Genomic DNA, 56,773 nt, shown 5'->3' with positions numbered 1-56,773 from the left:
CCCCGCTGTTCCACCTGCACCTGGCGGCCAGCCCGGAGTCGGTGCTGGTGGCGGGGGAGCGGCTGAGCGAGGAGCGCGGCGTGTACCTGCCGCGTTATGCCGGGACGATGCCCTCGCCGAGGATGAGTGCGATCGAGATCACCGTGGGCGACCAGTTCGACGACGTGCCGGTCGCGGAGGCGGTGGAGCTGCTCGGCGAGCTGGTCGCGCGGGCCCGGAAGCTGGACCAAGGCTGAGGAGCGTGGTAAGGAGCACCCCCGCCGACGTGGGACACTGGTAGTCGCCATGACTTCGTTGCCCCTCGTGTTCGACGCCCCCAAGCGCGGCCTGCCGCCGCGGCACCTCGCCGACCTCTCGGCCGAGCAGCGCCGCGAAGCGGTGGCCGAGCTTGGCGAGAAGCCGTTCCGCGCGAACCAGCTCTCCAACCACTACTTCGGCAGGCTCACCGCCGATCCGGCCGCGATGACCGACATCCCGGCGGCCAGCCGGGACCGGCTCACCAGCGAGCTGATGCCGCCGCTGTTCACCGAGCTGCGCCGGGTGAGCTGCGATGAGGGCACCACTCGCAAGACGCTGTTGCGCGCGCACGACGGCACGCTGATCGAGAGCGTGCTGATGCGTTACCCGGACCGGGCCACGCTGTGCATCTCCAGCCAGGCTGGCTGCGGCATGGCCTGCCCGTTCTGCGCCACCGGCCAGGGCGGCCTGCAGCGCAACCTGTCCACCGCGGAGATCGTGGAACAGGTCCGGCTGGGCGCGGTGGCCATGCGTGACGGCGAGCTGCCGGGCGGGCCGGGACGGCTGTCCAACATCGTGTTCATGGGCATGGGCGAACCGCTGGCCAACTACAAGCGGGTGATCGACGCGGTGCACCGGATCTGCGACCCGGCTCCGAGTGGGCTGGGCATCTCGCAGCGGTCGGTGACGGTGTCCACGGTCGGGCTGGTGCCGGCGATCCGGAAGATGACCGAGGAGAAGTTGTCGGTCCGGCTCGCGGTGTCGCTGCACACCCCGGATGACGAGCTGCGGGACACGCTGGTGCCGGTGAACACCCGGTGGAAGGTCGCCGAGGTGCTGGAGGCGGCCCGTGGGTACGCCGACCGCACCGGGCGGCGGGTGTCCATCGAGTACGCGCTGATCAAGGAGATCAACGATCACGGCTGGCGGGCGGATCTGCTGGGCAGCCTGCTGCGCCGGCACCTGGGGCCGTTGGCGCACGTCAACCTGATCCCGTTGAACCCGACGCCGGGCAGTAAGTGGGACGCGAGTCCGAAGCCGGTGGAGCGGGAGTTCGTGCGCCGGGTCGAGGCGCAGGGCGTGACCTGCACGGTGCGGGACACGCGTGGGCAGGAGATCGCCGCGGCCTGTGGGCAGCTTGCCGCTGAGGGCTGAGGGGGATTGTCTGTGATGCTAGCATTGACTGCAATGACAGCATCGGAGGTGGATCATGGCGGTCCTGACGATCCGCGACTTCGACGAGAGTCTGAAGGCGAAGCTCCGGGTGCGCGCGGCTGAGCACGGCCGGTCGATGGAGGCCGAGGTGCGCGCGATCCTCGCGTCGGTGCTGACCAGGTCGGAGTCCGGGCCGGGGATGGGGTCGAGGATTCGGCAGCGCTTCGCCGATGTCGACGAGGTGGCGTTCGAGCCGCCGCGGCGGGTGGAGCTGGCCCGAGCGGCGGAGTTCCCTGAGTGATCGTTCTCGACACCAACGTCATTTCCGAGCTGATGCGGCGAACCCCGGACGACACGGTGGTGCGCTGGATTGACCGGTACCCGGCCGAGGAGGTTTTCCTCACCGCGGTGACCGCGGCCGAACTGGCGTATGGGGTCGAGCGGATGCCGGACGGTCAGCGCAAGACCGTGCTGGCGGTCAGGGTTTCCGAACTCCTGACCGAGGACTTCCAGGGCCAGATCCTGCCGTTCGACGGTGGGGCGGCGGTGTACTACGGCGAGATCGCGGCCGGGCGGGATCAGCGTGGTCAGCCGATCAGCACGGCGGACGCGCAGATCGCCGCGATCTGCCGACGGTTCGCGGCCTGCCTGGCGACCCGCAACACCAAGGACTTCGCCGACACCGGCATCACCCTGCTCGACCCGTGGGGCGCCGGGGCGTAGGCCGGGATCCGACCGGCGGGCTGAAATCGTTGGAGCACCGGGGATCGCCGGGTCATGATCCTCGGGTGAGCGAAGCACGGCAGCTGCAGCGTTTCGACTTCGAGCCCGCCTATGCGGTCGAGGTCGAACCCGAGTACCCGGCCACTGGCGAGTGGTCGTGTCCGGTGTTCGCCTTTGACCGGGACGGTCGCGTGATCGACGAGGCCGAGTGGGGATTCGGCATGCCGCGGGTGATCCGGGTGACGCCGACCGAGGCTGCGGAGTGGGTCGGGCTGTTTCCAGCGGGCCTGCCCGGCCGTGCGGACGGGGTGTTCGCGGGGCCGGGGGCCGGGCAGTTGTGCGTGGTGGTGAATGGGCACGCGCTGGTGGTTCGGGTGGACGAGCCCGCTGCCGGGGCGGTCATCGTGTGCGAGCCGGTGAATCAGGTTGTCCCGGTGGTTGGGGCTGCGTTGCTGTTGCTGGTCACGTACACCGACTTGGTGGCGATCGGGTCGGACGGGGTCGCGTGGGAGTCGGCGCGGCTGGCGTTGGACGGGTTGCGGGTGGTGGCGGCGAGTGGCGCGGGCATTCGGTGCACGGCTGACTCGTGGCAGATGGATGGGTCCGCGGAGAGTTTTGTGGTGGCGGCGACGGGCGAATTGGGTTGCCGGGGTGGGGCATGTACGAGCTGAACGCGGTCATCGGCGAAGCCGGGCTGTTGCGGGCGCGGGCGGCGGGGTTCGAGCAGGTCGTGGTGGTCGGGTTGCGGCAGGGGCTGGGGTTGGTGCCGGTGACGGCGGAGTTGTCGCGGGAGTTGGGGTCCGGGGTCGACGGAGTGCTGGCGGAGTGGTCGCGGTCGGGGCCGATTGCCTTGGTGGAGGCGGACTTCTTCGGTGGGGAGGGTTCGCAGTCCGCGGTGGTGTGGCGGGATGGCGAGGTGGTCTGGGGGCCGGTGTTCGCCGAGGAGTTCCGGGGGTCTTGGCGGGAGTGGCCGATCAATGCGGCGCTGGACCGGCTGGGTGCGGTGAGTGGCGGCGGGGATCTGTTCGACGCGGTGGGGCTTGGCGCGGAACGGGATGTGGCCGACTGGGTGGCGCGGGGGCGTCAGTCGCCGACGAACCAGAGGTAGCTGCCGGGGGTGTTGGCGCAGTCGCGGAGCAGGTCGTCCAGGTCGTGGACGGCGGCGGACTGCCCGGGGGTGGTGCAGTTGGCCAGCAGGGCGGGGATTTCGCGGCGGGCGGCTTCGGCTTCCTGTTCGTTGAACTGGGTGTTGCCGGACGGGTCGACCCAGGGGAGTTTGCCGGGGTCGGTCTCGCGCAGGGTGGCCAGTGCGTCGGCCAGGTCGTAGCCGTGGTCGTAGGAGCCGCGGAGCAGGGTGGCGCGGGAGGCCTTCCAGCTGCGGGTGCTGGGGCGCTGGGAGTGCAGTTCCAGTTCGATACCCATGGTCAGACCTCGGTGGAGTCAGCGGAGGAAGTAGCCGGTGCCCTTCACGGTGTGCAGCATCGGGGGCGGGCCGAGTTTGCGGCGGAGCTGGGCGATCACCACGTCCAGCACGTTGGAGGCGGGGGCGACCAGTTCGTCCCAGGCGGCGGCGATCAGGTCGGGGCGGCTGACCGTGCCGCCGCCGGCCAGCAGCAGGCGGTGCAGCACGGCGAATTCCTTGCCGGTCAGGTCCAGGCGGGCGCCGTCGCGGTGGGTCTCGTGCCGGGCCGGGTCCAGTTCCAGGCCGCCGTGACGCAACACCGGGACCGGGGTGCGGCCGGTGCGGCGGCACAGGCTGCGGACCCGGACCACCAGTTCGATCATCGCGAAGGGTTTGACCAGGTAGTCGTCGCCGGCGGCCAGGCCGTCGATCCGGTCGGCGACGCTGTCCCGGCCGGTCAGGAACAGCACCGGCACCGGCCAGCCGATGTTCCGGCGGGCCGCGACATAGGACAGGGCGTCACCCGCGGGCAGCATCCGGTCGAACACCACGCAGTCGTAGGCGTTGACGCTGAGCGCCTCATCGGCTTCCGGCAGGTCGGTGGCGACGTCGACGGCGAATCCCGCGCCCCGCAGGGATCCCTCGACCGCGACCCGCAGGTTCTCGTCATCCTCGGTGACCAGTACCCGCACAGCGACAGACTGTAGCTGACCCGCCGCGCGTCGCGGGCCGGGATCAGCCGACGCGGTCCATCAACCAGCCCCGGTCCGCCGCCTTGGCGCCGGCCTGGAACCGGCTGCGCGCGCCGAGCCGGTTCATGATGTCGGAGACCATCCGGCGGACCGTGCGCACCGAGATCCGCAACCGGGCCGCGACCGACTCGTCCGTGCAACCGTCGAAGAGCAGGGTGAGCAGCTCGCGTTCACGCACCGTCAACTCGGCCGCCGCCGGCAGGTCCGAGGCGATCAGCGGCACCGCCGCGGGCCACACCCGCTCGAACAGTTCGGTGGTCGTGCGCACCACCCCGGCCAGCCGGAACATCGCGATCCGGCCCGGGTAGCCGTCGGCGCCCTCGGCGGGCAGCACGGCGACCGAACCGTCGATGACGAAGGCGTCCATCGGCACCTCGGGCAGCGTGCGCACCTCCGCCCCGGCCAGTGCCAGCGCGCTGAGCTGGAGCGATGCCCCCGGCGCGGTGCGGACCTGGTCGGTGACCAGCACCCGGTAGCGCACGCCGCGGCGCAGGTTGTCGTGGTCGATCTTGCGGAAGGTGGCCAGCGGACGCGGGAACGCGGTGTTGCCGCGGCGGGCCACCAGCACCTCCCTGCTCGCACCGGCGAGCTGGGTGTCCACCGCGGTGGAGGTCGGGGCTGGGGCGCGGTCGGCCGGGCGCAGCAGGGAGAGCACGGGAGTCTGGCTGTTCACAGCGGGTTGCCTCCGATCGGCATGGTCGCGGCGAGGGCGCGGGCGTGGTGCCCGTCGAGTCGTTCCAGGCGCACGCCAAGGCGTTCGCCCAGGTAGGTCAGGTCGGCGGCGGCCGCGTCGACCACGGCGCCGTTGGTCGCGGCGATCCGGAGCACCGCGGTGGGCTCCCGGTCCTCGCCGGTGCTGACGGCCACCGTGATCGCCACCCCTGGCGCGGTGGCCAGCAGGCGTTCCAGCAGCGGACCACGGTCCGAAGTGGACAGTTCGGCGAACCCGGCGAGCCGGAACCCGGCCTGGGCCACCGCGCCCGCCCGCCAGAACCGCCAGTCCTCCCGGGTCTCACCGCGGCCGGATCCGGTGTGGGTGAGCGCGGGCAGCACTGCCCGGAGGTCCTCTTCGGACAGTGCGTCGGCCGGCAGTCCGGCGCGGGTGAGCCTGCGCAGCACCCGGCGGACGGTGTTGGCCAGCGCGGTGGTCAGGTCCTCGTCCCGGCAGATGTCCGGATCCCGCAGCGCCCGCACCGCCAGCCAGGTGCGTGGCGGCCGGTCCCGCACCGGGCCGGTGTGCACGACCAGGCGGGCGCCGAACTCGGGCATGTCCGGATCCGGATCGGGCAGCAGCGCCCCGGCGGCCGCGGCGCGCAGGAACTCGCTGTCGGCGGCCCGCGGTTGCAGCACCACGACCAGTTCGTCGGGATGGCTGAGCAGGCCGGCCGGGACGCCGCCGATGGTGGCGGTGCGGGCGCGGGTGGCCGGGGCGAGCAGGGCCAGCAGGGCGGCCGGATCGTGTTCGGGGGCGCCGAGATCGTGGTCGCGGCGGCGGAGCGTGTGCCGGATCCGGGTGGCCAGCAGGGTGGTCAGCCAGCGGCCGCGGACCCGGATCGCGGTGAGCGCGAGCAGGGCGGCGTTCACGCCGAGCGCGGTGGCCAGCGGCCACGGGCGGCCGATGGCGAGCACGGTGCTGATCGCGGCGAGCTGCCAGCAGAGGATGCGCAGGGCGGGGAGCTGGAGGCGGCGGGCGGTGGCAGGCGCCGCAGGTGGCGGCGGGGTTGGCGTGACCGGGCGGGGCTGGGGGTGGCGGACGGAGGTGGCGGCCGCGAGTACGAGTCCGGGGGCCGGGCGCGGGTTGGCGGACCGCACGGGGCCGGTGACGGCGTGCGGCGACGGGTGCACGGGGCGCGTGACGGCGTGCGGCGGGGCGGTGTCCGGCTGGATCGGGCCGGTGGTGCGGGTGGTCAGGCCGGTGGGCCAGCCGGGCTCGGGTGACCGGGGATGCTGCGGCATGGGTGCGCTCCTCACGCGACGCGGGCGTTGGACAGCGGGCGGGCGGTGCGGCGGGCCTGGTCGCGGATCAGCGGGTGGGTGCGGAAGCGGCCCGCGCCGGGGGCGTCCAGGAGGTGGTGGTCGGTGAGTTCCTCCAGCAGGTGCCTGGCCTCCGGCTGGGGCAGGCCCAGGTGCTGGGCGGCCTGGCGCAGCTCGAACTCCGGCGGCAGCGTGGCCAGGGTGTGGAAGGCCACCCGCGCGCCGGCGGAGAGTCGCCGGTACGAGCCGGTCACCTCGGGTGCCAGCTCGTCCCGGCCGCGGTCGGTGCCGAGCCAGTCGGCCAGGTCCGCGGTGCTCCACAGTGGACGGACGGCCAGCCGGGTGGCGGCGGCGTGCAGCGCGGCGGGCAGGCCGGCGCAGGCGGTCAGCACCGCGGTCAGCGGGGACAGCGCGGTCAGCGGCTGCTCGCGCGGGCCGGCCGCGGTGTGGAACAGACTGGCGGACTCGTTGTGCGACAACGGGGTCAGCGGGTGCCGGGTTTCGCCGGGCAGCCGCCAGCCCCGGGTGCGGGTGGTGATCAGGGTCAGGCTGGCCGACGGGCCGGGCAGCAGCGGGCGGACCTGGTCGGCGTCGGCGGCGTCGTCCAGCACCAGCAACACCCGGCGGCGGGACAGCTCCGAACGCCACAGCGCCGCGCACTCGTCGGCGTCGGCCGGGATGGCGGTGTGGCCGAGGCCGCGGAGCAGCCGGGCCAGCGCGTCGGCCGGGGTCAGCGGGTCGGTGTGGCCGCGCAGGTCGAGGAAGAACTGGCCGTCGGGGTAGCGGGTGGACAGCCGGTGCGCGGCGTGGATGGCCAGTGCGGTCTTGCCAACGCCTGCCATGCCGTCGAGCACGACGGTCCCGCCGGGTGCGGCCCGGTCCAGCGCGTTCAGTTCGGCGCCGCGGCCGGTGAAGCCGGGGATGTCCCTGGGCAGCTCGCGTCGCGGCTGGGTGGCGGTGTCCGCGGTGAGGGCCTGCTGGTGCGCCTGGGCCAGTGCGGGGCTGGGATCCACGCCCAGCTCCTCGGCCAGCATCCGGCGGGCCTGGCGGAACGCGGCCAGCGCCTCGGCCCGGCGGCCCGCCGCGTGCAGGGCGCGCACCAGGTGCGTCCACGCGCCCTCGCGCAGCGGGTCGTCGGTGGTCAGCGCGCGCAGGACGCCGATAGCGGCCTGCGCCTCGCCCGCGGCGAGCTGGGCCTCGGCCAGGGTTTCGCGCAGTTCGCGGCGGGTCTCCTCCAGCCGGTCCGCGGCGGCCTGGAAGTCCGTGCCGGGCAGGTCCTCGAACGCCCGGCCACGCCAGTGCGCCAGCGCCGAGGTGAGCAGCGCGATCGCGGTGTGCGGATCGCCCCCGGCCAGCGCCGCGCGGGCCGCGCTCGCCTGCCCGGCCACCTGGTCCGCGTCCAGCTCGCCCGGTTCCACCCGCAGCCGGTACGCGCCGGGCCTGCTGTCGATCCGGGACCCGCCCGGCGCGGGCGGCAGCACCCGGCGCAGGCGGCAGATGTAGGTCTTGAGATTGGCCTCGGCCGAGGCGGGCACGGCCTGTTCATGCCAGGTCGACTCGATCAGACGGCCCACCCGCACCCACGCGTTAGGGTGCAGCAGCAAGGTAGTCAGCACCGTGACGGGTTTCCGCGCACCAAGCTCGAGCACCGTCCCAGCCGGGTCGCGGGCCTCGGTCGGGCCCAGTACGTGGAAGAGCAACATCCCCGCCCCCAATCGCGATCGCACTCACCATCCCTGCGGCCACATGAGGTTTCCATGACACGACCGGGATTGATCCCCGTGCGCGTTCTGGTGGTCGAGGACGACGATGACCTGCGCTTCGCCGTCGCCGCGGAGCTGCGGGCGGCCGGGCTGACGGTGGCCGAGGCCGCCGATATCGCCGCCGCCGACCAGGCCGTGCGCGCCGGTGAGCACGCCTGCGTGGTCTTCGACCGGATGCTGCCCGACGGCGACGCCATCACCTATGTGCATCAGCGGCGGCAGGACGGCTGGGCCACCCCGGTGCTGTTCCTGACCTCGCTGGACAAGCTCGCCGACCGGGTCGCCGGGTTCGAGCACGGCGGTGACGACTACCTGGCCAAGCCGTTCGCGGTGGCCGAGCTGACCGCCAGGGTGCTCGCGCTGTGCCGGCGCGCGGGCAGCGGCAGGCCCTCGGTGCTGCGGCACGAGGACCTGGAGATGGACTGCGCACGCCGCGAGGTCCGCCGGGCCGGGGTGCTGCTGACCGTCTCCGACAAGGAGTTCGCCGTGCTGGAGCACCTGCTGACCAGGGCAGGCCAGGCGGTCTCGCGCACCGAGCTGATCGAGCACTGCTGGGACTCCAGCACCGACCCGATGTCCAACGTGGTCGACGCGGTGGTCAAACGCCTGCGCGCCAAGCTCGCCGAACCCCGGCTGATCCACACCTTGCACGGTCGCGGCTTCCGGCTGGGCTCGGCGTGACCACCACCTCCGCCGAGGGGCTGCGCCGCCTCCGCCGCCTGCTCACCCTGCTGTTCACCGTGCTCAACGCGGCCGGGCTGATCCTGTTCGCCTACCTGGTGATCCGCGAGGACCGGCAGCAGGGCGAGCAGGCCATGGACGCCGAGCTGCGCCAGACCGGCGCGGTGGTGGCCCGGCTGGTCACCTATGAGGGCAGGCTCGACACCGGGATGCTGGGCACGGACCAGCTCAACAACGCCTGCCCCCAGATCACCGTGCTGGAACGGCATCCCGACAGCACCTGGACGACGAATTACACCAGCGAACGGCTGTGCGCCAAGCTGGCGGAGACCATGCTGACCAGTCTGGCCCGGCAGTCCGTCGACACCCGGAGCGTGATCAACAGCTACCAGCGCGGCACTGGCGGCGAGTTGCTCAGGGTGTCCGTGGACGCGCTGAAGATCCCCGGCGAGCGGCACGTGGGCGCGGTGGTCACCGCGATAGACGCGCGCGAGGTCGAGGACCGGCACGACCGGCGGGTGCTGATCGTGTTCGCGGTGGGCACGCTGCTGCTCGGCGCCTGCGCGCTGGCCGGGCACATCTTCTCCGGCCGGGCCATGCGCCCCGCGGTGGACGCGCTCGCCCAGCAGGAGGCGCTGCTCGGCGATATCGCGCACGACCTGCGCAAACCAGTGGCCGCGCTGCGTGCGCTGGCCGAGACCGCGCTGCGCAACCCGGACCAGCACGCCGAACTGCTGCCGCGCGCGGTCCGGTTGTCCGCGCGGATGGGCGGCATCATCGAGGGCCTGCTCATGCGGGCCCGCTTCGCCGCCGGGGTGCAGGAACTGGCCCGGCAGCCGATCTGGCTGGATCAGCTGGTCGCCGGGGTGGTCGAGGACACCCCGCCGGAGGGCGCGCGGATCACGCTGACCACCACACCCAGCAAGGTCAGCGCGGATCCGGTGCTGGTGCAGCGCGCGGTGGCCAACCTGATCGGCAACGCCCTGCAGCACGGCCGGCAGCCGGGCGCGACCGCGGTGGTGCACGTGCACGTCACGGACAACCGGATCACCGTCGCCGACCAGGGCCCCGGCATCGACGCCGAACGCGCCGAACTCGCCCTGGACCGCTTCACCAGCGGCGGCGGCTCCAGCGGACTGGGACTGGCCATCGTGCGCTGGGTGGCCCAGGCGCACGGCGGCACGCTGCGGGTGTACAACGCCGAGCAGGGCGGGGCGATCTTCGAGCTGGAACTCCCCTCGGGTGACTGAGCTGTGTACCGGCCGTGGATGAGCGGTATACCGGGTGTTCCTAGGCTGGGGCGGATGGACGTCGACGGGGGTTGGGAATGAGTGGCACTCAGGCCGGGCAGGTCTACTCGCTGATCGCGCGCAATGTGCAGTCGGTGCTGCGCGGCAAACCCGAGGTGGTCCGGCTGGCCGTGGCCGCCCTGCTGGCCGAGGGGCACCTGCTGATCGAGGACGTGCCGGGGCTGGGCAAGACCACGCTGGCCCGGTGCATCGCGCGCAGCATCGGCGGCAGCTGGAACCGGATCCAGTTCACCCCCGACCTGCTGCCCGGCGACATCACCGGCGTGACCGTGTACCACCAGAAGGAAGAGCAGTTCACCTTCCATCCCGGCGGCATCTTCGCCAACGTGGTGGTCGCCGACGAGATCAACCGCGGCACGCCCAAGACCCAGTCCGCGCTGCTGGAGGTCATGTCCGAGCGGCGGGTCACCGTGGACGCGGTCACCCATCCGGTGCCCAGCCCGTTCCTGGTGGTGGCCACCCAGAACCCGATCGAGATGGAGGGCACCTACCGGCTGCCCGAGGCCCAGCTCGACCGGTTCCTGATGCGGCTGGCGGTGGGTTACCCGGACGTCGACGCCGAGGTGCTGGTGATCATGAGCGACTGCGCGGGCGTGTCCCCGGACGACCTGCCGGCCGTGGTCGACATCCCGACCCTGGTCGCGGCGATCACCGAGGTCCGCAAGGCGCACCTGGACCGCGCGGTGGTCGAGTACGCCGCCCGGCTGGCCGGGGCCACCCGCGAGCACACCGCGGTCCGCTTCGGCGCGAGCCCGCGCGGCAGCATCGCGCTGGTACGCGCGGCCCAGGCGATGGCCGCCACCGAGGGGCGCAACTTCGTCACCCCGGATGACATCAAGGACGTCGCGGTGCCGGTGCTCGCGCACCGCCTGGTGCTCACCGCCGACGCCGAGCTGAACCAGCGCGGCCCGGCCGAGATCGTGGCCGACGTGCTGGCCGCGACCCCGGCCCCGGCGCTGAACCAGAGCGCGCGCTAGTCGCGGCAGATCGCGCCGTTGATGGCCTTGGGCCGGCTCTTGTGGACCGGGCCACTGCTGGAACCGCTGACCTGGAAGCAGTACTTGAGATTCGGGTCGATGTCGATTGTGAAGCTGGTGCCTCGCTGCGGCGTGGAACCCTTGGCCTCGACGTCGTTCTCGCTCGCCACGGCGACCGAGAACCACAGCGCTTCACTGCTGCGCCAGTTCAGCTCGACCGTGTTGCCGCGCCGGATGGGCTCCTCCATCACGATCTCCACCTGCTTCGCGGTGGTCGACGGGGTGGGCGTCGCGCTGGCCGGGACCGGGCCGGGCGGCAGGGCCATCTCGGCCGGGTCCTCGCTGATCAGCAGCACCGCGCCGACGGCGAGCACGGCGATCACGCCGACGCCGACGAGCACCAGCCCGGTGCGGCTGGCTGGGCGTTCGGGCCGGGCCGGGCCGGAGATCACCAGGGGGGCGCCGCGGGGTTGCGGGGGCGCTGGGGTGGCTTCGTCGGCCGGGGTGGTGTTCCGGCGGCGGGGTGCGGTGGCGTCCGGGAAGTTGTCCGTGGGCAGGCCGGGGCGGTCCGCGGCGGGCGGGCCGGGCTGGGCAGTCGCGGGCCGATGCGGACCCGGCGTGCCGGGTGGCGGCGCCGGGCGATAGGCCGGGACCTGCTCGGCGAAATCGTCGAACCCGCGCCCTTGCGTCGTCGGTCGCGCGGTCCGCGGTTCCGGGCCGCCGATCCGGGCCAGCCACTCCGAGACCACCGAAGCCTCGGCCGGGCGCAGCGCCGGATCCTTGCTCAGCAACGCCGACACCACCGCCACCAGCGCCTCTGGCACGTCCGCCCGGTTCAGCGGCGGCACCGGCGTGCCGAGCACGCGCAGCATCCGCTCGCCCTCCGGTTCGCCGATCGCGCCAGGGTGCGGGGACTCCCCGGACAGCGCCAGGTGCAGCAGCGCGCCCAGGCCGTAGAGGTCCGAGCGTTCGTCCACGGTGCCGTCGCGCAGGGTTTCCGGGGCGGCGAAGTCGATGCCGGTGCGCTGGTCGCGGGGGTAGGCGCGGCGCAGGGTGAGGCCGAGGTCGGCGAGCACGGGTTCGCCGGTGGGGCGGAACAATAGGTTGCCGGGGGTGACGCCGCCGTGCACCAGGCCGGCGCCGTGCGCGGCGGAGAGCGCGGTGGCCACGGCCCGGCCCAGCGCGATCGCGTCCGGCACGGACAGCCTGCCGCAGCTGGTGACCAGCTCGCGCAGGGACTGCGAGCACAGCTCCATCCGCAGCGCGGTGCGACCGTCGGGGGTGTCCTCGACCGCGTCGGCGACCAGCACCGGCGCGCGGTCGCGCAGGCCGGCCAGCCGGGCCAGTTCGCGGTCCAGCTCGGCGCGGGTGCGCTTGGGCAGTTTGGCCGGGAAGACCTTCAGCGCGTACGCCTCCCCGGTGTCCGCGCGCACCCCGGCGTACACCGTGGCCACCGGGCCGTCCCCGAGCAGAACCAGTTCCTCGGGCCCGTTGCTGGTCATCGCGGGCTCCCCTCCAGCTTTTCGCTCCGGCGCCAATCATCCGTCCGTACAGGTGATGGCCGCTAGCTGCCGACCCGGTTCCCCGTCGCGGCGCGCCACCAGATCGTAGGAAAGACGAACCACAGGTGCGTGCCGGGCGGCAGCTTGTTGCCGCACCGGCCGGTGCGAGGAGGTAGGCCGATGACCACGACCGGGCTGGTGCGAGTGACGGTCGCCGCGCCGCACCGGCGCATCGACATGGCGCTGCCCGAGCAGTCCAGCGTCGCCGAGATCGTGCCGGGACTGTTGCGGCACGCGGGTGAGCACCTCGCCGATGACGGCGCGGGCGACGGCGGCTGGCTGCTGCGGCGCGGTGACGGTTCGCCGCTGGAACTGGGGCGCACCCTCGGCTCGTACCGGATCCGGGACGGCGAGGTGCTGCACCTGACCTCGCGGCGCACCGAATGGCCTGAGCTGGAGTACGACGATCTGGTCGACGCGATCGCCGACGGGGCGGGCCGGGCCGGGCGGGCCTGGAGCGCGCGGCACACCCGGCGGGCCGCGCTGACCGTCGGCGGTGTGGTGCTGCTGCTGGGATTGGCGGTGGTGCTGCGGGCCGGACCGCCCTGGCCGATGCCCGGTTTGTGGTCACTCCTGGTGAGTTTGCTGCTACTCGCCGTGGGTGCTACGTTGGCCAGGACCGCGGGAGACGCGGTGGCCGGCGCGGTCTTCGGGGCGCTGGCGCTGCCGTACTCCTTCCTCGGTGGAGCTTTGCTCCTGGCCGGAAGCCACCCGCTGCTGGATCTGGGCGCACCCCAGGTGCAGGCGGGCAGCGCGGCACTGTTGCTCGGGGCAGTGCTCGGTCATCTCGGCACCGCACACGGACTGCCGGTCTTCGCCGCGGCGGCGACCAGTGGACTGCTCGGCGTGCTGGGCGGGGCGCTCGCGAGCCTGGACATCTTCGATGGCGTCCAGGCGGCCGCGATCGTGGTCGGCGCGGTGCTGGCGTTCTCCCCGATGCTGGCTCCGCTGGCGATCCGGCTGGCCCGGGTGCCGATGCCGGTGCTGCCGCGTACCACCGCGGATCTCATTCGGGATGATCCGCAACCGCCACGACCGGCGGTGTACCAGGCGGTGTCGCGGGCGCACGGGTTGCTGACCGGCATGCTGGTCGGCGCCGGGCTGGTGGCCGTGCTCTGCCAGGTGGTGCTGGTGCGCGGTGGCCGCACGTCCGCGTTGTGGTTGCTGGTGGTGCTCACGCTCGGGTTCCTGCTCCGGGCGCGGCTGTATCCCGTTCTGTGGCAACGGATTCCGTTGCTGGGCGCGGGGGTGTGCGGGGCGGTGTGCCTTGCGCTCGGTCCGTTGCTGGCCGGGCGGGTGGCCATCGCCGGTGCGGTGCTGCTCGTGGTCGGCGGGCTGATCGTCTTCGGCGGTCTGCGGCACAGCACCGGTCCGGCGAGTCCCTACCTCGGGCGCTATGCCGAGCTGTTCGAGGTGGCGGTGGTGCTCGCCGTGGTCCCGGTGGTGTGCGCGGTGCTGGACCTGTACGCCTACCTGCGCGGGCTGGGCGGCTGAGATGGCATCGAGTCGCGATCAGCTTCAGGCACACCAGTTCCTGGCCCAGCGGGCGATCTCCGCGCTGGTCACCAGGGAGACCGATCCGGAACAGCCACCGTTCCGGCGACCGAGCGTGTCCGCACTCGGCAGCATCGCGCTGGCGGTGATCATCCTGGCCGGCTTCGGCGTGTACGGGCTGATCGTGCCGGGTGGCAAGGACGCCTGGCGCTCCGGCGACGCGGTGATCGTGGAGAAGGAGACCGGGGCGCGGCTGGTGTACGTGGACGACAGGCTGCGGCCGGTCACCAACCACACCTCCGCGTTGCTGGCGCTGGGCAAGTACGCGCCGACCATGGACGTCTCGCGGAACTCCCTGGTCGGGGTGCCGCGTGCGCCGCGGATCGGGCTGGTGGACGTGCCGGATGGGCTGCCGGGCAAGGAGCGGGTGCTCGGCGGCGGCTGGAGCATGTGCTCCCAGCCCGCGGTGGACGGCACCGGCGCGGCGGTGCACGAGTCGGTGCTGCTGGTCGGCCAGCCGCCTCCTGGCGGCCGGGCGATCGGCGATGCCGCGCTGCTGCTGGAACTCCCGGACAAGGGGGACTGGCAGCTGGTGTGGCGCGGGCACCGGCACCGGATCGCCCAGGCCGACACCGGCGCGGTCCGGCTGGCACTGCAACGCGGTCCGCTGCTGCGGGCGGGCGCCGCGCTGGTGGACAACCTGCCGGCCGGCGAGCCGATCGGGCCGATCTCGTTGCCGGACACCGGAAAACCGAGCACCGCGGTGCCCGGCAAACCAGACCTGCGGATCGGCGAGCTGGCGCTGGTGCGCACCTCGGGCGAGGTGACCCAGCACTACCTGGCCGAGGCCGACCGGCTGCGCCCGATCTCGGCCCTGCAGTACGAGATCCAGCGCGCGCACAAACCCACCGCCGAGGCCCTGGGCGGCGAACTGAACGGCATCACGTTGAGCCCCTTGGCCGTCAGCGGCGCCCGGCTCGCCGCCGCGACCCCGGCCAAGGCAGGCCAGGCCCCGGACAAGCGCCCGGAGTTCGCCGGTTCGGCCGCGGGCGCACCCACCGTGTGCGCGAGCTTCGCACCCGGCCAGCAGGTGCCCGGTGTGACGGTGGATCCCGTGCTGCCACAACGAGATCCGGCCCTGCTGACCACCCGCCGCACCGACACCGGCCTGCCACTGGCCGACCGGGTCCTGGTCTCGCCGGGCTCGGTGGCCCTGGTCGAGGTGCTACCCAGCCCAACCGCCCCGGTCGGCACCCTGTCCCTGGTCAGCGACCAGGGCCGCAACCACCCGCTGGCCACCCCGGACGTGCTGGCGATGCTCGGGTACGAGGGGGTGGTGCCGGTGCGGATGCCGGCCGGGCTGGTCTCGCGCATCCCGTTGGGCAGTGGACTGGATCCACAGGCCGCCAAGCGTTCGTAGGCGAGGACAACCGAGGACGAGTGGCCGCTTGATCGGCGCCCGACCAGCCCCACCTCGCGTGGCCCCACTCCGGACAGCAGCGAACCCTCGGCAACAGCGAACCCCCGGCAACAGCGTTGCCCCGTCCGGAAATCCGGACGGGGCAACGCTGTCGCCGATCCGTCAGCGAGACCGGCGACGCCCACGCGGCTGCTCGGGCTGCACCACGGCCGAGGCCGCGGGCGCGCCCTCGACGCGCCACATCTCCTCGTCCAGCAGTTCGATCGTCGTGGTCTCGTCCGCACGGCGTCGCCGGGATCCGGTCGGCACCGCGCCGACTCCCGCGGACTGGCCGCCCAGCCGGGCCGGAACGCCGGGAATCCCCCGCTTGACGCCCTTGCCCGGTGCCGTGCCCGCGTTCTTCGCCGCGCCGCTGCCGGGTTTGGGCTGGTTGCCGCCCACACCGGCGCCACCCAGCGGCGGGGCCATCGGGGGGATGCCCGCGCCCCGGGACAGGGAGCTGGCGGCGTTGGTGGTGCCGGTGGTGCCCGCTGAGGCGACCGGGGCTTCCGGGGGTGGGGCCAGGTTGGCCGCGGCGCCCATGGCGGCGGCGCGCGGGACGGGTGGCGGGCCGAGGATGCCCGCGCCCTTGAGACCGGGCGGTGTGCGGCCGCCGCCCCTGGCTCCGGCCAGGCCGCCAGCGCCGCCCAGGCCACCGGTCGGGACCGGGGGGAGCAGGGGGAGTGGCGGGGTGTTGACGGGCGGCGGGAGGGATGGGAGTGGTGGTGGCACGGGGGGTTTGGGCACGGCTGGGGTGGGAGTGTCGCCCGCGAGGCTGGGGCCGCCGGGGGGTGCGGGCGGAGCGCCGGGGGCACCACCGGGCGGGCTGCCTGGGGCTCCGCCGGGGGGTGCGGACGGGGCGCCGCCGGGCGGTGCGCCCGCGGGTCCGCCGGGAGGGGCGCCTGCGGGGCCGCCGGGGGGTGCGCCGGGCGGGGCCCCCGCAGGGCCGCCGGGGGCGGCGTCGGTGGCGTTGGCGGGGGAGTTGGGCGCGGCGGCGTTCTGGGGGCCGCGCCAGTCGGCGCCCAGGGCGTTGCGGGTGGCTTCGGCGGTCTGGGTGAACAGGGCGGCGAGCTGGTTCATCGGGACGCCCGCGTTCTGGCTGGCCTGCCTGCGCAGTTCGGCCTCCATGGCGGGGGCCTGCCGCATCGCCTTCTGGAACCACTCCCAGGTCGCCATCACCCCGGCGTGGGCCTGGGGCAGGGCGACGGCGAGGTTGGCCAGCGAGGAGGCGGGTTCGGTGGCGATGCGTTCGGTCCAGTCGGTCAGCGAGGTCACGCCGGCCTGGACCTGGTCGCCGAAGAGGTGCCCGGCGCTGTCCAGCCAGTGCTGGCCCAGTTCCTGACCCCGGCCGTGCAGGTCGGTGCCGGCCTGGCTCAGCTGGTTGTGCAGCGCCGTCCACATCTCGCGGGCCTTGGTGACCTGCTGGACGCGGCCGCCGCCGATCTCCGCCTCGATCAGCTGGACCTGCTGCTCGATCTCCATCGTGGTGTAGTCCATGACCTCCCCCTCACCCGGTCCGCTCGCCGGTCGGCATCTGCCGGGCGCTGTCGCGGTCCTGGCCCGAGTACTCCTCGGCCGCGCCGACGGCCAGGCCCTTGTACGCGGTGTAGCCCTGGTCCACCGCCGTGGTGAACGCCTCGACCTTGGTCACCGCCTCGGTGTGCGCGGTGCCGAACGCGGTGCCTTCCGCCATGCCACCGCTCGCGCCCTGGGCGCTGGCGGCGCCGGCGGCGCGGACCGCGGTGAAGTCCGGTTGACGCAACTGCTCGGCGAAATCGCGCATCGCGCTGATCCGGCCGTTGATGTGCCCCGGTGGTGCGGACATCTGGATCTCCCCTCTCGGATGGGCTTGTGGGTCACGCCTCGCCGGGTGGCAGCCAGGCGAGTTGCACCAGGCGGGCCGAGTCGCGGCGGTCGACCAGCCAGCCGCGGCCGGGCGGCAGTTTCTCCGCCTTCAGCCCGCCCAGCAGCGGTCCCTCCTCCTTGTCCCCGGACAACATCAGTCCGGGCGAACCGACATCGCGGAGCCTGGTGAAGAACTGCTCGAACATGGCCCGCCCGGCCCCGCCGGTGCGCCGGGCCAGCACCACGTGCAGGCCGACGTCGCGGCCCTGCGGCAGGTAGTCCAGCAACGGCAGCATCGGGTTGTCGTACTGGCTGGCGACCAGGTCGTAGTCGTCGACCAGCACGAAGATCTCCGGGCCCTGCCACCAGCTCCGGGTGCGCAGCTGTTCGGGCGTGATGTTCTTGCCCGGCAACCGTTCGGTCAGCGCGGTGGCGGCCTCGGTCATCAGCCTGCCGGTGGTGGCCTTGTCGGTGCCGTAGCCCAGCAGGTAGGGCGCGCCGACCTCGCCGAGCAGGCCGCGGCGATGGTCGATGAGCACGATCCTGGCCTGCTCCGGCGTCATCGTCTCCTGGATGCGGCGGGCCAGCACCCGCAGGAACGTGGTCTTGCCGGACTCCGGGCCGCCCAGCAGCAGGTGGTGCGGATCGGCCTGGTAGTCCCAGTGCACCGGCGCCAGATCGCGTTCGGCGATGCCGGTGACCAGGCGGTTCTGCTCGTCCATGGCGGTCAGGCCGGGGTAGGACAGGCTGGCGGGCAGCATCCGGACCTTGGGTGCGCGCGGACCGTGCCAGCCGCGGGCGAGGCCGCTGACCAGCTCGGCCACCCCGGCGGGCAGATCACGCGGATCGTGGCCGCCGTCGATGCGCGGCAGGGCGAGCAGTAGCTGGTGTTTGCCCATGCTGACGCCGCGGCCGGGCGCGTTCTCCGGCACCATGCTCGCGCTGGCCCGGTCGACCATGGTGTCCAGCGGATCGCCAAGGCGCAGCTCGATCCGGCTGCCGAACAGGTCGCGGATGTTGGGCCGCAGGTCGAAGGAGCGGCCGCAGGCGGCGAGCACGTGGATGCCGTAGGACAGCCCGCGCGCGGCGATGTCGGCGACCGGGTCCTCCAGGTCCTCGAACTCCTTGCGCAGCGTGGCCCAGCCGTCCACCACCAGGAACACGTCGCCGTGCGTCTCCTCGGCGAACCGGCCCTCCGCGCGCAGTCTGCGGAACTCGGCCATGCCGTCGATGTCGTGTTCGGCGAAGAGGCGTTCCCGGTGGGTCAGCGCGGTGACCACCTCGGCCACCGTGCGCCGGACCGCGCCGGCGTTCTGCCGGCCGGCGACCCCGCCCACGTGTGGCAGGCCGGTGAGCGTGCCGAGGCTGCCGCCGCCGAAGTCGAGGCAGTAGAACTGGACCTCGCGCGGGGTGTGGGTGAGCGCGAGGCTGGTGATCAGGGTGCGCAGCGCGGTGCTGCGGCCGCTGTGCGGGGCGCCGACGACCAGGGCGTGCCCGGTCGCGGCGGACAGGTCCAGCACCAGGTGCTCGCGCCGCTGTTCCAGGGGCCGGTCCACGATCCCGGCCACCGCGAGCAGTCGCCCGGCCAGTCGCGGTTCGGTGATCCCGAGGCCGCGGATCGGGTCCTCGACCGGGGTGCCGAGCAGCTGGTCCAGGGACGGCGACTCGGCCAGCGGGGGCAGCCAGACCTGGTGCGCGGGCACGCCTTTGCCCTCGAATCGTTCGACCAGCACGTCCAGCAGGCTCTCGCCGACGCCCTCGTCCGGATCCTCGGGCGCGGTCACTACCGGCGTGGTGTCGGCGGGCGGGGCGAGGTAGGCGGTGGAGTAGGCCATCAGCCGGGGCGCACGCGGTCCGGCGCCACTGGAACCGGCCTCGGCGCGGCGGTGCACGCCGGAGACGTAGGCCGAGCGGAACCGCACCATCGGCTCGGTGCCCGACTTCAGGAAGCCGTGCCCTGGCGCGCGGGGCAGCGCGAAGGCGTCGCCGACGCCCAGCACCACCCGGCTTTCCGCCTCGGAGAAGGTCCGCAGCCCGATCCGGTAGGACAGGTAGGTGTCCAGGCCGCGCAACCGGCCTTCCTCCAGCCGCTGGCTGGCCAGCAGCAGGTGCACGCCCAGCGCCCGGCCGATCCGGCCGATCTGCACGAACATGTCGATGAAGTCCGGTTTGGCCGAGAGCAGCTCGCTGAACTCGTCGCACACCACGAACAGCGTGGGCACCTCCGGCAGCGGCGCGCCGGCCGCGCGGGCCTTCTCGTAGTCGCGCAGCGAGGAGAAGTTTCCGGCCGCGCGCAGCAGTTCCTGGCGGCGGATCAGCTCGCCGTTGATGGCGTCGGTCATCCGGTCCACCAGGGGCAGTTCCTCGGCCAGGTTGGTGATCACCGCGCTGGTGTGCGGCAGCCGGTCCAGCTTGGTGAAGGTGGCCCCGCCCTTGAAGTCGATCAGCGCGAAGTTCAGCGAGCTGGGCGGGTGGGTCACCGCCAGCGCGAGCACCAGGGTGCGCAGCAGTTCGCTCTTGCCCGCGCCGGTGGCGCCCACCAGCAGCCCGTGCGGGCCCATGCCGTCCTGCGCGGACTCCTTGAGGTCGATCTCGATCGGGGTGCCGTCGGCGCGCACGCCGAAGCGGATCCGCAGCTTGTCCCGGTTGGGCCGCTGCACCCAGGTCCGGGTCGGGTCGAACAGGTACGGGTCGCCGATGTCGAGCAGTTCGCCCAGTCCGAGCGAGGCGCTCAGCGGCTGTTCACCGCGGCCGCCGTCGGCGCCACGCAGCGGGGCGAGCTGGCGAGCCAGGCCCTCGGCGGCGATCGCGTCCAGCTCGTCGGCCACGCCCAGTTCGGTCTCGCCGTCGATGGTCTCGCTGGTCAGCGTGCCGTCCGCGGCCACCTCCAGGACCACCGCGGCCCGGTCCAGCGCGCGTGGCGGCAGCGTGGTCAGGTCGAGCACGGTGACGCCTTCCACACCGCCGCCGGTCATCAGGTGGTCCGAGCCGATGGTCGAGCCGCCGTCGATGACCACCACCAGGTGCGGCTCACCGCCGGGGTGCCCGGCCTCCGGGTCGAACCGGCGGCGCTGGGCCAGGAGGTCCTCCAGCATCGCTTCGATCCCGGGCACGGTCGGCGCGACCAGCCGCAGCGGGCCCAGCGCGTCGGTCTTCTCTGGGTGCAGCGCGTGCGGCAGCCACTTCACCCACTCCCAGTCCGGGCGCTCGTCCCGGCCCGCGCACACCGCGATCCGCAGGTCCTCCGGGGTTTGCAGGGTGGCCAGCGAGGCCACCATGGCCCTGGCCAGGCCGACCACCCGGTCGCTGTCGCCGCGCAGGTGGATCCGGCCGAACCCGGTGACCGCGATGGCCAGCGGCAGGCCGGGAATGGCGGTGAAGGTGCTGATGAACCGGCGCAAAGCCAAGGCGGACAACGGTTCCAGCTGTTCGAGAGGTTTGGTGTCCGGTGCGATGATCGCGGTGGACAGGCTTTGCGCGCCCGCTCCGATCCGGGCCACCGCGAAGTCAGGGTCGTCCCGGCGGCGCTCCCACAGCCGGTAGCTCGCGGCCACCGACCACAGCGCCCTCGGTTCGGGGTGCAGGTAGGCCAGCGCGTCCCGCTGCCGGTGCGCGGTGCGCCGCACCCGCAGCCGGTGCTGGGCCAGTCCACGCAGGTAGGACCGCCGGGCAAGGCCCATCTCACGTTTGCTGGGGCCGCCGCCGGTGACGAAGGTCAGCACGATCATGCCGACCGCGGCCACCCCGAACAGGCCGAGCACGACGTACCGCAGCGTGCCGGCGGCCGAGCCGGAGAACAGCAGCACGGAGGCGCCGAGCACGGCGATCATCGGCAGCATCATCAGCGCCTGCTGCCACTGCCTGCCCGCCGGCGCCGGGATCTCCGGCGGCGCGTCGATGACCAGCTCGCCCGAGGGCAGCTCGGGCGCGGGTCTGCGCTGCGGCCGCCGCACCACGATCGTCGCCACGGATTCCTCCTTCATCGGCTGGGGAATCCGATCGTCCTGGAATGCGCGGGCCGGGAAATGGCGGTGGCAGGAAGGTGCCGCGACCGCCGTGCGATGGCGGGCTCCGCTTTAGCGTCACGGTGACCGGAATACACGGCATTGGCCGTCCGAATGAGGGGAGCCCGCATGTCCGGGCAAATTCACGGTGCGGTAAGCGGAATCGCGCAGACCGGTACCGCCGCCACGAACATCGCGCAGAGCATCGACGGTCACCGGCAGCGGGCCACCGCCCAGGCCGACGCGCTCAGCGGCGCCTGGGAGGGCCAGGCCAAGGTCAGCTTCGACCAGGCCTTCGACAACTGGGTGACCGGGGTGCAGCGGGTGGTGGCCTCGCTGACCGAGCTGGGCGAGAACGTCACCTTCGCCTCGCGCACCTACGAGCAGCAGGACCAGGACTCGGCCGGTGGTTTCGCCGGACTGACCACGACCTGAGCCGCTCGCGTACTGATCTGATTGCGTTCTGAACAGGGGAGCAGGAAATGGTAGACGTCGTTCGCGGAAACTTCGGACAGCTCGATGGATTCGCGCAGCAGTTGCTGGGCACCATCAACCAGATTCAGTCCGAGATGGACCAGATGGCTCAGGCCGCCGGAATCACCGGTTCGGACTGGACGGACACCGGTGGTGGCGAGTTCGGCGGTGTGCACGATGCCTGGAAGGCGGTCAGCCAGCAGCGTCAGGAGCTGGTGGAGCAGATCCGCGGCGGTGTGCAGAACACCAACACGAACCTGCAGACCGCGTTGCAGCAGTCCATCTCGCGGATCGGCAGCACCTCGATCGGCTGAGGTCGACACTCAGGCCCCGGTTCGCGCCAGCAGCGGACCGGGGCCTGTGCTGTGTCAGCGTTCCACCGGCGGGGGCGGCAGCAGGAAGACCTGCTCGGGCAGTTCCTCCCGGACCGGGGTGGCTGGCAGCGGATCGGCGGTGCCGGCGGCCCAGCGCCTGCGGCGGCCACGCGGCAGCACCACCGCGATCAGCACCGCCAGCAGCGCCGCGCCCACGGCCGCCGCCGCGCCTGCCTTGGCCTGCTCGCCCGCGTTCCGCCACCAGGCTTCCGCGCTGAGCCGGGCCACATCCGGCGCGGGATGGGTCAGCGGCGGCACCGGCGCCGGGGCCACCGCGGACAGGCCGTCGGTGACCGCGCGATACGGGTCGACCACGCCCGCGCCGTAGCCCGGACTGCCCTTGCCGCCACGGGCCGGGGTGGCGGTGGCCAGCAGCCGCCGGGTCACCTCGGCCGCGGACAGCTCCGGCCAGCGGGCCCGCACCAGCGCGGCGGTCCCGGCCACGAACGGCGCGGCGAAACTGGTGCCGGTGAAGTAGGTGTGCCCGCCCGCGCGAGTGGGGCCGAGCACGCCGACCCCTGGCGCGACCAGGTCCACGAAGTCGCCGAGCTGGGAGGCAGGCAGCTTCGCGCCGTCGATGTCGATCGCGCCCACCCCGAGCACCCCGGGGTAGGCGGCCGGGTAAGAGGGCCGGGAGGCGAACGGGCTGTCCGGCTGCTGGTTCCCGGCCGCGGCCACCACCAGCACGTCCTTGCTGACCGCGTAGGCCACCGCGTCCCGGATGTGCCCGTTGTCCACCGGTCCGGACACCGACAGGTTGAGCACCTTGACGCCCTGGTCCACCGCCCACCAGATGCCGCGGGCCAGCACCACCGGGTCGATCGCGGCCGCGCCGCCGTTGTCGGTCAGGTCCCGGTCGCTGACCCGCACCGGCAGGATCCGCGCGCCCGGCGCGATGCCGCGGAACCCGATCCGGTCCGCCTCGCCCGCCGCGATGATCCCGGCCACCGCGGTGCCGTGCGAGACGCAGTCGAAGTTGCCGGGCAGACCGCCGAGGTAGTAGAAGTCCCGGCCCCGCAACACCTTTGACGCCAGCTGCGGGTGATCGGCGTCCACTCCCGAGTCCACCACGGCCACCGTCACCCCGGCCCCGTCGCTGAACGGCCAGGCCCGGTCCGGGGCCAGCACCTGCTGGGCCCACGGCAATTGCCCGATCTCCGGCCGGGCCGGGGTGGGGTTGTGGCAGGTGCCGGGCGGCGGCGCGGCCAGGGCGAGCCCGCCGCCCGCGCCGAGGCCGAGCAGCGTGGCCGCCAGGAAAACGGTGGCGTGCAGGCGAATGCGTCCCATCCTGCGATGGTCCGGCCTCGCGTGTCCGAGCGGCCGGGCCTGGCCGCAAGCTGTCAGCACGCGCCGGATCTTGTTGCGCCGCAGCACACTTGGCCTCTCGAACCCGGTGCAGGAGGTTGTCTTGACCGATCAGGGGATCCAGCAGCTGGCGGATTCGGTGCGCAGGCTGCGCGAGGGCATGCGGGACATCACCGGCACCGCCGACTCACCGGACGGGCTGATCAGCGCGACCGTCGGCGCCCGCGGTGAGCTGCTGGAACTGGAGCTGAACCCGCGCGTGTACCGGCAGCCCGATTCGGAGCTGCTGGCCGCGGACATCGTGGAGACCATCCAGCGCGCGGTGGCCGCGGCCCAGCGGGAGGTTTTCGAGCTGGTCAAGGAGTTCCTGCCGACCGATGCCGATCCGGCGGGCACCGACCTGGACTTCGACCCGTTCCTGCACGCCGTGGCTGACAAGCGCAAGACCTGGGTCTAGGCCGGGCCCAGCCGGATGACCGCGACCCCGTCGCGCACGGCCACGACCTGCGTGCGCAGCCCGTTGGTGGTGAGCCAGCCGCCGGTCTTGGCCACCACGAAGGTCATCGCCGGGGCACCGGCGGTGGCGCCGACCAGCGAGCACTGCACGCCCTGGTCGCAGTTGAACTCGATCCGGCCGCTGGGGAAGGTCAGGTTCAGCGTGACCGAGTCCGCCTCGATCTTGGCCACCCGCACCGTGCCGACCTGCTGTTTGACCAGGTTGATCGTGGCCGGTTTGTCCAGCAGCACCTCGCAGGTCCCGTCCGTGCAGGCCCGCAGGTTGCCGCCGTCCGCGGCCTCGGTGGGCAGCGGCGGAGGCGGTGGCGGTGGCGGGGTGCTGCTGGAACTCGGCAGGGCGGTCGTGCTGCCGGCGGCGGGCGTCGCCGTCGAGGAGGGGGCCGGGGCGGGCGCGGTCGTGGCGCACCCGCCCAGCAGCAGCGCGGCGACGCCCGCCAGTACGGGGAGACAGGTTCGGTTCACCGCCTCATGCTGGCCAGACCGCCGCTGCGATGGGGCGGTCTGGCCGGAAGCTGTCAGGCGGTGCGCGGATCCAGTGCGGCGCGCAGCCGGTCGCGGAGGGATCCGTTGCGGGACAAGCTCTTGCGCACCTGCCGCTCGGCGTCCCATGCCCGGTCGGTCAGCTCGGCGGTGGCCGGTCCGCCGGACCACAGCGCGGTATCCACGGTGCCTGCCAGCAGCCGCAGGGTGTCCACGGTGAACCGGTCGGCCAGCGGCGCGGCCGCGATGGCCAGGTCGCGCACGGTCATACCAGGGGTCACCGGGATCCGGAAGGCGCGCAACCGGTCCCGCACCTCGGCCACCGCGCCGGTGACCGCGGCCGCGCCGGTGGCCCGGCGCCGTCGCCAGCGCCGCAGCAGCCGCCACAACGGCACCCCGGCCAGCCACAGCACCGGCAGCGCGAGCACCAGTCCGAGCAGCGACCACCACAGCCACTGCCAGCCGCCGCCAGCCGATTCCTCTTCGCTGTCACCGGTTCCGGACGCGGGCAGGTCGGGGTCGCGCAGGGCCGCGGGCGCGGGCAACTTCTGCCGGGCCTGATTGGTCAGGTCGGCCAGGCCGCCGCTGTCGCTGTCACTGTCCCTGGCCGCGGTCTTGGTCGGGTCCAGTGCCACCCAGCCGAAGCCCTGCACCGCGACCTCGGGCCAGGCCAGCACATCCCGGTTGCGCACCACCCGCCGTCCGTCCGCGGTGGCGGTGGCCGGTGCGGCGAAACCGACCGCCACCCGGGCCGGGATGCCCAGCAACCGGGCCAGCGCGACGTAGGCGGTGGCGAACTGCTCGCTGGTGCCTTCCTTGTCCTCCAACAGGAACTTCCGGATCTGTGGCCAGCCGTGCCCGGTCGGCAGGTCGGCGCTGACGGAGACCTTGTAGTGCTCGGTGAGGTAGCGCTGCAACTGCAGGGCGGACTGGAAGGTCGCGCGCAGCCCCTTGGTGGCCTCGGTGGCCAGTTCGGCCACGCCGGGCGGGATCTCGCCGATGTCCTCCCGCCAGCCGGGCACCTCCGGGTCGATCGCCGCGTCGAGGAGCCCCTCGGCCTTGGGTTCCCACCAGGCGAGCCGGTAGTTGGTGATGCCGCCGGGTCCGAACAGCATGCCGTTGTCCGGGCCCACCAAGGGATCCAGGCCGGTCACCGCGGCGGGCCATGGCTGGCTGGGCAGCCAGCGACCGCTGCCGGGCAGCGTGGTGATGTCGGCTTCCCGGCGTTGCGGGTCGAGCAGGCCGGGTGGCGGCGCGAGTTCGGCGCCCAGGCGCTGGAAGTACTCGTCGGGCCGCCAGTTCACCCCGTCGAAGTGGGTCAGCACCACCGTGGTCCAGCGGTCCACCTTGGCCGAACCGGTGTAGGAGAACACCGTCCGGTCCGGGGCGCGCAGCCGGGCCGCGATCTCGTCGAGCGGACTGGCCGTGGGCGTGGGCGGCAACGGCGTGGGCCGCTCCTGTTTGAGCGAGTAAGCCGGGCGCCCCAACGGATCCGCCAGCACCGCGAGTCCCGAACCGGCCACCGCGGCGGCGATCACCGCGGCCAGCGCCACCGGCCGCACCCGCCCGCGCACCAGCGTCAGCACGCCCGCGGCGGCGTAGCCCAGCGCGGCGGCCACCGCGAGTCCGTCGGGCGCGGGCGCGTAGAGCTGGCTCAGGCCCAGCACCGCCGCACTCGGCAGCAACGCGGGCAGCGGACCGCGGGCCCGGTGCGCCAGTTCGATCCCGAGCAGCCCGGCGGCCAGCACCAGCAGCGGCACGAACAGCAGCAGCGCGGGTTCGGGCCTGGCAGGCCAGGTCGAGTCCAGGGCCAGCTGCCAGGAGTCGACCAGCCCGGCGCCCAGCGCGACCAGGGTGTCCCCGGTCGGCAACCCGGCCAGCGTGGTCGGGAACAGCTCGGTCTGCACGATGCCCAGCAGCCCGGCCACGCCGAGCAGCAACGGCCGCCACGGCGTCAGCGCCGGGAACCGCGCCACCAGCTCACTGCCCGCGGCCAGCACCAGCGTCACCACCAGCACCGAGGGCAGCAGCACCGCGAGCCCGAACACCGGCGCGAACAGCAGTCCGGCCACCGCACCGGCCAGCAGCACCCCGGCCAGGGTTTGTCGCTTGCTCATCCGGTCACCGCGTTCCACCGCCGCACCGCAGCGGCCGCGTCCGCCGCCCGGATCACCCGCCCGGCCGGGACCGGCGTCACCGACTCGCCCAGCGCGACCACAGTGGTCGCCGGGTAGCGCGTACGCAACCGGGCCAGCTCGCTCGACTCGTCCAGCGTCACCCCGGTCACCACGACCAGCGCGCCGTCCCGGCTCCGGGACTGGGCCAGCGATGGCGGGGCCAGCGCGGCCGAGGTGTCCTGGGGCAGTTCGCACAGCTCGTCCAGCAGCCGCCGCGCCGCCGCCGGACCGTCCGAAGTGGACAGATCAACCCCGCCGGGGGTGACCAGCCTGCAGCGCTGACCGCCGAGCGCGGCCGCGTGCAGCACCGAGGCGGCCACCTCCACCGCCTCCTCGAACCCTTGCGCGGACAGCGATTCCGCCCTGGTGTCCAGCAGCAGGGTGAGCCGGGGCTGGTCCGGATCGGCGTACTGGCGCACCATCAGCCGCCCGGTGCGTGCCGCCGCCTTCCAGTGCAGGTGCCGGACCTCGTCGCCGGGCTGGTACTCGCGGACCTCACGCAGGTCCAGCGAGCCGTGCAGGTCCTCGGCCACCCTGCCCTCATGGTGGTGCCGGGGCGTGCCGCGCACGGCCAGCCGCAGCGGGTGCCTGCGCGGATGCACCCACACGGTGGCCGCGGTGCCGGTGGACAGCGTGCCGCGGGCCAGGCCCAGCGGATCGGTGCGCTCCAGCACCAGCGGTCCCACCGGCAGCCGCCCGCGTTTCTGGGTGGACAGTTCGTAGTGGTAGCTGGCCTCGGTGCCCGGTGGCAGCGCGTTGACCCGCACCTCGTGCACGCCCTCGCCGAGCCGGTCGCCCGCGGTGAACGCGACCTGCCGCCGGGGGCCGGGGTTGCGCACCAGTAACCGGGCCAGCGCGGGCCTGCCGCGCTCGACCCGGTCCGGGTAGACCTCCCTGGTCACCGCCACTTTCGGTCGCCGCACCACCAGCGCCAGCGCCGCGGCGACCGCGCCCGCGCACAGCCCGCCGAGCGCCCGCAGCAGCGGATGCCCGGCGAGCACCCCGGCGATCAGCAACAGCACCGCGAACACGAGCACGGCGAGGCCGCGCCGGGTCAGCCTGGTCACTGACTCACCCATCTGATCGTGTTGGACTGCACGCCGTCGCCCCGGACCCACACATTCCTGCCGACCTGGCAGAAGTGGAACGCCTGGAAGGTCACCGAGCCGTCACCGCCGACGGTCTGCGTGGTGCCCTCGTTCCGGTAGTCCTTGTTGTCGGAGTAGGGGATCACGAGCACCCGGCTGCCCGGGGTGAAGCCGCGCAGGGTCACCCGCATCAGCGCGCTGTGCGGCAGGTAGGTGCAGTCGTTCTTGTACAGCTCGGGCCTGCCACGGCTCAGTTCGATCGAGCGCACCGGCTTCGGCACCACCGGGGTCGCCCTGGACTGCGCGCCGGGGCCGCGCCCGGCCGGGTTCTCCGCCACCACGGTCACCGTGTACGCGGTCCCGTTCGCCAGCCCGCGGATCACGTTCGAGCGCGCCCCGCCACCGACCCGGACCGAGTCGCCGCCCGCGCTGGAGGTCCAGGACACGTGGTAGGCCGACACCGCGGCCCCGTTGGCCGCGGCCGCGCCCCAGTTCACCGTGAGCTGCCCATTGCCCGCGGTCGCGCGCACCCCCGGCGGCGCTCCCGGCGGACTGGCCGGGGTGACCGGACGAACGGTGTTCGGCCGCGCGGCCACGGTGGTGCCGCGCCGCGGCGGATCCAGGCGCGGCGGCTGGTAGCGCGAACTCGGCGGGCCCTGCACGGTGCTCAGGCTGGGCTCGGCGGGCGGCGGCTGCGGCGGCTTGCCGCTGGTGCTGATCCGGTCCTTGGTGATCGGCACCGGGATGATCTTGCCGTCGTGGTCCACCGCGACCACGTGCGTGCCGTCCACGTTGTCCACGTACACCCGCGAGTCCTCGCCCCGGCTGACCCTGGTCGCGCCCGGCGGCACCGGCGCGGACCCCACCTGGCCGCCGTCGCGGTTGTAGGTGAGCACCGAGTTGCGGGTCTTGTCCACCACGACCACCCGCTGCCCCGAGGACTCCACATCGGCGTACTCACCCGAGGGCAGGCTCACCACCCTGGGCTGCTCAGCGGGCCTGCTCCGGTCCAGGCCACCGGCGTCCACCAGCAGCAATCGCTTGCCGCCCGGGTCGAGCACGGCGATCCGCCCGTCCACGTCGGTGCTGGCAGGCCGCGCGGTCGGCGGCAGGTCCGCGCCCACCTTGGTGCCCTCGTCCAGCGGGCCCTCGCCCACCGCGTGCACGGTGTCGGCGGTGGTGTTCAGGAACACCGGCTGGTCGGCGACCACGGTCAGCGACCCGGCGTGGCCCTTGGGCGCCTCGGCCGGACAGGCCAGCCGGGTGGCCTCCTTGGCCAGCTTGCAGATCGCGCCGGTGTCGGTCCGGTGCACCCACACGGTGCCGTCCGCGGTGGCCACCGGATCGCCCACGGCGCCGTCGGTGGACACCTCGCCCGCGGTGCGCCCACCCAGCCGGGAGATCTTGCCAGCCTGCTTGAACACCAGGTACGGCCCGCCGGTGACCTGCAGTGGCACCGGCGCCTCGGCGGTCGTGGGCAGCTGGGTGGTCTTCTCCACCCGCAACGTGGACTTGCTGAACTCGACGACCTGCCCGCGCGGCAGGATGACGTAGCCACTGCTGCCGCCCTGCACCACCTGACTGCCCGCAGGCACGTCCGGCGCGGCCACCTGGGCGTCGATCGCCCCGGTCGCCCCGTTGAGGTGGTAGATCCCGCCGAGCACCGCGTTGTGCACCCAGTGCCCGTTCTGCAGGAAGTCCGCCCCGCCCCGCGGGGTGGCCGCGCCGGTCAGCGCCACCACCACCGCACCTGTCACGGTCAGCGCGGTCAGTGCGATGGGCACGCGCCCGCGACCGATGCCCCTCGGCTTCATGGGCAGCACCCTAGGCCGAGGGGCTACACGGACGGTTCACGGTCGATATATCAGACGACCTCGTTCAGTTTTCCGGTCGCGACGTCGAAGACGAACCCGCGCACCGAGTCGGTGTGCGGGATGTACGGGCTGTTCCTGATCCGGGCGATGGACTGGCGCACATCGGTCTCCAGATCGCTGAACGCCTCCGCCGCCCAGGGCGGCTTGACCCCGGTCTCGGCCTGGATCGAGGCTTTGAACCCGTCGTCGGTGAAGGTCAGCATCCCGCAGTCGGTGTGGTGGATGAGGATGATCTCGGTGGTGCCGAGCAGCCGCTGGCTGATCGCCAGCGAGCGGATCTCGTCCTCGGTGACCACGCCGCCTGCGTTGCGGATGACGTGCGATTCGCCCTCCTGCAGGCCGAGCACCCGGTAGACGTCGAGCCGGGCGTCCATGCAGGCGAGCACGGCCAGGCCGCGGGCGGGCGGCAGTGGCAGCGGTCCGGTGAAGGCGGCGGCGTAGGCGGCGTTGTTCTCGAGCAGTTCGTCGGTGACCGACATGGGTGGTGATCCCGTTCTGTGCGTGGCGAGGGGACGACACGAACGGACCGGCCACGCGCGGAGGAGGACAGCGGACCCCGTCGGGCGCGCGGCCTACCTACAGAACTGGTCGAACAAGCGGCAGCGCCTGCTGGGCCAGAACGGCTCAAGCACGACGTCCATGACAGCAGCGAACCGTCTCATGCGAACATGCGCAAGAGACGGCTCCGGCGTACCGAGGAGTGGGACGCGGTGGGTCAGTTCCGCCAGGAGGTGCGGTCCTTGATCTGCCAGCGGATCAGCGCGCCCGCCATGAACAGCGCGGTCAGGATGAGGTAGACGTCCTCGTTCCAGCCGGTGTGGTTGCCGATCAGCATGCCCAGCATGGCGATGACCGAGACCCAGCCCATGATCTTGGTGGCGCGCGGGAAGTGCCCGTGCCAGCCCCACTCGACCGAGGGTTCGTCGTGCGTGTCGAGGGCAGCGCCGGTCCGCTTGTCCAGCTCCGTGCCAGGGGCGGTAGCCACGATCGTTCCCTCCACGCCAACAAGTAGGTCGTCTACATGCCCATCGTCGCACACGGGGCGGCCGGACTCACGCCGGGCACGTTTTCCGGGGATCGGCCCTGCTCTATTACGCTGACCTCCCGCGTGCCCAGCCCGCCGCCGGGCACGTCCTCGCCCCGATCCCGCCGCCCCGACCCGGGGCACCGCTGTGCCTGGAGGTCCTCGGATTGACCGCTGAGTTCCACCCCGTGGAAGCGCGCACCCCGGACACCTACGCCCCGGTCGCGGTCGGGATCCACGGTGTCACCCGCCGATTCGCCGACCAGGTCGCCGTCGACGGCGTGGACCTGCGGGTGCACGAGGGCGAGTTCTTCTCCGTGCTCGGCCCTTCCGGCTGCGGCAAGACCACGCTGCTGCGGATGATCGCCGGCTTCGCCGATCCGGACGCCGGGCGGATCGAGCTGGACGGGGTGTCCATGGTCGGCGTGCCGCCCTACCGGCGCGATGTGAACACCGTCTTCCAGTCCTACGCGCTGTTCCCGCACCTGAGCGTGTGGGACAACGTGGCCTACGGGCTGCGCCGCAAGAAGTTGCGCGGCGCGGAGCTGAAGCAGCGGGTCGGCGAGCACCTGGAACTGGTGCAGCTGTCCGGGTTCGCCCGGCGGCGGCCCGCCCAGCTCTCCGGCGGGCAGCAGCAGCGGGTGGCCATCGCCCGCGCGCTGGCCGCCCAGCCCCGGCTGTTGCTGCTGGACGAGCCGCTGGGCGCGCTGGACGCCCAGTTGCGCAAGCAGATGCAGATCGAGCTGATGCGGATCCAGCGCGAGGTCGGCACCACCTTCCTCTACGTCACCCACGACCAGGAGGAGGCGCTGGTCCTCTCGCACCGGATCGCGGTGCTCAACGCGGGCCGGGTGGAGCAGGTCGGCTACCCCGAGGACGTCTACGAGCGGCCCGCGACCCGGTTCGTGGCCGGGTTCATCGGCACCTCCAACATCCTGGACGCCACCGTGTCCGGGTCGGCGGAGGGCTGGCTGGAGCTGGCCACCCCCGGCGTCACCCGGCTGCGCGCCCAGGCCCCCGGCCGCGGAATCGGGCACGGCGAGCCGGTCGCGGTCACCGTGCGGCCGGAGAAACTGCACCTCTACGACCTCGACGGCGCCGAGCAGCCGCCCGAGGGCTGGTGCGCGCTGGCGGGCACCGTGCTGGACGTGGTCTACACCGGCCTGTCCACCCAGTACGTGATCGACGTGCCCGGCGGCGGCCAGCTGGTCGCCTTCGTGCAGAACACCCGCCGGATCTCCGACGCGGGCACGCCAGGGCAACCGGTGCGGCTGGCCTGGGATCCGGAGTACACCGTTGTCCTCGGCGAGCAGGGGAAGAGGCCATGACCAAGCAGGTGCGGATCGCCCGGTTGTGGGACACCGACAGCCCGCGGGTCACCCGCCGCAGCATGCTGCGCTCGATGGCCTTCTTCGCGGTGGCCGCCCAGGGGCTGACCGCCTGCGGCATCGGCGAGGCTCCCGGCACCGGGCCGAGCGGCGCGCCGGAGCCGAGCAAGGTCAAGGCGAGCAACGCCAAGGACGAGAAGCAGCTCAACTTCTACAACTGGACCGACTACATCGCGCCGGACACCCTCAGCGGGTTCGAGGCCGACTCGGGCATCAAGGTCACCTACGACAACTTCAGCTCCAACGACGAGATGGAAGCCAAGATCGCGTCCGGCGGCGCGGGCTATGACCTGGTGGTGCCCAGCGACAACTTCCTGCGACGCTTCCGCCGGGCCGGCCTGCTCCAGCCGCTGGACCACGACCTGATCCCGAACCTGCGCAACCTGGACAAGCGCTTCACCGACGCCGACTACGACCCGGGCAACCGCTTCTCCGCCCCGTGGGCCTGGGGCACCACGGGGCTGGCGTACTCCAAGAAGACCCTGGGCACCTTCACCGGCTTCGGCGCCTTCGACCACCCGGCGATCAAGGGCCGCAGCTCGATCCTGGACGAGGCCCGCGACGGCATGTCGCTGGGCCTGCTGGCACTGGGCCACGACCCGAACACCACCGACGCCGGCAAGATCGAGGACGCGGTGAAGTACCTGCTGGCGCTGAAGAAGAAGATCGGCCAGATCACCTCGGACGTGATCCAGCCGCTCGCCTCCGGCCAGGTGGTGCTCGCCCAGGTCTACTCCGGTGACGCCTTCCAGGCCCGCGACGACAACGCCGACGTCGCCTACGCCATCCCCACCGAGGGCGGACTGTCCTATGTGGACCTGTTGTGCGTGCCCAAGAACGCCCCGCACGCGGCCAACGCGCACCGGTTCATCGACTACATCCTGCGCGCCGACGTGGGCGCGAAACTGGCCAACGCGGTCCGTTACGGCAGCCCCAACGCCGCGGCCAAACCGATGATCGAGAAGGAGTTGCTGGAGGACCCGCTGGTCTACCCCTCGGCCGAGGCACTGGCGAAACTGCCCTTCACCAAGGACCTGGACCGGGAGGTCGAGGCCCGCTACGCCGACGCGTGGACCAAGGTGAAGACGGGTTGACCGGACGCCTCGCCGCGCAGCTCAAACGGCACGCGCTGCTCTCCCCGGCCGGACTGTGGCTGGCGCTGTTCCTGCTGGCCCCGCTCGCGCTGGTGGTGCAGTACAGCTTCGCCACCCGCGACACCGGCGTCACGCACGTGGTGCTGCCGTGGACCAGCCAGGCCTACCGCAGCGCGCTGGACCCAGCCTTCCTGCCCATCTTCGGCCGCACTCTGCTGTATGCCCTGGCCACCACCGCGGTCTGCCTGCTGCTGGGCTTCCCGCTGGCCTGGTTCATCGCCCGGCACGGCGGCCGCTGGCGCACCGCGCTACTGGCCGCGGTGCTGGTCCCGTTCTGGTCCTCCTACCTGGCCCGCATCTACGCCTGGAAGGCCCTGCTCGACGACGACGGCCTGGTCAACCAAACCCTCGGCCTGATCGGCCTGGACGCCGACGGTGGCTTCCTGCGCACCGACGGCGCGGTCATCCTGGGCCTCAGCTACGGCTTCCTGCCGTTCATGGTGCTGCCGCTCTACGTGGCCTGCGAACGCTTCGACCACCGCCTGGCCGAGGCCAGTTACGACCTGGGCCACGGCCGGGCGTCCACCTTCCTCCGGATCGTGCTGCCCGGGGTCGCGCCCGGTGTGCTGGCCGGTTCACTGCTGGTGCTGGTCCCCGCCGCGGGCGATTTCGTCACGCCGAAACTGCTCGGCGGGGTGGACCAGTCCACCTTCGGCAGCGTCATCGACGACCAGTTCCGCAGCGGCAACAACTGGCCACTCGGCTCGGCCATGGCGGTGCTGCTGCTGGTGCTGGTCGTGCTGGTGCTCGTGCTGCGCGGCCGTCGAGGGGAGGACGTGCTGTGAGACGCCCATGGAAACTCGGCCTGGCGGTGGTACTGGTCTTCGCCTTCCTCTACCTCCCCATCGGCTGGCTGGCCCTGGCCTCCTTCAACGACTCCGCGCAAGTCAGCCGGATCACCGGCTTCAGCACCCGCTGGTACACCGCCCTGGCCGAAGACGACCGCGTCCTCACCGCCCTCGGCCTGACCCTGCGCCTGGCCTTGTCCAGCGCCCTGGTCTGCGTCCTGCTCGGCACCCTGGCCGCCTTCGGCCTGCGCAAAGCCTTCCGCGGCCGGGCGGTGTGGACGGTCCTGCTCACCCTGCCCCTTGTGGTGCCCGAGGTGGTGATGGGCATCAGCCTGCTCGCCTTCTGCGTCAAACTCGTCGGCATCCCCCTCGGCTTCGGCGCCCTGCTCGCCGCCCACGTGGCCTTCTCACTCAGCTTCGTGGTCGTGGTAGTCCGGGCCCGCCTGGCAGGCATGGACCCCCGCCTGGAAGAAGCCGCCGCCGACCTCGGCGCACCCCCCTTCACCGCCTTCCGCACCGTGACCTGGCCCCTGGTCGCCCCCGCGGTGGCCGCGGGCGCCGCCTTCGCCTTCCTGCTGTCCTTCGACGACGTGGTCATCTCCAGCTACCTCGGCGACGCGGGCTCCACCACCCTGCCGGTCTTCGTCTACGGCCAAGCCAGCAAACGCGGCATCTCCCCAGAAATAGTCGCCCTCTCCACCGCCATGGTCGCCACCAGCGCCCTGCTCCTCCTCGCCGGCGTAGCCACAGCCTCCTGGCGAGCCCGAAAAGCAGGCACCCACCTAAACCTGACCACAACCCCCTAACCCCCACCGGCGTGTTGGCCGTTGTCGTACGCCGAGTTGGCCGTTGTTGTACGGGGTGTTGGCCGTTGTGGGCGGGCGAAGCCCGAAAACCGGTGGCGGGGGTGGCTTTTCGAAAACCTTCCCCGAGTGGTTCCCCATCCCCGTCAGCCTGGAGAGGACACACCGCATCCCGGGCAGCGGCCCTGCAACACAAACCCTCGCCCGGCCAACCCAGCGCGACCGGGCCGCTGCCCGGGATGTGGTTTGGTATCGGAGGGCTGACGGGGATGGGGAACCGCACACGAGCACTGCTCTTTGCTCTTGATTTTCCCCCCATCCTTTGATTCCTGCCCGTCCGGCGAGGACGATCTTGATCTTCGGTTTTAAGATCAAAAAAGGATGGCCTCGCCGGACGGGCAGACCACCGGAGGGGGGAGGCAGATCAAGAGCCGGGATGAGCGGGTTGCGGGGCGGGGTTTGTGCTGCCGGGGCCTGATCCAGCGTGGCTCCGAGGGCTCGCGTGTTCTCCGTACGGCCTTCCGCCAGCCAACCACACCCCGATGAGCGGCCCCCGTCACGTTGGGTGGGTTCGGCGGCGGATTGTGTTGCAGGGGCCGCTCATCGGGGTGTGGTCTGCATGCTCCAGGCCGTACGGAGAACACGCGAGGGCCCTCGTCGTGGGGGTTTCACCCCCCACCCCACCTCTTGCCCTGTCCCATAACGGCCAACGTGGCGTACGACAACGGCCAACTCGGCGTCCATAACGGCCAACACACCGTCCACAACGGCCAACACTCGCGTCTGGGGGTCAGGGGCGGGTGTCGGCTTCCAGGGCGTTGGCGAGGGTGCGTAGCCCTGCTACCAGATCGGCGGCGCGCGGTGCTCGGGCTGGGTCGACCATGGTCTGCAGGGTGAGTCCCGCCGCGATCGCCAGCATCAGGGCGCCCAGGGTGTCCGCGTCCCGTTGGTCCACCTGCTCCAGGGGGATGCCGTTGAACTCGGCGATGATTTCCTGGCGCTTGGCCTCGTAGAGGTCCTTGAGCACCTCCATCACCTGCGGCTGCTGCACGCCGACCAGGAAGGCCTCCAGGCTGGCCCGCCACAGTTCCGGCTGCTCGGTGGCTGAGGTGATCACCTGGTTCCAGGTCGCCTCCAGTCGCTGCATCACGGGGGCTTCCGGGTGTACCGGCATGGCCCGCTCCACCTCGGCGGTGGTTTCGGTGAGTGCCTCGATCAGGGCCTGGGTCAGCAGTGCCTCCTTGGAGCCGAAGTGGTACCCGATGCTGGCGAGGTTGGTCCCGGAGGCGGCGACGATGTCCCGCGCCGTGGTGCGCGCGTAGCCGCGCTCCAGCAGGCAGCGCTTGGCCCCGGCCAACAGATCTTCACGGTGTCCCACGCCGCCCATCCTAGGATCTATACTAATGTATTAGACGGACGTATATTTCACTGTCATGACTGATTTGTCTGACCGCGCGGGGGTGCGGCAATGGCTGGGCCTGGCGGTGCTGGTGCTCCCGGCCTTGCTGGTGGCCATGGATCTGTCCGTACTGCTGTTCGCGGTGCCGTTCCTGTCCGCCGAACTTCAGCCGTCCGGGGGACAGCTGCTGTGGATCATGGACGTCTACGGCTTCCTGCTGGCCGGGCTGCTGGTGACCATGGGCACCCTGGGTGACCGCATCGGACGCCGGAAACTGCTGCTGGCCGGGGGAGTGCTCTTCGGACTGGCCTCGGTGCTGGCCGCGAACGCCACCAGCCCGGAACTGCTCATCGCCGCCAGGGCGCTGCTCGGCGTCGGCGGCGCCACCCTGGCCCCGTCCACCCTCGCGCTGATCCGCGCGATGTTCCCTGACCCGGCCCAGCGGGCCACCGCGGTCTCGGTGTGGACCGCGGCCTTCGCCGGCGGCGCGGTGCTCGGGCCGGTGCTCGGCGGGCTGCTGCTGGAGAACTTCCACTGGGGCACCGCGTTCCTGGTCAACGTGCCCGCGATGCTGCTGCTGTTGCTGCTCGGCCCGGTGCTGCTGCCCGAGTCCCGCGACCCGGCGCCCGGCCGGTTCGACCTGGTCAGCGCGCTGCTCTCGCTGCTGGCCCTGCTGCCGGCGATCTACGGCATCAAGCGCATCGCCGCCGACGGCCTCGGCTGGCTCCCGGTCACCGCGATCCTGCTCGGCCTGGGTTTCGGCCTGTGGTTCCTGCGCCGCCAGCGCCGCCCGGACCCGCTGCTGGACCTGGGCCTGTTCCGCGTCCCGGGCTTCGGGACCGCCATCCTGGCCACCACGCTGACCCTGTTCGCCATCGGCGGCATCACCCTGTTCACCGCCCAGTACCTGCAGACCGTGCTCGGCTACCGGCCGTTCGTGGCCGCGCTGTGGGGCCTGCCGGTGTTCGCGGGCATGGCCATCGGCACCGCGCTCGGCCCGGCGCTGGCCCGGCGGTTCCGCTCTGGTCTGGTCATCGCGGCCGGACTGGTGGTCGGCGCGGCCGGCCTATCGCTGCTGACCACCGTGGTCACCGACCGCTCCGGACTGCTCGCCGTGGTGGCCGGGATGACCGTGACCGCCGTCGGCCTCGGCCTGGTCACCGCACTGGCCAACGACCTGGTGCTGGCCGCGGCCCCGCCGGGACGCGCGGGCGCGGCCTCGGCGCTGTCAGAGACCGGCACCGAACTGGGCGGCGCGCTGGGCATGGCCGTGCTGGGCAGCATCGGCATCGGACTCATCTACCGCGGCGAGATCACCGGCGCGCTGCCGCCCGGACTGCCCGCCGCCGCGGCCGAGGCGGCCAGGGACACCCCGGCCGGCGCGGTCGCGGTGGCCGAGGGACTGACCGGAGCGGCCGGGCCCGCGCTCGCCGAGGCCGCCCGCGTCGCCTTCGTCAGCGGCATGCAGGTCACCGCGGCGGTGGCCGCCGCGGTGTTGCTGGCCGCCGCCGCGCTGTGCGCGATGGGACGGAAAATTGGAGTTGACCAGCCCGATCGGGTGAACACCCAGTAGTGACGGTAAAACTGGGAATCGCGCTGAACAGGCTCTCTGGGCACCCATGCAAAACTGGCAATCCGAGCATGGGTCCAGACCTGTTCAGCGCGCCAGCCGGAGCTTCGCGGTGATCCCCACGACGTCGTCGGCCTTGCTCCGCAGCGCGCTGGCCACATAGCGGGCGCGTTCGGCTGGGGAGTGCAGCCAGCCCGGCGAGGAGGCGCTGTTCAGCACCACCGCGGCCACTGCCGGATCGACCTGGTCGAGCAGCCCCGCAGTGGCTCTGAGCAGGCCCGGTAGCTCCGTAAGGATGCTCACCACCTCCTCCATCGAGGGGTCCCGGCTACCCCCTTCGGCCAACTGCTGGTGGACCTGCCCGAGCAGGTCACGGGCCTGGCGCACCCGCTGCGCGCTGGCGGTCATCCGGCGGCTCCTCATCCGGCGGCACGCGCCGCCTGTGCACTCATGGTCAAGTCAACCAGTCGATCGGATTGACCGCCGCCATCCGGGCGCGGGCCGAAAGGCAACCGCTTCATCACGAAGCGTATTGACCATTTCACCTGGCCGGGATCGCTCGTATGGTTCCTTCCGTTCAACATGCTGTCGGAGCGTCACTGCACACCTGATCTGCTCCGACGCCTGTCACGGGAGGGCACGTGCACAGAAGAATGACCGTCGGGCTGGCCGTAGTGGCTTTGCTCGGCGCGGCGGCGCCTTGGTCCGCCACCGCGGCACCCGCCGCGGACACCAAGACCAAAACCGTGAACGAGGTTGAGGCAGAGCACGAGATGCCCAACCCGCTGGAGGACAAGCGGCGGGCGCTGCGCACCGAGGCGCTCACGCAGGTCCTCTCCGGCGAGGCCAAGACCGAGAAGCGCGGCTCCTCGACCGTGGTCAAGCTTGGCGACGCGCCCAAGCAGCAGCCGCAGGTCAACGGCCAGGAGCGGGCGGCCAAGTCGGTCGAGTCCCCTCGGGTCGACCAGTTCGTGGAGCTGGCCAGGGAGAAGACCGACAAGATCTTCGTCATCCTGACCGAGTTCGGCAACGACCGGCACCCGCAGTACCCCGACCAGGACACCCACGCGGCGACCCCTGGTCCGGCCCGCTTCGACGGCCCGCTGCACAACGAGATCCCGGCCCCCAACCGCGGCCAGGACAACGCGACCATCTGGCAGCCGGACTACTCCAAGGACCACTTCCAGAAGATGTACTTCGGCGCCGGCGAGAACGTCGAGTCGCTGAAGACCTTCTACGAGCGTCAGTCCTCCGGCCGGTACTCGGTCGACGGCCTGGTCACCGACTGGGTCAAGGTCAAGTACAACGAGGCGCGCTACGGCCGCTCCAACGGTTTCCCGTGCCCGGGCAGCACCTGCAACAACACCTGGGAACTGGTCAAGGACGGCGTGAACCAGTGGGCCGCCGACCGCAAGGCCGCCGGTGAGACCACCGAGCAGATCAAGGCCAAGCTGGCCGAGTACGACACCTGGGACCGGTACGACTACGACGCCGACGGCGACTTCAACGAGTCCGACGGCTACCTGGACCACTTCCAGATCGTGCACTCCGGCGGCGACCAGGCCGACGGCGACCCGCACCAGGGCGAGGACGCGATCTGGTCCCACCGCTGGTACGCCTACAACACCAGCTCCGGCCAGACCGGCCCCGGCTTCAACAAGCGCGGCGGCGCCCAGATCGGTGACACCGGCATCTGGGTCGGCGACTACACCATCCAGCCGGAGAACGGCGGGCTCGGCGTGTTCGCGCACGAGTACGGCCACGACCTCGGCCTGCCGGACCACTACGACACCGCCGGACCGGGCGGGGCGTCGGAGAACGGCGTCAACTGGTGGTCGCTGATGGGCCAGAGCCGGGTCTCCCCGGCCAACGAGGGCATCGGCACCCGGGCCGCTGACCTGTCCGCCTGGGACAAGCTGCAGCTGGGCTGGCTGGACTACGAGACCGTGGTCGCGGGCCAGGACAAGCAGCTGGACCTCGGTCCGCACGAGTACAACAGCGACAAGGCACAGGGTGTCGTGGTCGTGCTGCCGGACAAGCAGAAGACCAGCCAGCTGGGCGCGCCCTTCGCCGGCGCCAACCAGTGGTGGAGTGGCCAGGGCGACGACCTGGACAACACCCTCACTAGGGAGGTCGACCTCACCGGCAAGGCCGCGGCGACGCTGAGCCTCAAGGCGCGCTACGACATCGAGGTCGACTTCGACTACGTCTACGCGCAGTACTCCACCGACAACGGGGCCAACTGGACCGCGCTGGACGGCACGCTGGACGGCAAGGCGTTCCCCAAGGACGCCGCGGACAAGCCGGCCATCACCGACACCAGCGGTGGCAAGTGGGTCGACACCCAGATCCCGCTGACCCCCATCGCAGGCAAGAAGGCGCTGGTCCGCTTCCGCTACATCACCGATGGCGGCGTGGCCCCGATCGGCTTCTTCGCCGACGACCTCAAGATCGTCGCCGATGGCCAGACGGTGTTCACCGACGGCGCGGAGAGCGGCAACAACGGGTGGACGCTCAAGGGCTTCCGCACCACCACCGGCACGGAGACCAAGTCCTTCGACCACTTCTACGTGGCCACGAACCGGACCTACGCCTCCTTCGACAAGTACATGCAGGTGGGCCCGTACAACTACGGCTGGCCGGCTCGCCCGCGCTGGGCGGAGCGGTTCCCGTACCAGGACGGTCTGCTGGTCTCCTACTGGGACACCTCGCAGGTGGACAACAACACCAGCGCGCACCCCGGTGAGGGCCTGATCCTGCCGATCGACGCCAATCCCGACCCGATCTACAACCTCGAGGGTCAGGCCTGGCGGCCGCGCATCGCAGGCTACGACGCACCGTTCTCGCTGCAGAAGTCCGACTCGTTCACGCTGCACGTGAACGGCAAGTCGAGCTACGTGCGGGGACAGTCCGCCAAGCCGCTGTTCGACGACACCAAGCCCTACTGGTCGGCCGCACAGCCGACCGCGGGCGTGAAGGTGCCGGGCGCAGGCGTCGGCATCCGGGTGCTCCAGCAGGACGGCACCTCGATGAAGATCCGCGTGTACAGCACCAAGTGACCCTGAGCCGGTCCTGACCGGCCCCAGGTAGTGAATTCGGCGGCGCCGGGTGGCCAATGGCCCCCGGCGTCGCCTGTCTCACAGGGCACTCCTGACCATCGGCCCATGACCTCAGCCGGTGACCGTGGTATTGCTCTCGGTCATGACAAGGGTGGCGGTGGTGACCGGCGCGGCGTCCGGCATCGGACGGGCGATCGCGACGGCACTGGTCCTGCGCGGCGACACGGTCGTGGTCACGGACCTCAACGGGGACAAGGCGAAAGAGGTGGCCGAGCGGCTCACCGGGCACGGGCCCGGACAGGCTGGCGCGGCCCAGCTGGACGTCACCGACGCGGCCGCGGTCGGCCAGGTGGTGCAGGCGGCGCGCGCGGAGCACGGCAAGCTCGACCTGATGATCAACAACGCCGGGGTGATCATCGCGGGCGCGGTGGAGGACCTCGGCCTCGAACACTGGAACCTCGCGGTGAACGTGAACCTGCGCGGGGTCATCCACGGCGTGCACGCGGCCTACCCGATCATGCTGGAGCAGGGCTGCGGGCACATCGTGAACATGGCCTCGGTGGCCGGCCTGGCCCCGTTCCCGATGATCGCGCCGTACGCGGCCACCAAGCACGCGGTGGTCGGGCTGAGCAAGACGCTGCGCGCCGAGGCCGCGGCCCGCGGGGTCAAGGTCACCGTGGTCTGCCCCGGCATGACCAACACCGGCTTCACCCCCAATCCCGGCCTGCCGCCGGTGCCCAGCGCGCAGCGGATCACCGCCCTGGAGAGCAAGGGACCGGCCTTCCAGCCCGAGCAGCTGGCCAGGGCCGTGCTGCACGGCATCGACCGGAACAAGGCCGTGGTCATCGCCCCGGGCAGCGCGCACCTGGTCAGCGGGCTTTACCGGCACTTCCCCCGGCTGGCCGACCGGGCCGGGCAGTGGCTGGCCAAGGCCGCCGCCCAGCGCGGAGTGATCAAGTCCTGACCACTGGCCCCGCGCAGCCGGAAGCCCGGGACAACGACGGTGTCCCGGGCTTCCGGCTGTTCCGCTCAGTGACTAGGCCGCCGATTTCCTGCCGACGACAAGCCGGTAGATGGCCAGCACGATCACCGAGCCGAGGATCGCCAGCAGCCAGGTTCGAAGGTCGAAGAACGAGCCGGTGTCGGTGTTGAAGATGAGCCGGCCGACAAAGCCGCCGATGACTCCGCCGACGATGCCGATCAGCATCGTCACCAGGATTCCGCCGGGGTCGTTGCCGGGCATGATGGCCTTGGCCAGCGCACCTGCGATAAGACCGACCACGATCCACCCGAGGATACCCACGAGACTCTCCTTCCAGCCGGTCGCGTCGAGGGGCGGCGCGACTCGCGTTGCGCACTGACAGAGTTACCCGGCGCTTCGGCGTTCACACCCTGTTTCTGATCACTCGTCTGAGCGCCGATGCCCGAGGATGGCTGCATGGTCCTGCCGCGTGCGGCGGGCCGCATTCCGGATCAGGGAGAATGACCGTGATGGAGTACCGAATGCCCACTTCCGAGTCACAGCGTTCCGTCATTCTGCTCGGCTCGACCGGGTCGATCGGCACCCAGACGCTGGATGTCATCCGTCGGCACCCGGACCGCTTCCGGGTGGCCGGGCTCGCCGCGGGCGGCAGCGACGCCGCCACGGTGGCCGCGCAGGCGCTGGAGTTCGACGTGCCCGTGGTCGCGCTGGCGCGGGCGACCGCGGTGGAGGACCTGCAGCTCGCGCTGTACGCCGAGGCGCAGCAGCGCGGGTTCGAGCGCGGTGAGCTGCGGCTGCCGCGGATCCTGGCCGGGCCGGGCTCCATGGTCGAGCTGATCAAGGGCAACCCGGCGGACGTGGTGCTCAACGCGATGCCCGGCTCGCAGGGCCTGGCCCCGACGCTGGCCGCGCTGGAAAGCGGCGCGGTGCTCGCGCTGGCCAACAAGGAATCGCTGGTCGCGGGCGGTCCGCTGGTCACCAAGCTGGCCAAGCCGGGCCAGATCGTGCCGGTGGACTCCGAGCACTCCGCGCTCGCCCAGTGCCTGCGCGGCGGGCGGGCCAGCGAGGTCGCCAAGCTGGTGCTGACCGCCTCCGGTGGCCCCTTCCGCGGGCGCACCAGGGAGCAGATGGCCCAGGTCACGCTGGAACAGGCGATGGCGCACCCGAACTGGTCGATGGGCCCGGTGATCACCATCAACTCGGCCACCATGATCAACAAGGGGCTGGAGCTGATCGAGGCCCAGCTGCTCTACGGCGTGCCCTACGAGCAGATCGACGTGGTGGTGCACCCGCAGTCCATCGTGCACTCGATGGTCACTTTCAGCGACGGCTCCACCCTGGCCCAGGCCAGCCCGCCGGACATGCGGCTGCCCATCGCGCTGTCCCTGGCCTGGCCGGACCGGCTCACCGACGTGGCCCCGGCCTGTGACTTCAGCCTCGCCCAGTCCTGGACCTTCGAGCCGGTGGACGACTCCGCGTTCCCCGCGGTCGCGCTGGCCAGGGCCGCCGGCACGGCCGGTGGCTGCATGCCCGCGCTGTACAACGCGGCCAACGAGGAGGCGGTCGCCGCCTTCCGCGCCGGTGGCCTGGGTTTCCTGGACATTGTGGACACGGTCGCCCGGGTTGTGGATGAGGGCAACCAGTGGTCCGCCGAACCGTCTACCGTTGACGAGGTGCTGGCAGCAGAGGAGTGGGCCCGGACCCGGGCCAAGGAACTCCTCGGCGTGCCCGCCACGGCCGAGTAAGCAGAACGAGGAGCCACCTAGATGATGTTCGTGCTGGGCGTCCTGATCCTGGTGTTCGGGATCCTGTTCTCCATCGCCTGGCACGAGCTGGGCCACCTCAGCACGGCCAAGCTGTTCGGCGTCAAGGTCACCCAGTACATGGTGGGCTTCGGGCGCACGCTGTGGTCGAAGAAGGTCGGCGAGACCGAGTACGGCATCAAGGCGCTGCCCTTCGGCGGCTACATCCGGATGATCGGGATGTTGCCGCCGGTGGGCGGCGGCAAGCTGGGCCGCAGCCGCAGCACCGGCATGTTCTCCTCGATGGTCGACGACGCGCGCAGCGCCTCGGCCGAGGAGGTCCGCCCGGAAGACGGTGACCGCCAGTTCTACCAGCGGAAACCGTGGAAGCGGATTATCGTCATGTTCGCCGGACCGTTCATGAACCTGATCCTGGCCGCGGTGCTGTTCGCCATCGCGCTGATGGGCTTCGGCAAGCTGCTGCCGACCACCACGGTGGCCAGTGTGAGCAAGTGCGTGCTGCCCGCCAGTCAGCAGAACGCCAAGGAGTGCCCGGCCGACGCCCCGGCCGCCCCGGCGGGCGCGGCCGGTTTCCAGCCCGGTGACAAGATCCTCAGCTTCAACGGCAAGCCCGCGGAGAGCTGGGACGCGGTCCGGCTGGAGATCCGGGCGGCAGGCGGCAAGACGATTCCGGTGGTGGTCGAGCGCGGCGGGCAGCAGCTCACGCTGAACCCCAAGCTGATCGCCACCGAGATGCCGGACCTGGACGACGAGAAGAAGAACGTCACCGTCGGCTTCCTGGGACTCTCGCCCACCGCCGAGGTGCAGACCATGGGCGTCACCGGCGTGGTGCACGAGATCGGCGGCCTGCTCGGCAAGGCGGCCACCGCCATCGTGCAGCTCCCGCAGCGGGTGCCGGCCCTGGTCAGCGCGGTCTTCGGCGGCGAACGGGACCGCAACTCCCCGGTCGGCATCGTCGGCGTGGCCCGGATCGGCGGCGAGATCGCGGCCGCGGACATCCCGGCCAACCTGCGGATCAGCGCCATGATCAACATTCTGGCCGCGCTGAACCTGTCCCTGTTCCTGTTCAACATGCTGCCGATGCTCCCGCTGGACGGCGGCCACATCGCCGGCGCGCTGTATGAGTCCGTCCGCCGCGGTGTCGCCAAACTCCGCCGCCGCCCCGACCCGGGCCCCTTCGACGTCGCCAAGCTGATGCCGCTGGCCTACGCCGTCTCGCTGGTGATCATCGCCTACGGCGCCCTGGTCCTGGTCGCCGACATCATCAACCCGGTCCGCCTCGGCTGACCCGTCGACTTGGCCCAACTCGTACGCCCGGTTGGGCCAAGTGGGCGTACCGCTTGGCCCAACTCGGCGGGGGCGCGGGCCTGACCTGGCCCGGATCGGTCGCTGACCTGCCGCGCACGTGATGCTCGCCCCTGCCCCGAAAAGATCATGCTTCGGCCAAGTACCCTTGCGGTGAAGTCAACCGGCAGTTGTGATCACATCCCATACAGCCTTTCGGGAAAGACAGAATCGATCCAACTCACAGTTTGGGCGGCAGACTTGTGACTCTGCGTAGATGCATGCGCGGTGAATCTCGTTACACTTCCGTCCGTGGGGTGGTCTAGCTGACCCCAAGGGAGAACTTCCCTGTCGCGTAAAGTAGTCAATACCGGCCGACCCTATGGGGAGTTGAACAAAGATGACCGTTGACGGTGTCATGCTCGGCATTCCGGCGATGCCTCCGCCTGTGCTGACCGAGCGCCGCAAGACCCGTCAGCTCCAGGTGGGCAAGGTGGGTGTGGGTTCCGACCACCCCGTGTCCATCCAGTCGATGACCACCACGCTGACCTCTGACGTCAACTCGACCCTGCAGCAGATCGCCGAGCTGACCGCCTCGGGCTGTGACATCGTGCGGGTCGCCTGCCCGTCCCAGGACGACGCGGACGCGCTCCCGGCGATCGCGAAGAAGTCCGGTATTCCGGTGATCGCGGATATCCATTTCCAGCCGAAGTACGTATTCGCCGCCATTGACGCCGGCTGTGCCGCGGTCCGGGTCAATCCGGGCAACATCAAGAAGTTCGACGACAAGGTCGGGGACATCGCCAAGGCGGCAAAGGACGCGGGCATCCCGATCCGGATCGGCGTCAACGCCGGGTCCCTCGATCCGCGGCTGCTGGCCAAGTACGGCAAGGCCACGCCGGAGGCGCTGGTGGAGTCGGCCCTCTGGGAAGCCTCGCTCTTCGCCGAGCACGACTACCACGACATCAAGATCTCGGTGAAGCACAACGACCCGGTCGTCATGGTCCGGGCCTACGAGCTGCTGGCCGAGCAGTGCGACTACCCGCTGCACCTGGGTGTCACCGAGGCGGGCCCGACTTTCCAGGGCACCATCAAGTCCGCGGTGGCCTTCGGCGCGCTGCTCTCCCGCGGCATCGGCGACACCATCCGGGTCTCGCTCTCCGCCCCGCCGGTGGAGGAGATCAAGGTCGGCACCCAGATCCTGCAGTCGCTCAACCTGCGCCCGCGCAAGCTGGAGATCGTCTCCTGCCCCTCCTGTGGCCGCGCCCAGGTCGACGTCTACACCCTGGCCGAGCAGGTCACCGCCGGTCTGGAAGGCATGGAGGTGCCGCTGCGGGTGGCGGTCATGGGCTGTGTCGTGAACGGCCCCGGCGAGGCCCGCGAGGCCGACCTGGGTGTCGCCTCCGGCAACGGCAAGGGCCAGATCTTCGTCAAGGGCAAGGTCATCAAGACCGTGCCGGAGTCGCAGATCGTGGAGACCCTGATCGAGGAGGCCATGCGGATCGCCGAGGACATGGAGCCCGTCGAGGGCGCCACTCCCGTGGTGACCGCCGCCGGCTGACCCAAGGTCAACCGCCAATCGGCGAGTCCGTCATCCCCCGGTGAACTTTTTGTGAACCGGGGGATGACGACCATTGGGTGATGGTGTGCCCTCCGCCGGTTGTGTTTGGCAGACTTGCGGGGTGCTGAAGCTTGCCGGGGCTCGGCTGCTCGAGGAACGCGATCTGCGAGCGGTACGGGCTGCCCTCGACGCCGACCCCGTGGCAGCGTGCATGGTCGCCTCCCGGGTGGAGATCGCCGGTTGTGATCCCTGGCGGCTGGGCGGTGAACTCTGGGGCTTCGGCGGCAGGCTGGACGGCCTCTGCTTCTCCGGCGCCAACCTGGTGCCGCTGGCCGGTGACTTACCCGCGATCAAGGCCTTCGCCGACCGCGCGCTGCGCCGTCGCCGCGGCTGCTCCTCGCTGGTCGGACCGGCCGAGCAGGTCATGCCGCTGTGGGAGGAGCTGACCCCGGAGTGGGGTCCGGCCCGCGAGGTGCGCGAGGACCAGCCGCTGATGGCCATGGCAGGCGCCCCGGTGATCGCGCCCGATCCGCTGGTGCGCCCGGTCCGGCCGGATGAGCTGGACCGCTACCTGCCCGCCGCGGTGGCCATGTTCATCGAAGAGGTCGGCATCGACCCCCGGGCCGACGACGGGGGCGTGAGCTACCGGGCCAGGGTCGCCGAACTGGTCGCGAGCGGGCGGGCCTTCGCCCGGTTCGAGGACGGCGAGGTCGTGTTCAAGGCCGAGATCGGCGCCATGTCCGCGCGGGTCGGCCAGATCCAGGGTGTCTGGGTGCACCCGGACAAGCGGGGCAGGGGACTGGGCACCACCGGCACCGCCGCGGTGGCCGACCGGCTGGTCCGCGGCCTCGGCCGGATCGCCAGCCTCTACGTCAACGCCTACAACGCCCCGGCTCGCGCGGCCTACCAGCGAATCGGCTTCAACCAGGTCGGGCAGTTCAGCACGATCCTGTTCTGAACAGTTGTAATGACACAACTGTGCTGAAAAAAGAAGGCAATCGTCCCGGCCGGGCTCCGAGTCGGGGCCCATCCGTACTCGACCCGACCGGGACGACTACCCGAGCTGGTGGTCCCACCAACCCCCAGGCGGCAGGAACACCGGCAATCAAGCTATGCCCTGTGCGGAGCGTGGTCGTCGCACTCCCAACCGACTTTTCCCACCAACTCGGGTGGTAGCCCGGCCTGGTTCTGCAACTTTTGCGGTATGCCGGATGCCATGCGCAAGTACGGCGCGACACGCTCCGGCGCGCACTACCGTTGGTCCGTGCGCATGATCAGATCGGTAATGCGCTGGGCCCTGGCGCTCCAGCCGCAGGTCGCCGACTCGATCGTGGCCGCGGCCGTCACCGGTGTCGCCCTGCTGTTGGTCCATCGGGACCCGCCGTTCGGCGTAGGTCCGCTGACCGAGGTCACCGTCGGACTGGTCGTGCTGTCGGTGATGCCCAACGCCTTCCGCAGGCTCGCCCCGGTCCCGGTGCTGCTGCTGACCAGCGTCGGCTACTCGGTCTACGTGGTCTGCGGGTACCCCGATGTGATCAGTCCGTTCGGGGTGTGGCTGGCCCTGTACACGGTGGCCGTGCACCGCCAGCCCCGGTTGTCCGTGCCGGTGATCCTGACCGTGATCCCGCTGATGGTCGTGGTGCTCGCGCTGGCAAGGGACTCCTGGGTCACGCTGCTGCAGGGGATGTTGCACGCCAGCGTGGCCTGGCTGCTCGGCGCGAGCAGGCACAGCCTGACCCAGCGCAACCGGCAGCTGGCCGAACTGGCCGTGGAGATGCACGCCGACCGGGAGCGGCAGGCCCAGCGCGCGGTCACCGAGGAACGGGTGCGCATCGCCCGCGAACTGCACGACGTGGTCGCGCACCACATGTCGGTGATCTCGGTGCAGGCCGGGCTGGCCCGCTACGTCTTCGACACCGACCCGGCCACCGCGAGCACCGCGCTGGGCACCATCGCCGACACCAGCCGGGAGGCCCTGGACGAGATGCGCCGGGTGCTGGCCGTGCTGCGGCTGCCAGCCGACGACGACGCGCCGGAGCCGGAGTTCGACCCGCAGCCCGGCCTGGACCAGATCGAGACCCTCCTCGAACGGGTGCGCGCGGCCGGGGTGTCGGCCGAACTGGTGGTCACCGGGGTGCGCCGCTCGCTGCCGCCCGGCCCGGACCTGTGCGCCTACCGGGTGGTGCAGGAATCGCTGACCAACGTCATCAAGCACGCCCTGCCCGCCTCGGCCACCGTGCACCTGGAGTACCGGCCGCGCGAGCTGACCGTGCGGATCACCGACGACGGCGATGGCGCACCGGCCGCCGCCCCGGGGTCGCCGGGCCATGGCCTTGCCGGAATGCGGGAACGGGCCCGGCTCTACGAAGGTAGCCTCTCCGCTGGCGTGCGCGCGCACGGCGGGTTCGAGGTGGAGCTGCGACTGCCGCTCACGCCGCTGGAGTAGCCACCGGGGCGACTGGGAGAGGTGCGCAGTGACGACCACCGTCCTCGTCGTGGACGACCAGGTGCTGGTGCGCGCCGGTTTCGTCGCCCTGATCACCGCCGCGCCCGGACTGCAGGTGGTCGGCGAGGCGGCCAACGGCCAGGAGGCGATCGAGCTGTCCGCCGCGGCCACCCCCGACGTGGTGCTGATGGACCTGCGGATGCCGGGGATGAGCGGGGCCGCCGCCACCGGGCGGATCCTGGCCGAGCAGTCAGGGCACAAGCCGAAGGTGCTGGTGCTGACCACCTTCGACCTGGACGAGTACGTCTACGCCGCGCTGCGCGCCGGGGCGTCGGGCTTCCTGCTCAAGGACACCCCGCCGGAACGCCTGCTCGCCGCCATCCACACCATCGCGGGCGGGGACATGCTGTTCTCGCCCAACATCACCCGCAAACTGGTCGAGTCCTACGCCCACCGCGGCGCCCAGAGCTGGGAGCCGATCCCCGAGCTGTCCCCGCTGACCAGCCGCGAGGTCGAGGTGCTGCGCCTGGTCGGGCGCGGGCTGACCAACGGCGGCATCGCCGAGGAACTCGAGGTCAGCGAGGCCACCGTGAAGACCCACCTCAACCGGGCGATGGCCAAGCTCAACCTGTCCAGCCGGGCCCAGGCCGTGGTGGTCGCCTACGAGACCGGGTTGGTCACTCCAGGTCAGCGGCGCTGAGGGCGGGCTTCATCCTGGGCAGACACGGGTGCGCGGCATACTGGCCGCCGTGTCCGCTCACCGAAGCATGGTCGACCCTGAACGAGCAGGTCTCCGTGTCGTCAGCGTCACCGCCTCGCTCCTCCTCGTGCTCCCGGTCGCCGGTTGCGGCCTCTTCGGCGCCGAACCCAAACCCGAGGACTCGGCCAAGACCTTCCTGTCCGCCTTCGCCGGTGGCGACACCACCACCGCCGCGAACAGCACGGACGAGCCCAAACCGGCCAAGGAACTGCTGGACCGGGTGCGCGCCGCGCTGAAGCCGACCGCGGTCAGCACCACCGTGCAGCAGACGCTGGTAGCCGCGGACGACTCGACCACGGCGAGTGCCACTTACGACGTGAAATGGGATCTCGGCGCCGGTCGCAGCTGGGCCTACCAGGGCAAACTGGAGCTGCGCCGCACCGAGAAGACCTGGCGGGTGCACTGGGCGCCCAACGTGATCCACCCGAAGCTGCAACCCCAGCAGACCCTCGCGCTGCGCGAGCAGCAGCCGCAGCTGGCGCCGATCCTGGACCGGGACGGCGGCGCGCTGCTCAACCCGGAGAAGGTCGTCGCGGTGCTGCTGGACCGCAAGGCCGCCGGTGATCTGCCCAAGACCGCCGGCGCGCTGGCCGCCGCGGTGTCCCGCTTCGACAAGTCGATCACCCAGCAGAGCGTGACCGACGGCGCGAGCAAGGTCCCGGAGGGCCAGGCCTACACCGTGGTCAGCCTGCGCGACGCGGACTACCAGCAGGTCAAGGGCGCGATCTACGACCTGCCAGGGGTCCGCTTCAGCAGTCAGTCGCGACTGCTGGCCCCCGCGGGCAAGGAGTTCGCTTCCCAGGTGCTGCCCGGGGTGCGCAAGACGGTGGAGGACCAGGTCGAGGGCACCGCGGGCTGGCGGGTGGTCACCCTCAACGCGGGCGGCACCGAGGTCGAGGCCCTGCACGAGCAGCAGGCCCAGCCGGCCAAGGCGGTCACCCTGACCTTGAGCCGCGGCGTGCAGGCCGCGGCCGAGGACGCGCTGGAGCCGATCAAGAACCAGGCCATGCTGGTCGCCTTCCAGCCCTCCACCGGCGATGTGCTCGCGGTGGCCCAGAACGCCGAGGCGGACAAGGGCGGATCACTGGCGCTGACCGGCAACTACCCGCCCGGCTCCACCTTCAAGGTGGTCACCGCGGCGGCCGCGTTGCAGGCGGGCGCGGCCACCCCGGACACGGTGCTGCCCTGCCCCGGCACCTGGACCCTGCAGGGCCGCAAGATCCCCAACAACGACGAGTTCGACCTGGGCAACGTGCCGCTGCACCAGGCCTTCGCCGCCTCCTGCAACACCACCTTCGCCGAACTGGCCAGCAAACTGCCCGCCGACTCGCTGACCAACGCGGCCAAGCAGTTCGGCGTCGGCGTGGACTTCGACCTGGCCGGGGTGCGCACCCTGACCGGCAAGGTCCCGCCTGCCGAACCGGTGGTGGAGCGGGCCGAGGACGGCTTCGGCCAGGGCAAGGTGGTCACCACCCCGTTCGGCATGGCGCTGGTCGCGGCCACCGCGGCCCGCGGCTCGATGCCCACCCCGAACCTGCTGCGCGGCACCGAGACCAAGGTGGTCGGCGGCGTCCCGGCCCCGCCGCCCGCCATCGCCGACCAGCTCCGGCCGATGATGCGCGAGGTCGTCCTCAGCGGCACCGCGAAGAAGCTGAACCGGCTCGGCGAGGTGCACGGCAAGACCGGCACCGCGCAGTTCGGCGACGGCACCCACTCGCACGGCTGGTTCATCGGCTTCCGCGGTGACCTGGCCTTCGCGGTGCTGATCGTGGACGCGGGCGCCTCCGGCCCTGCGGTGGACGCGGCGGCCCGGTTCCTGGGCGCGGTGCGCTAGCCGCCGGTAGGTCACTTCCCGCCACCCGGACCGGCGATCGCCCGCGGCCGGCTCGCACCCGCTGCCGCGTGAATCACACTGGACGCCTGCCTACACGCACGTGTAGCTTCCTACTTATCCGAGTAGTTAACTGCTCAGTTGAGTAGGAAGCCCATGTCCTCAGCCACACCCGACCCAGCCGACCTCACCGCCCGGGCCCGCATCCGCGACGCCGCCATGCGGCAGTTCGGCGAACACGGCTTCGACGCCGCCACCATCCGCGGCATCGCCGAGACCGCTGGCGTCTCCTCCGGTCTCATCCGGCACCACTTCGGCAGCAAACAAGCCCTGCGCGAAGCCTGCGACCAGCACCTCGTCGCCCTGATCCGCCGCCTCAACGACGAGGTCCGGGCCGACCCGTTCGGCGGCGAGGTCAACCAGGTCGCCCTCGCGCGCGCCGCCATGGGCCCCTACCAGCGCTACCTCGGCCGGGCGCTGGCCGAGGGCGCGGCGACCGCGGTGTTCGACGAGATGGTCGCGCTGAGCGAACAGTGGATCGTCGACGGCGACGCGCGGCGAGCCGATCCGCCCGAGGTCGACGCCCGGCCGCGGGCCGTGGTCGTCACCGCGATGGCGTTGTCCGTCGCCGTCCTGCACGAGCAGATCTCGCGTGGGCTGGGTGTCGAGGTGTTCAGCCCGGCGGGCGATGAACTGCTCGCCCGCACCCTGCTGGAGATCTACTCCCGTCCCATGCTCACCCCGGCCGAGGCCAGGCAGGCCCGCGCCGCTCTCGATCGGAGCCGCCACGGTGACTGACGCCATCTCGGTGACCGGCCTGGTGAAGTCCTTCGGCCGGACCCGCGCGCTCGACCGGCTCGACCTGCGGGTCCGCACCGGCGAGGTGCACGGCTTCCTCGGCCCCAACGGCGCGGGCAAGAGCACCACGATCCGCATCCTGCTCGGCCTGACCCGCGCCGAGGCCGGCCAGGCCAGGTTGCTCGGCGGCGATCCGTGGGCCGAGGCGACCGCACTGCACCGCCGGCTGGCCTACGTGCCCGGTGACGTCACGCTGTGGCCCACGCTCTCCGGCGGCGAGGTCATCGACCTGCTGGGCAGGCTGCGTGGCGGGCTGGACCGGCGCCGCCGCGCCGACCTGCTCGACCGCTTCCAGCTCGATCCGCGCACCAGGGGCCGCGCCTACTCCAAGGGCAACCGGCAGAAGGTCGCGCTGGTGGCCGCGCTGGCCTCCGACGTCGAGCTGCTGGTGCTGGACGAGCCGACCTCCGGCCTGGACCCGCTGATGGAGGAGGTCTTCCGCGAGGTGATCCGCGAGGAGCAGCGGCGCGGGGACCGGACGGTGCTGCTCTCCAGCCACATCCTGACCGAGGTCGAGGCGCTGTGCGACCGGCTCACCATCATCCGCGACGGCCGCGCCGTGGAGACCGGCGCCCTGGCCGACCTGCGGCATCTCACCCGCACCTCGGTGCAGGCCGAGCTGGCCGGACCGCCGGAAGGACTGGCCGGGCTGGCCGGTGTGCACGAGCTGCGCGCCGAGGGCAGCCGGGTGCGGTTCACCGTGGAGACCGCGGGGCTGGACCCGGTGCTGCGCGCGCTCACCGCGATCGGCGTGCGCGGCCTGACCTGTCAGCCGCCCACCCTGGAGGAGCTGTTCCTCCGGCACTACGACCGGGCGCGCCCCGCCGAGCCCGAGGTGGCGAAGTGATGACGACCCTGACCGGCGCCGGCCCGCTGCTCCGGCTCGCCCTGCGCCGCGATCGCCTGCTGCTGCCGGTGTGGGTGCTCTTCCCCGCGGTGATCCCGGTGGTGTTCGTGGCCGCCTTCACCACGGCGTTCCCCTCCCCGGAAGCATTGCGGGAGTACGCCGAGACCAGCGTGCACAACACCGCGTTCACCGTGACCTACGGCGCCCTGCACGGGTCCAGTCTCGGTGAGTTGATCGCCTGGCGGGCCGGGTTCCTGCCGGTGATGATCGGCCTGTTCACCCTGCTCACCGTGCTCCGGCACACCCGGTCGGAGGAGGAGGCCGGGCTGCGCGAGTTGATCGGCGCGACCGTGGTGTCCCGGCACGCGAACCTGATCGCCGCCCTGCTGCTGACCAGCGCCGCCAGCCTGGCGATCGGCCTGCTGTCGGCGCTGGCGATGATCAGCCAGGGGCTGGGCGCGGCCGGATCGCTGGCCTACGGGCTCGGCCTGGCAGGCGCGGGCTGCGTCTTCGCCGCGATCGGCGCGGTCACCGCCCAGCTCACCACCGGCGCCGGCGCCGCCCGCGGGATCGGGATCGTCATCCTGGGCGGCGCGTTCCTGCTGCGCGGCGTCGGCGATGTCAGCGCGAGCGCCGGTGGCGGGCTGGGCTGGCTGAGCTGGCTGTCCCCGGTCGGCTGGCCTGGACAGCTGCGCGCGTTCAGCGGTGAGCGCTGGTGGGTGCTGGCGCTGTTCGCACTCGCCGTGCTCGCGTTGACCGCGCTCGCCCTCGCCCTGTCCCAGCGCCGGGACCTGGGCAGCGGCCTGTTCGCGCCGCGTACCGGACCGGCCGGGGCGGCCACCGGCCTGCGGTCCCCGTTCGCGCTGGCCTGGCGGCTGCACCGCGGGGCACTGGCCGGCCGGGCCGCGGGCTTCGCGGTGGTCGGCTTCGGGCTGGGCGCGATCGCCGAGGCCATCGGCGAGCTGATGAACAACAGCACCCCGGCCGCGCGTGCGGTGCTGGCCCGGATCGGCGGGCCGGGGCCGGTCATCGACCAGTACCAGGCCGGGCTGATGACCATGCTCGGCGTGGTCGCGGCCGGGCTGGCCATCCACACCGCCCTGCGGGCCCGCGCCGAGGAACGCTCCGGGCGCGCCGACCCGCTGCTCGCCGGGCCGGTGCACCGCCTGCGCTGGGCAGCAGGCCACCTGGTCTTCGCCCTGCTCGGCCCGCTGCTCTGGCTGGCCCTCTTCGGCGCCGCGCTCGGCCTGGCGCACGGGCTCAACACCGGCGAACCCGGCCACGAGCTGCCTCGCTCGTTGACCGCCGCGCTGGTGCAGCTGCCCGCGGTCTGGCTGTTCGCCGCGCTCGCGTTCGCACTGTTCGGCTGCCTGCCGCGGCTGGCGGGCGGCGCGTTCGCGGTGCTGCTGGCCAGTCTGCTGATGGGCTGGCTGGGCGGCGAACTCAAGCTGAGTCAATGGGTGCTGGACCTCTCGGTGTTCGAGCACATCCCGCGGCTGCCGGGCGGCGCGGTGTCGGCGGCGCCGCTGCTGGTGCTGACCGCGCTGGCCGCGGCGCTGGGCCTGCTCGGCCTGCTCGGGCTGCGCCGCCGGGATCTCGCCCTCGGTTGAGTCCGTCACATCGCCCCGCCACCGGGCCGATCTCCGGCCGGTCCGGTCCGCGGGCGCGGCCCGGCGTCGTAGGCTGGAGGGCATGCCCGTCCGTGCCCCACTGAAGCCCGGCCAGCTCTCGCCGCGGCGTCCCGTGCCAGCCCACATCGATCGTCCCGAGTACGTGGACAAGCCGGCGCCCCAGCGCAACACCGATCCGTGGGTGCAGCCGCCGGAGATCATCGAGGCCATGCGGGTGGCCGGGCGGCTCGCGGCGCAGGCGCTGGCCGAGGCGGGCAAGGTGTGCGTGCCGGGCGCGACCACGGACGAGGTCGACGCGGTGGTGCACGAGTTCCTCTGCGACAACGGGGCCTACCCGTCCACGCTGGGCTACCGGAACTACCCGAAGTCCTGCTGCACCTCGCTGAACGAGGTCATCTGCCACGGCATCCCGGACACCACGGTGATCGAGGACGGGGACATCGTCAACGTCGACGTCACCGCGTTCATCGGCGGCGTGCACGGCGACACCAACGGCACCTTCCTGGCAGGCAACGTCGCCGAAGAGGCCCAGCTGCTGGTCGAGCGGACCAGGGAGGCCACCCACCGGGCGATCAAGGCGGTCAAGCCGGGCCGCCAGATCAACGTGATCGGCCGGGTCATCGAGGCCTACGCCAACCGGTTCGGCTACGGCGTGGTGCGTGACTTCACCGGGCACGGCATCGGCCGGTCCTTCCACAGCGGCCTGGTCGTGCTGCACTACGACGAGCCCAGCATGGACACCGTGCTGGAGCCGGGCATGACCTTCACCATCGAGCCGATGATCACCCTGGGCACCATCGACTACGACATGTGGGCCGACGGCTGGACGGTGACCACCAAGGACAAGAGGTTCACCGCGCAGTTCGAGCACACCGTGCTGGTCACCACCGACGGCGCCGAGATCCTGACCCTGCCTTGACCGGCGGTGGCCTGCTGATCGCGGGCACCACCTCCGACGCGGGCAAGAGCGTGCTCGTCGCCGGGCTGTGCCGCTGGCTGGCCCGGCACGGGGTGCGGGTGGCGCCGTTCAAGGCGCAGAACATGTCCAACAACTCGGTGGTCACCGCCGACGGCGGCGAGATCGGCCGGGCCCAGGCGGTGCAGGCCGCCGCGGCCGGACTGGCCCCTTCGGTGCGGTTCAACCCGGTGCTGCTCAAACCGGGCAGCGACCGCGGTTCGCAGGTGGTGCTGCTGGGCAAGGTGATCGGCGAGGTCACCGCGCTGTCCTACCGCGAGCGCAAGGCACACCTGGCCGCCACCGTGCTGGCCACCCTGGACGGCCTGCGCGCCGAGTACGAGGCGGTGATCTGCGAGGGCGCCGGATCGCCGACCGAGATCAACCTGCGCGCCAGCGACATCGCCAACATGGGCCTGGCCCGCGCGGCGAACCTGCCGGTGCTGGTGGTCGGCGACATCGACCGCGGCGGCGTCTTCGCGCACCTGTTCGGCACCCTGGCCCTGCTCGACCCGGCGGACCAGGCCCTGGTCAGCGGCTTCGTCATCAACAAGTTCCGCGGCGACCCCGCCCTGCTGGACCCGGGTCTGCGCCAGCTCACCGCGCTCACCGGCCGCCCGGTGCACGGCGTGCTGCCCTGGCGGGAGGAACTCTGGCTGGACGCCGAGGACTCGCTCTCCTACGCCGCCGACGGCGTCCTCGGCCGCCCCGCCGCGCCGGTGGGCGAGCAGTGGCTGCGGGTGGCGGTGCCCAGGCTGCCCCGGATCTCCAACGCCACCGACGTCGAGGCGCTGGCCGGTGAACCCGGCGTCTCGGTCCGCTTCGTCACCGAGCCCTCCCGGCTGGCCGACGCCGACCTGGTCGTGCTGCCCGGTTCCAAGTCCACCGTCGCCGACCTGGACTGGCTGCGCCGCACCGGCCTGGCCGAGGCCATCACCCGGCACGCGGCCGCCGGCCTGCCGGTCACCGGCATCTGCGGCGGCTACCAGATGCTGGCCGCCACCTTGCACGATCCGGTCGAGTCCAGGGCGGGCACCGTGGACG

Annotated in this window: 52 protein-coding genes (2 of these 52 cut by a window edge); 33 read left to right on the top strand and 19 right to left on the bottom strand. The window is 71.9% G+C overall.

Features of this window, described 5'->3' with window-relative positions:
- From ACTOWY_RS07130 to ACTOWY_RS07105, 6 genes are all read left to right on the top strand, one after another.
- Positions 1-236, top strand: the end of a protein-coding gene (locus tag ACTOWY_RS07130) for a threonine aldolase family protein (RefSeq protein WP_441308793.1). The gene continues 841 nt to the left of window position 1, outside the view; 236 of the gene's 1,077 nt are visible here — the last part of the coding sequence; its start codon lies beyond the left edge, outside the window; the stop codon is at positions 234-236.
- Positions 237-285: 49 nt separating this feature from the next.
- Entirely contained in the window at positions 286-1,392 is a 1,107-nt protein-coding gene (gene rlmN, locus ACTOWY_RS07125; protein ID WP_441308792.1) for a 23S rRNA (adenine(2503)-C(2))-methyltransferase RlmN, read from the top strand.
- Between the two features lie 55 nt (positions 1,393-1,447).
- Positions 1,448-1,693, top strand: coding sequence for a FitA-like ribbon-helix-helix domain-containing protein (locus ACTOWY_RS07120; protein ID WP_441308791.1), 246 nt, complete (start codon positions 1,448-1,450; stop codon positions 1,691-1,693).
- Positions 1,690-2,115 carry a type II toxin-antitoxin system VapC family toxin gene (locus ACTOWY_RS07115; RefSeq protein ID WP_441308790.1) on the top strand — a complete coding sequence of 142 codons (426 nt, stop codon included), beginning with the start codon at positions 1,690-1,692 and terminating at the stop codon, positions 2,113-2,115. The genes ACTOWY_RS07120 and ACTOWY_RS07115 overlap by 4 nt, the downstream gene beginning before the upstream one ends.
- A gap of 65 nt (positions 2,116-2,180) precedes the next feature.
- A complete protein-coding gene (locus ACTOWY_RS07110) occupies positions 2,181-2,786 on the top strand; it encodes a hypothetical protein (RefSeq protein WP_441308789.1) in 606 nt (201 codons plus the stop codon).
- The gene (locus tag ACTOWY_RS07105; protein ID WP_441308788.1) at positions 2,774-3,223 is read left to right on the top strand and encodes a hypothetical protein; all 450 of its coding nucleotides are present in this window, start codon (positions 2,774-2,776) and stop codon (positions 3,221-3,223) included. Before ACTOWY_RS07110 ends, ACTOWY_RS07105 begins: the two co-directional genes overlap by 13 nt.
- On the opposite strand, the gene ACTOWY_RS07100 is transcribed toward ACTOWY_RS07105, so the two are convergent.
- Genes ACTOWY_RS07100 through ACTOWY_RS07080 form a run of 5 tightly spaced genes read right to left on the bottom strand, consistent with a single transcriptional unit; the run spans position 3,199 to position 7,970 of the window.
- Entirely contained in the window at positions 3,199-3,537 is a 339-nt protein-coding gene (locus ACTOWY_RS07100; protein ID WP_441308787.1) for a hypothetical protein, read from the bottom strand. The genes ACTOWY_RS07105 and ACTOWY_RS07100 overlap by 25 nt on opposite strands.
- Before the next feature lie 18 nt (positions 3,538-3,555).
- Positions 3,556-4,209, bottom strand: coding sequence for a response regulator transcription factor (locus tag ACTOWY_RS07095; RefSeq protein WP_441308786.1), 654 nt, complete (start codon positions 4,207-4,209; stop codon positions 3,556-3,558).
- Between the two features lie 43 nt (positions 4,210-4,252).
- The gene (locus tag ACTOWY_RS07090) at positions 4,253-4,942 is read right to left on the bottom strand and encodes a helix-turn-helix transcriptional regulator (RefSeq protein ID WP_441308785.1); all 690 of its coding nucleotides are present in this window, start codon (positions 4,940-4,942) and stop codon (positions 4,253-4,255) included.
- Positions 4,939-6,225, bottom strand: coding sequence for a type VII secretion protein EccE (locus ACTOWY_RS07085; protein WP_441308784.1), 1,287 nt, complete (start codon positions 6,223-6,225; stop codon positions 4,939-4,941). The genes ACTOWY_RS07090 and ACTOWY_RS07085 overlap by 4 nt, the downstream gene beginning before the upstream one ends.
- An 11-nt stretch (positions 6,226-6,236) precedes the next feature.
- Entirely contained in the window at positions 6,237-7,970 is a 1,734-nt protein-coding gene (locus tag ACTOWY_RS07080) for a BTAD domain-containing putative transcriptional regulator (RefSeq protein ID WP_441308783.1), read from the bottom strand.
- A 63-nt stretch (positions 7,971-8,033) separates the two neighbouring features.
- Between ACTOWY_RS07080 and ACTOWY_RS07075 the strand changes: the two genes are divergently transcribed.
- The 3 genes from ACTOWY_RS07075 to ACTOWY_RS07065 all read left to right on the top strand — a co-directional run bounded on the left by ACTOWY_RS07075 (position 8,034) and on the right by ACTOWY_RS07065 (position 10,974).
- On the top strand, positions 8,034-8,687 hold the full coding sequence (locus ACTOWY_RS07075) for a response regulator transcription factor (protein WP_441308842.1): 654 nt from the start codon (positions 8,034-8,036) through the stop codon (positions 8,685-8,687).
- Entirely contained in the window at positions 8,684-9,937 is a 1,254-nt protein-coding gene (locus tag ACTOWY_RS07070) for a sensor histidine kinase (RefSeq protein WP_441308782.1), read from the top strand. The genes ACTOWY_RS07075 and ACTOWY_RS07070 overlap by 4 nt, the downstream gene beginning before the upstream one ends.
- 77 nt (positions 9,938-10,014) lie before the next feature.
- Positions 10,015-10,974, top strand: a complete 960-nt coding sequence (locus ACTOWY_RS07065; RefSeq protein ID WP_441308781.1) for an AAA family ATPase — start codon at positions 10,015-10,017, stop codon at positions 10,972-10,974.
- On the opposite strand, the gene ACTOWY_RS07060 is transcribed toward ACTOWY_RS07065, so the two are convergent.
- Entirely contained in the window at positions 10,971-12,476 is a 1,506-nt protein-coding gene (locus tag ACTOWY_RS07060) for a serine/threonine protein kinase (RefSeq protein WP_441308780.1), read from the bottom strand. The two genes, ACTOWY_RS07065 and ACTOWY_RS07060, sit on opposite strands and share 4 nt — an antisense overlap.
- Positions 12,477-12,656: 180 nt before the next feature.
- Here ACTOWY_RS07060 and eccD point away from each other — a divergent pair, with 180 nt between their 5' ends.
- Together eccD and eccB are read left to right on the top strand one after the other, a co-directional pair.
- On the top strand, positions 12,657-14,030 hold the full coding sequence (gene eccD / locus ACTOWY_RS07055) for a type VII secretion integral membrane protein EccD (protein WP_441308779.1): 1,374 nt from the start codon (positions 12,657-12,659) through the stop codon (positions 14,028-14,030).
- A 1-nt stretch (position 14,031) separates the two neighbouring features.
- Positions 14,032-15,450, top strand: coding sequence for a type VII secretion protein EccB (eccB, locus tag ACTOWY_RS07050; RefSeq protein WP_441308778.1), 1,419 nt, complete (start codon positions 14,032-14,034; stop codon positions 15,448-15,450).
- Between the two features lie 162 nt (positions 15,451-15,612).
- On the opposite strand, the gene ACTOWY_RS07045 is transcribed toward eccB, so the two are convergent.
- The 3 genes from ACTOWY_RS07045 to eccCa are packed head-to-tail and all read right to left on the bottom strand — an operon-like array spanning position 15,613 to position 21,302.
- Complete coding sequence (locus tag ACTOWY_RS07045; RefSeq protein WP_441308777.1) at positions 15,613-16,986, bottom strand: hypothetical protein; 1,374 nt, start codon at positions 16,984-16,986, stop codon at positions 15,613-15,615.
- Between the two features lie 10 nt (positions 16,987-16,996).
- Positions 16,997-17,314 carry a hypothetical protein gene (locus ACTOWY_RS07040; protein ID WP_441308776.1) on the bottom strand — a complete coding sequence of 106 codons (318 nt, stop codon included), beginning with the start codon at positions 17,312-17,314 and terminating at the stop codon, positions 16,997-16,999.
- A 31-nt stretch (positions 17,315-17,345) separates the two neighbouring features.
- Positions 17,346-21,302 (bottom strand): type VII secretion protein EccCa, encoded by a 3,957-nt coding sequence (gene eccCa, locus ACTOWY_RS07035; RefSeq protein ID WP_441308775.1) that lies wholly within the window; start codon positions 21,300-21,302, stop codon positions 17,346-17,348.
- Between the two features lie 165 nt (positions 21,303-21,467).
- On the opposite strand from eccCa, the gene ACTOWY_RS07030 reads away from it, so the two are divergent.
- Together ACTOWY_RS07030 and ACTOWY_RS07025 are read left to right on the top strand one after the other, a co-directional pair.
- Complete coding sequence (locus ACTOWY_RS07030) at positions 21,468-21,773, top strand: WXG100 family type VII secretion target (RefSeq protein ID WP_247760520.1); 306 nt, start codon at positions 21,468-21,470, stop codon at positions 21,771-21,773.
- A 47-nt stretch (positions 21,774-21,820) separates the two neighbouring features.
- Positions 21,821-22,126 carry a WXG100 family type VII secretion target gene (locus ACTOWY_RS07025; RefSeq protein ID WP_247760519.1) on the top strand — a complete coding sequence of 102 codons (306 nt, stop codon included), beginning with the start codon at positions 21,821-21,823 and terminating at the stop codon, positions 22,124-22,126.
- Between the two features lie 54 nt (positions 22,127-22,180).
- Here ACTOWY_RS07025 and mycP read toward each other — a convergent pair whose 3' ends face one another.
- Entirely contained in the window at positions 22,181-23,473 is a 1,293-nt protein-coding gene (mycP, locus tag ACTOWY_RS07020; RefSeq protein ID WP_441308774.1) for a type VII secretion-associated serine protease mycosin, read from the bottom strand.
- Between the two features lie 121 nt (positions 23,474-23,594).
- Here mycP and ACTOWY_RS07015 point away from each other — a divergent pair, with 121 nt between their 5' ends.
- Positions 23,595-23,948 (top strand): YbaB/EbfC family nucleoid-associated protein, encoded by a 354-nt coding sequence (locus ACTOWY_RS07015; RefSeq protein WP_441308773.1) that lies wholly within the window; start codon positions 23,595-23,597, stop codon positions 23,946-23,948.
- Here the strand turns inward: ACTOWY_RS07015 and ACTOWY_RS07010 are convergent.
- From ACTOWY_RS07010 to ACTOWY_RS06985, 6 genes are all read right to left on the bottom strand, one after another.
- Positions 23,945-24,469 carry a hypothetical protein gene (locus tag ACTOWY_RS07010; RefSeq protein ID WP_441308772.1) on the bottom strand — a complete coding sequence of 175 codons (525 nt, stop codon included), beginning with the start codon at positions 24,467-24,469 and terminating at the stop codon, positions 23,945-23,947. The two genes, ACTOWY_RS07015 and ACTOWY_RS07010, sit on opposite strands and share 4 nt — an antisense overlap.
- A 53-nt stretch (positions 24,470-24,522) precedes the next feature.
- Entirely contained in the window at positions 24,523-26,604 is a 2,082-nt protein-coding gene (locus tag ACTOWY_RS07005) for a transglutaminase family protein (protein WP_441308771.1), read from the bottom strand.
- Positions 26,601-27,731, bottom strand: a complete 1,131-nt coding sequence (locus ACTOWY_RS07000) for a DUF58 domain-containing protein (RefSeq protein WP_441308770.1) — start codon at positions 27,729-27,731, stop codon at positions 26,601-26,603. Before ACTOWY_RS07000 ends, ACTOWY_RS07005 begins: the two co-directional genes overlap by 4 nt.
- Positions 27,728-29,566, bottom strand: coding sequence for a fibronectin type III domain-containing protein (locus tag ACTOWY_RS06995; protein ID WP_441308769.1), 1,839 nt, complete (start codon positions 29,564-29,566; stop codon positions 27,728-27,730). The genes ACTOWY_RS07000 and ACTOWY_RS06995 overlap by 4 nt, the downstream gene beginning before the upstream one ends.
- A gap of 50 nt (positions 29,567-29,616) precedes the next feature.
- On the bottom strand, positions 29,617-30,105 hold the full coding sequence (locus ACTOWY_RS06990) for a beta-class carbonic anhydrase (RefSeq protein WP_441308768.1): 489 nt from the start codon (positions 30,103-30,105) through the stop codon (positions 29,617-29,619).
- Between the two features lie 236 nt (positions 30,106-30,341).
- Positions 30,342-30,611 (bottom strand): DUF2631 domain-containing protein, encoded by a 270-nt coding sequence (locus ACTOWY_RS06985; protein ID WP_441308767.1) that lies wholly within the window; start codon positions 30,609-30,611, stop codon positions 30,342-30,344.
- A 206-nt stretch (positions 30,612-30,817) separates the two neighbouring features.
- Here ACTOWY_RS06985 and ACTOWY_RS06980 point away from each other — a divergent pair, with 206 nt between their 5' ends.
- Genes ACTOWY_RS06980 through ACTOWY_RS06965 form a run of 4 tightly spaced genes read left to right on the top strand, consistent with a single transcriptional unit; the run spans position 30,818 to position 34,786 of the window.
- The gene (locus ACTOWY_RS06980) at positions 30,818-31,978 is read left to right on the top strand and encodes an ABC transporter ATP-binding protein (protein WP_441308766.1); all 1,161 of its coding nucleotides are present in this window, start codon (positions 30,818-30,820) and stop codon (positions 31,976-31,978) included.
- Positions 31,975-33,132 carry a polyamine ABC transporter substrate-binding protein gene (locus ACTOWY_RS06975; RefSeq protein ID WP_441308765.1) on the top strand — a complete coding sequence of 386 codons (1,158 nt, stop codon included), beginning with the start codon at positions 31,975-31,977 and terminating at the stop codon, positions 33,130-33,132. Before ACTOWY_RS06980 ends, ACTOWY_RS06975 begins: the two co-directional genes overlap by 4 nt.
- The gene (locus ACTOWY_RS06970) at positions 33,129-33,977 is read left to right on the top strand and encodes an ABC transporter permease (RefSeq protein ID WP_441308764.1); all 849 of its coding nucleotides are present in this window, start codon (positions 33,129-33,131) and stop codon (positions 33,975-33,977) included. Before ACTOWY_RS06975 ends, ACTOWY_RS06970 begins: the two co-directional genes overlap by 4 nt.
- Positions 33,974-34,786, top strand: a complete 813-nt coding sequence (locus ACTOWY_RS06965; RefSeq protein WP_441308763.1) for an ABC transporter permease — start codon at positions 33,974-33,976, stop codon at positions 34,784-34,786. Before ACTOWY_RS06970 ends, ACTOWY_RS06965 begins: the two co-directional genes overlap by 4 nt.
- Before the next feature lie 787 nt (positions 34,787-35,573).
- Here the strand turns inward: ACTOWY_RS06965 and ACTOWY_RS06960 are convergent.
- On the bottom strand, positions 35,574-36,161 hold the full coding sequence (locus tag ACTOWY_RS06960; RefSeq protein ID WP_441308762.1) for a TetR/AcrR family transcriptional regulator: 588 nt from the start codon (positions 36,159-36,161) through the stop codon (positions 35,574-35,576).
- Positions 36,162-36,216: 55 nt separating this feature from the next.
- Here ACTOWY_RS06960 and ACTOWY_RS06955 point away from each other — a divergent pair, with 55 nt between their 5' ends.
- Positions 36,217-37,755, top strand: a complete 1,539-nt coding sequence (locus ACTOWY_RS06955; RefSeq protein ID WP_441308761.1) for an MFS transporter — start codon at positions 36,217-36,219, stop codon at positions 37,753-37,755.
- Between the two features lie 84 nt (positions 37,756-37,839).
- Here the strand turns inward: ACTOWY_RS06955 and ACTOWY_RS06950 are convergent, their stop codons facing one another.
- Complete coding sequence (locus ACTOWY_RS06950) at positions 37,840-38,160, bottom strand: hypothetical protein (protein ID WP_247760504.1); 321 nt, start codon at positions 38,158-38,160, stop codon at positions 37,840-37,842.
- Between the two features lie 233 nt (positions 38,161-38,393).
- Here ACTOWY_RS06950 and ACTOWY_RS06945 point away from each other — a divergent pair, with 233 nt between their 5' ends.
- Both ACTOWY_RS06945 and ACTOWY_RS06940 read left to right on the top strand, forming a co-directional pair.
- The gene (locus tag ACTOWY_RS06945; RefSeq protein ID WP_441308760.1) at positions 38,394-40,811 is read left to right on the top strand and encodes an immune inhibitor A domain-containing protein; all 2,418 of its coding nucleotides are present in this window, start codon (positions 38,394-38,396) and stop codon (positions 40,809-40,811) included.
- 118 nt (positions 40,812-40,929) lie between these two features.
- Positions 40,930-41,775, top strand: coding sequence for an SDR family NAD(P)-dependent oxidoreductase (locus tag ACTOWY_RS06940; protein WP_441308759.1), 846 nt, complete (start codon positions 40,930-40,932; stop codon positions 41,773-41,775).
- A 72-nt stretch (positions 41,776-41,847) separates the two neighbouring features.
- On the opposite strand, the gene ACTOWY_RS06935 is transcribed toward ACTOWY_RS06940, so the two are convergent.
- Positions 41,848-42,114 carry a GlsB/YeaQ/YmgE family stress response membrane protein gene (locus tag ACTOWY_RS06935; protein WP_441308758.1) on the bottom strand — a complete coding sequence of 89 codons (267 nt, stop codon included), beginning with the start codon at positions 42,112-42,114 and terminating at the stop codon, positions 41,848-41,850.
- 200 nt (positions 42,115-42,314) lie between these two features.
- On the opposite strand from ACTOWY_RS06935, the gene dxr reads away from it, so the two are divergent.
- The 12 genes from dxr to ACTOWY_RS06875 form a co-directional block, all read left to right on the top strand.
- Positions 42,315-43,538, top strand: coding sequence for a 1-deoxy-D-xylulose-5-phosphate reductoisomerase (gene dxr / locus ACTOWY_RS06930; protein WP_441308757.1), 1,224 nt, complete (start codon positions 42,315-42,317; stop codon positions 43,536-43,538).
- 21 nt (positions 43,539-43,559) lie between these two features.
- Positions 43,560-44,843: a M50 family metallopeptidase gene (locus ACTOWY_RS06925; protein WP_441308756.1), complete on the top strand. Its 1,284-nt coding sequence runs from the start codon at positions 43,560-43,562 to the stop codon at positions 44,841-44,843.
- 397 nt (positions 44,844-45,240) lie between these two features.
- On the top strand, positions 45,241-46,401 hold the full coding sequence (ispG, locus tag ACTOWY_RS06920; RefSeq protein ID WP_441308755.1) for a flavodoxin-dependent (E)-4-hydroxy-3-methylbut-2-enyl-diphosphate synthase: 1,161 nt from the start codon (positions 45,241-45,243) through the stop codon (positions 46,399-46,401).
- 121 nt (positions 46,402-46,522) lie between these two features.
- The gene (locus ACTOWY_RS06915; protein WP_441308754.1) at positions 46,523-47,359 is read left to right on the top strand and encodes a GNAT family N-acetyltransferase; all 837 of its coding nucleotides are present in this window, start codon (positions 46,523-46,525) and stop codon (positions 47,357-47,359) included.
- A 312-nt stretch (positions 47,360-47,671) separates the two neighbouring features.
- A complete protein-coding gene (locus ACTOWY_RS06910; RefSeq protein ID WP_441308841.1) occupies positions 47,672-48,847 on the top strand; it encodes a sensor histidine kinase in 1,176 nt (391 codons plus the stop codon).
- A 28-nt stretch (positions 48,848-48,875) separates the two neighbouring features.
- The gene (locus tag ACTOWY_RS06905) at positions 48,876-49,547 is read left to right on the top strand and encodes a response regulator (RefSeq protein WP_441308753.1); all 672 of its coding nucleotides are present in this window, start codon (positions 48,876-48,878) and stop codon (positions 49,545-49,547) included.
- Positions 49,548-49,596: 49 nt separating this feature from the next.
- A complete protein-coding gene (locus tag ACTOWY_RS06900; RefSeq protein ID WP_441308752.1) occupies positions 49,597-51,441 on the top strand; it encodes a penicillin-binding transpeptidase domain-containing protein in 1,845 nt (614 codons plus the stop codon).
- A gap of 153 nt (positions 51,442-51,594) precedes the next feature.
- Entirely contained in the window at positions 51,595-52,236 is a 642-nt protein-coding gene (locus tag ACTOWY_RS06895) for a TetR/AcrR family transcriptional regulator (protein ID WP_441308751.1), read from the top strand.
- Entirely contained in the window at positions 52,229-53,143 is a 915-nt protein-coding gene (locus ACTOWY_RS06890) for an ATP-binding cassette domain-containing protein (protein WP_441308750.1), read from the top strand. The genes ACTOWY_RS06895 and ACTOWY_RS06890 overlap by 8 nt, the downstream gene beginning before the upstream one ends.
- On the top strand, positions 53,143-54,753 hold the full coding sequence (locus tag ACTOWY_RS06885) for an ABC transporter permease (protein ID WP_441308749.1): 1,611 nt from the start codon (positions 53,143-53,145) through the stop codon (positions 54,751-54,753). Before ACTOWY_RS06890 ends, ACTOWY_RS06885 begins: the two co-directional genes overlap by 1 nt.
- An 82-nt stretch (positions 54,754-54,835) precedes the next feature.
- Positions 54,836-55,693, top strand: coding sequence for a type I methionyl aminopeptidase (gene map, locus ACTOWY_RS06880; RefSeq protein ID WP_441308748.1), 858 nt, complete (start codon positions 54,836-54,838; stop codon positions 55,691-55,693).
- Positions 55,690-56,773: the 5' portion of a cobyric acid synthase gene (locus ACTOWY_RS06875; RefSeq protein ID WP_441308747.1), read on the top strand. Its footprint extends 455 nt past the window's final position; only the first 1,084 of its 1,539 coding nucleotides appear in the window; the start codon lies at positions 55,690-55,692; the stop codon falls past the right edge of the window. The genes map and ACTOWY_RS06875 overlap by 4 nt, the downstream gene beginning before the upstream one ends.

The organism is Crossiella sp. CA198 (assembly GCF_052078295.1).
Classification (GTDB): domain Bacteria; phylum Actinomycetota; class Actinomycetes; order Mycobacteriales; family Pseudonocardiaceae; genus Crossiella.
Note: the sequence above shows the minus strand (reverse complement) of the source record. Positions and strands in the feature narration are given on the sequence as shown.

What these genes read in the sequence shown, in the direction of transcription:
- ACTOWY_RS07025 (WP_247760519.1), top strand. Translation starts at nt 21,821, where the DNA reads ATGGTAGACGTCGTTCGCGGAAACTTCGGACAGCTCGATGGATTCGCG.
- rlmN (WP_441308792.1), top strand. Translation starts at nt 286, where the DNA reads ATGACTTCGTTGCCCCTCGTGTTCGACGCCCCCAAGCGCGGCCTGCCG.
- ACTOWY_RS07085 (WP_441308784.1), bottom strand. Translation starts at nt 6,225, where the DNA reads ATGCCGCAGCATCCCCGGTCACCCGAGCCCGGCTGGCCCACCGGCCTG.
- eccB (WP_441308778.1), top strand. Translation starts at nt 14,032, where the DNA reads ATGGCATCGAGTCGCGATCAGCTTCAGGCACACCAGTTCCTGGCCCAG.
- ACTOWY_RS06955 (WP_441308761.1), top strand. Translation starts at nt 36,217, where the DNA reads ATGACTGATTTGTCTGACCGCGCGGGGGTGCGGCAATGGCTGGGCCTG.
- ACTOWY_RS06910 (WP_441308841.1), top strand. Translation starts at nt 47,672, where the DNA reads ATGATCAGATCGGTAATGCGCTGGGCCCTGGCGCTCCAGCCGCAGGTC.
- ACTOWY_RS07045 (WP_441308777.1), bottom strand. Translation starts at nt 16,986, where the DNA reads ATGGACTACACCACGATGGAGATCGAGCAGCAGGTCCAGCTGATCGAG.
- ACTOWY_RS07040 (WP_441308776.1), bottom strand. Translation starts at nt 17,314, where the DNA reads ATGTCCGCACCACCGGGGCACATCAACGGCCGGATCAGCGCGATGCGC.
- mycP (WP_441308774.1), bottom strand. Translation starts at nt 23,473, where the DNA reads ATGGGACGCATTCGCCTGCACGCCACCGTTTTCCTGGCGGCCACGCTG.
- dxr (WP_441308757.1), top strand. Translation starts at nt 42,315, where the DNA reads ATGCCCACTTCCGAGTCACAGCGTTCCGTCATTCTGCTCGGCTCGACC.
- ACTOWY_RS07065 (WP_441308781.1), top strand. Translation starts at nt 10,015, where the DNA reads ATGAGTGGCACTCAGGCCGGGCAGGTCTACTCGCTGATCGCGCGCAAT.
- ispG (WP_441308755.1), top strand. Translation starts at nt 45,241, where the DNA reads ATGACCGTTGACGGTGTCATGCTCGGCATTCCGGCGATGCCTCCGCCT.
- ACTOWY_RS06990 (WP_441308768.1), bottom strand. Translation starts at nt 30,105, where the DNA reads ATGTCGGTCACCGACGAACTGCTCGAGAACAACGCCGCCTACGCCGCC.
- ACTOWY_RS07030 (WP_247760520.1), top strand. Translation starts at nt 21,468, where the DNA reads ATGTCCGGGCAAATTCACGGTGCGGTAAGCGGAATCGCGCAGACCGGT.
- map (WP_441308748.1), top strand. Translation starts at nt 54,836, where the DNA reads ATGCCCGTCCGTGCCCCACTGAAGCCCGGCCAGCTCTCGCCGCGGCGT.
- ACTOWY_RS07105 (WP_441308788.1), top strand. Translation starts at nt 2,774, where the DNA reads ATGTACGAGCTGAACGCGGTCATCGGCGAAGCCGGGCTGTTGCGGGCG.
- eccD (WP_441308779.1), top strand. Translation starts at nt 12,657, where the DNA reads ATGACCACGACCGGGCTGGTGCGAGTGACGGTCGCCGCGCCGCACCGG.
- ACTOWY_RS07100 (WP_441308787.1), bottom strand. Translation starts at nt 3,537, where the DNA reads ATGGGTATCGAACTGGAACTGCACTCCCAGCGCCCCAGCACCCGCAGC.
- ACTOWY_RS06885 (WP_441308749.1), top strand. Translation starts at nt 53,143, where the DNA reads ATGACGACCCTGACCGGCGCCGGCCCGCTGCTCCGGCTCGCCCTGCGC.
- ACTOWY_RS06895 (WP_441308751.1), top strand. Translation starts at nt 51,595, where the DNA reads ATGTCCTCAGCCACACCCGACCCAGCCGACCTCACCGCCCGGGCCCGC.
- ACTOWY_RS07060 (WP_441308780.1), bottom strand. Translation starts at nt 12,476, where the DNA reads ATGACCAGCAACGGGCCCGAGGAACTGGTTCTGCTCGGGGACGGCCCG.
- ACTOWY_RS06995 (WP_441308769.1), bottom strand. Translation starts at nt 29,566, where the DNA reads ATGAAGCCGAGGGGCATCGGTCGCGGGCGCGTGCCCATCGCACTGACC.
- ACTOWY_RS07120 (WP_441308791.1), top strand. Translation starts at nt 1,448, where the DNA reads ATGGCGGTCCTGACGATCCGCGACTTCGACGAGAGTCTGAAGGCGAAG.
- ACTOWY_RS06925 (WP_441308756.1), top strand. Translation starts at nt 43,560, where the DNA reads ATGATGTTCGTGCTGGGCGTCCTGATCCTGGTGTTCGGGATCCTGTTC.
- ACTOWY_RS06950 (WP_247760504.1), bottom strand. Translation starts at nt 38,160, where the DNA reads ATGACCGCCAGCGCGCAGCGGGTGCGCCAGGCCCGTGACCTGCTCGGG.
- ACTOWY_RS06975 (WP_441308765.1), top strand. Translation starts at nt 31,975, where the DNA reads ATGACCAAGCAGGTGCGGATCGCCCGGTTGTGGGACACCGACAGCCCG.
- ACTOWY_RS07005 (WP_441308771.1), bottom strand. Translation starts at nt 26,604, where the DNA reads ATGAGCAAGCGACAAACCCTGGCCGGGGTGCTGCTGGCCGGTGCGGTG.